The sequence below is a fragment of the Streptomyces sp. NPDC054887 genome (assembly GCF_053610585.1).
This window is the reverse complement of sequence record NZ_JBSGYQ010000043.1, coordinates 1-56,445: the sequence shown is the minus strand read 5'-3', so window position 1 is coordinate 56,445 and position 56,445 is coordinate 1. Positions and strand designations below refer to the sequence as shown.

General features: G+C 73.2%; 47 protein-coding genes. 22 read left to right on the top strand and 25 right to left on the bottom strand.

Going from position 1 to position 56,445, the window contains the following annotated elements; genetic code table 11:
* Positions 1-23 precede the first annotated feature (23 nt).
* Positions 24-506, top strand: a complete 483-nt coding sequence (locus ACWGH0_RS23410) for an ATP-binding protein (RefSeq protein WP_453406155.1) — start codon at positions 24-26, stop codon at positions 504-506.
* Here ACWGH0_RS23410 and ACWGH0_RS23405 read toward each other — a convergent pair.
* From ACWGH0_RS23405 to ACWGH0_RS23380, 6 genes are all read right to left on the bottom strand, one after another.
* Positions 484-1,353, bottom strand: coding sequence for a class F sortase (locus ACWGH0_RS23405; RefSeq protein WP_453406154.1), 870 nt, complete (start codon positions 1,351-1,353; stop codon positions 484-486). The two genes, ACWGH0_RS23410 and ACWGH0_RS23405, sit on opposite strands and share 23 nt — an antisense overlap.
* Before the next feature lie 76 nt (positions 1,354-1,429).
* Positions 1,430-2,062, bottom strand: coding sequence for a hypothetical protein (locus ACWGH0_RS23400; RefSeq protein WP_453406153.1), 633 nt, complete (start codon positions 2,060-2,062; stop codon positions 1,430-1,432).
* A 103-nt stretch (positions 2,063-2,165) separates the two neighbouring features.
* Entirely contained in the window at positions 2,166-3,479 is a 1,314-nt protein-coding gene (locus ACWGH0_RS23395) for an MFS transporter (protein ID WP_453406152.1), read from the bottom strand.
* The gene (locus ACWGH0_RS23390) at positions 3,479-4,876 is read right to left on the bottom strand and encodes a CitMHS family transporter (protein ID WP_453406151.1); all 1,398 of its coding nucleotides are present in this window, start codon (positions 4,874-4,876) and stop codon (positions 3,479-3,481) included. Before ACWGH0_RS23390 ends, ACWGH0_RS23395 begins: the two co-directional genes overlap by 1 nt.
* A 120-nt stretch (positions 4,877-4,996) precedes the next feature.
* Complete coding sequence (locus ACWGH0_RS23385) at positions 4,997-7,216, bottom strand: molybdopterin oxidoreductase family protein (protein ID WP_453406150.1); 2,220 nt, start codon at positions 7,214-7,216, stop codon at positions 4,997-4,999.
* 245 nt (positions 7,217-7,461) lie between these two features.
* The gene (locus ACWGH0_RS23380; protein WP_453406149.1) at positions 7,462-8,085 is read right to left on the bottom strand and encodes a TetR/AcrR family transcriptional regulator; all 624 of its coding nucleotides are present in this window, start codon (positions 8,083-8,085) and stop codon (positions 7,462-7,464) included.
* Between the two features lie 98 nt (positions 8,086-8,183).
* Here ACWGH0_RS23380 and hmgA point away from each other — a divergent pair, with 98 nt between their 5' ends.
* The 3 genes from hmgA to ACWGH0_RS23365 are packed head-to-tail and all read left to right on the top strand — an operon-like array spanning position 8,184 to position 11,520.
* Positions 8,184-9,503, top strand: coding sequence for a homogentisate 1,2-dioxygenase (gene hmgA / locus ACWGH0_RS23375; protein WP_453406148.1), 1,320 nt, complete (start codon positions 8,184-8,186; stop codon positions 9,501-9,503).
* A gap of 21 nt (positions 9,504-9,524) precedes the next feature.
* Complete coding sequence (locus tag ACWGH0_RS23370; protein ID WP_453406147.1) at positions 9,525-10,274, top strand: GntR family transcriptional regulator; 750 nt, start codon at positions 9,525-9,527, stop codon at positions 10,272-10,274.
* A gap of 34 nt (positions 10,275-10,308) precedes the next feature.
* Complete coding sequence (locus ACWGH0_RS23365) at positions 10,309-11,520, top strand: type ISP restriction/modification enzyme (RefSeq protein WP_453406146.1); 1,212 nt, start codon at positions 10,309-10,311, stop codon at positions 11,518-11,520.
* An 82-nt stretch (positions 11,521-11,602) separates the two neighbouring features.
* Here the strand turns inward: ACWGH0_RS23365 and ACWGH0_RS23360 are convergent, their stop codons facing one another.
* The gene (locus ACWGH0_RS23360; protein WP_453406145.1) at positions 11,603-12,316 is read right to left on the bottom strand and encodes a TetR/AcrR family transcriptional regulator; all 714 of its coding nucleotides are present in this window, start codon (positions 12,314-12,316) and stop codon (positions 11,603-11,605) included.
* Positions 12,317-12,380: 64 nt separating this feature from the next.
* Between ACWGH0_RS23360 and ACWGH0_RS23355 the strand changes: the two genes are divergently transcribed.
* From ACWGH0_RS23355 to ACWGH0_RS23345, 3 genes are all read left to right on the top strand, one after another.
* Positions 12,381-13,340, top strand: coding sequence for an ATP-binding cassette domain-containing protein (locus ACWGH0_RS23355; protein ID WP_453406144.1), 960 nt, complete (start codon positions 12,381-12,383; stop codon positions 13,338-13,340).
* Positions 13,337-14,119 carry an ABC transporter permease gene (locus tag ACWGH0_RS23350; RefSeq protein ID WP_453406143.1) on the top strand — a complete coding sequence of 261 codons (783 nt, stop codon included), beginning with the start codon at positions 13,337-13,339 and terminating at the stop codon, positions 14,117-14,119. Before ACWGH0_RS23355 ends, ACWGH0_RS23350 begins: the two co-directional genes overlap by 4 nt.
* A gap of 112 nt (positions 14,120-14,231) precedes the next feature.
* Positions 14,232-15,428 (top strand): CaiB/BaiF CoA transferase family protein, encoded by a 1,197-nt coding sequence (locus ACWGH0_RS23345; protein WP_453406142.1) that lies wholly within the window; start codon positions 14,232-14,234, stop codon positions 15,426-15,428.
* A gap of 29 nt (positions 15,429-15,457) precedes the next feature.
* Here ACWGH0_RS23345 and ACWGH0_RS23340 read toward each other — a convergent pair whose 3' ends face one another.
* Positions 15,458-15,721 carry a hypothetical protein gene (locus ACWGH0_RS23340; RefSeq protein ID WP_453406141.1) on the bottom strand — a complete coding sequence of 88 codons (264 nt, stop codon included), beginning with the start codon at positions 15,719-15,721 and terminating at the stop codon, positions 15,458-15,460.
* A gap of 371 nt (positions 15,722-16,092) precedes the next feature.
* Between ACWGH0_RS23340 and ACWGH0_RS23335 the strand changes: the two genes are divergently transcribed.
* Positions 16,093-17,871 carry a serine/threonine-protein kinase gene (locus ACWGH0_RS23335; RefSeq protein ID WP_453406163.1) on the top strand — a complete coding sequence of 593 codons (1,779 nt, stop codon included), beginning with the start codon at positions 16,093-16,095 and terminating at the stop codon, positions 17,869-17,871.
* Here ACWGH0_RS23335 and ACWGH0_RS23330 read toward each other — a convergent pair.
* Positions 17,841-18,650 carry an SGNH/GDSL hydrolase family protein gene (locus ACWGH0_RS23330; RefSeq protein ID WP_453406140.1) on the bottom strand — a complete coding sequence of 270 codons (810 nt, stop codon included), beginning with the start codon at positions 18,648-18,650 and terminating at the stop codon, positions 17,841-17,843. The genes ACWGH0_RS23335 and ACWGH0_RS23330 overlap by 31 nt on opposite strands.
* Before the next feature lie 184 nt (positions 18,651-18,834).
* Between ACWGH0_RS23330 and ACWGH0_RS23325 the strand changes: the two genes are divergently transcribed.
* The 6 genes from ACWGH0_RS23325 (at position 18,835) to ACWGH0_RS23300 (ending at position 27,285) form a co-directional block, all read left to right on the top strand.
* Positions 18,835-19,230 carry a hypothetical protein gene (locus ACWGH0_RS23325; RefSeq protein WP_453406139.1) on the top strand — a complete coding sequence of 132 codons (396 nt, stop codon included), beginning with the start codon at positions 18,835-18,837 and terminating at the stop codon, positions 19,228-19,230.
* A gap of 2 nt (positions 19,231-19,232) precedes the next feature.
* Positions 19,233-20,336: a GNAT family N-acetyltransferase gene (locus ACWGH0_RS23320; protein WP_453406138.1), complete on the top strand. Its 1,104-nt coding sequence runs from the start codon at positions 19,233-19,235 to the stop codon at positions 20,334-20,336.
* A gap of 371 nt (positions 20,337-20,707) precedes the next feature.
* Positions 20,708-21,529: a glycosyltransferase family 2 protein gene (locus ACWGH0_RS23315; RefSeq protein ID WP_453406137.1), complete on the top strand. Its 822-nt coding sequence runs from the start codon at positions 20,708-20,710 to the stop codon at positions 21,527-21,529.
* Between the two features lie 8 nt (positions 21,530-21,537).
* Positions 21,538-22,683, top strand: coding sequence for a glycosyltransferase family 2 protein (locus ACWGH0_RS23310; RefSeq protein ID WP_453406162.1), 1,146 nt, complete (start codon positions 21,538-21,540; stop codon positions 22,681-22,683).
* A gap of 20 nt (positions 22,684-22,703) precedes the next feature.
* Positions 22,704-23,477, top strand: a complete 774-nt coding sequence (locus ACWGH0_RS23305; protein ID WP_453406161.1) for a polysaccharide deacetylase family protein — start codon at positions 22,704-22,706, stop codon at positions 23,475-23,477.
* Complete coding sequence (locus ACWGH0_RS23300; protein ID WP_453406136.1) at positions 23,470-27,285, top strand: lipopolysaccharide biosynthesis protein; 3,816 nt, start codon at positions 23,470-23,472, stop codon at positions 27,283-27,285. The genes ACWGH0_RS23305 and ACWGH0_RS23300 overlap by 8 nt, the downstream gene beginning before the upstream one ends.
* Before the next feature lie 53 nt (positions 27,286-27,338).
* On the opposite strand, the gene ACWGH0_RS23295 is transcribed toward ACWGH0_RS23300, so the two are convergent.
* Positions 27,339-28,763: a xylan 1,4-beta-xylosidase gene (locus ACWGH0_RS23295; protein ID WP_453406135.1), complete on the bottom strand. Its 1,425-nt coding sequence runs from the start codon at positions 28,761-28,763 to the stop codon at positions 27,339-27,341.
* Between the two features lie 138 nt (positions 28,764-28,901).
* On the opposite strand from ACWGH0_RS23295, the gene ACWGH0_RS23290 reads away from it, so the two are divergent.
* Positions 28,902-29,996: a DUF5925 domain-containing protein gene (locus tag ACWGH0_RS23290; protein ID WP_453406134.1), complete on the top strand. Its 1,095-nt coding sequence runs from the start codon at positions 28,902-28,904 to the stop codon at positions 29,994-29,996.
* Positions 29,997-30,045: 49 nt separating this feature from the next.
* On the opposite strand, the gene ACWGH0_RS23285 is transcribed toward ACWGH0_RS23290, so the two are convergent.
* A complete protein-coding gene (locus tag ACWGH0_RS23285; protein WP_453406133.1) occupies positions 30,046-30,420 on the bottom strand; it encodes a GntR family transcriptional regulator in 375 nt (124 codons plus the stop codon).
* Positions 30,421-30,490: 70 nt separating this feature from the next.
* Here ACWGH0_RS23285 and ACWGH0_RS23280 point away from each other — a divergent pair, with 70 nt between their 5' ends.
* Together ACWGH0_RS23280 and ACWGH0_RS23275 are read left to right on the top strand one after the other, a co-directional pair.
* On the top strand, positions 30,491-31,414 hold the full coding sequence (locus ACWGH0_RS23280) for a GNAT family N-acetyltransferase (RefSeq protein WP_453406132.1): 924 nt from the start codon (positions 30,491-30,493) through the stop codon (positions 31,412-31,414).
* Positions 31,392-31,895, top strand: a complete 504-nt coding sequence (locus tag ACWGH0_RS23275) for a DUF402 domain-containing protein (protein WP_453406131.1) — start codon at positions 31,392-31,394, stop codon at positions 31,893-31,895. The genes ACWGH0_RS23280 and ACWGH0_RS23275 overlap by 23 nt, the downstream gene beginning before the upstream one ends.
* Before the next feature lie 15 nt (positions 31,896-31,910).
* Here the strand turns inward: ACWGH0_RS23275 and ACWGH0_RS23270 are convergent, their stop codons facing one another.
* The 6 genes from ACWGH0_RS23270 to ACWGH0_RS23245 are packed head-to-tail and all read right to left on the bottom strand — an operon-like array spanning position 31,911 to position 37,200.
* Entirely contained in the window at positions 31,911-32,561 is a 651-nt protein-coding gene (locus ACWGH0_RS23270) for a hypothetical protein (protein ID WP_453406130.1), read from the bottom strand.
* Between the two features lie 48 nt (positions 32,562-32,609).
* The gene (locus tag ACWGH0_RS23265) at positions 32,610-33,707 is read right to left on the bottom strand and encodes a methyltransferase domain-containing protein (RefSeq protein WP_453406129.1); all 1,098 of its coding nucleotides are present in this window, start codon (positions 33,705-33,707) and stop codon (positions 32,610-32,612) included.
* 36 nt (positions 33,708-33,743) lie between these two features.
* A complete protein-coding gene (locus ACWGH0_RS23260) occupies positions 33,744-34,196 on the bottom strand; it encodes a GNAT family N-acetyltransferase (protein ID WP_453406128.1) in 453 nt (150 codons plus the stop codon).
* Positions 34,193-35,689, bottom strand: a complete 1,497-nt coding sequence (locus ACWGH0_RS23255; RefSeq protein WP_453406127.1) for a tripartite tricarboxylate transporter permease — start codon at positions 35,687-35,689, stop codon at positions 34,193-34,195. The genes ACWGH0_RS23260 and ACWGH0_RS23255 overlap by 4 nt, the downstream gene beginning before the upstream one ends.
* Positions 35,690-35,692: 3 nt before the next feature.
* A complete protein-coding gene (locus ACWGH0_RS23250) occupies positions 35,693-36,208 on the bottom strand; it encodes a tripartite tricarboxylate transporter TctB family protein (RefSeq protein WP_453406160.1) in 516 nt (171 codons plus the stop codon).
* Between the two features lie 8 nt (positions 36,209-36,216).
* A complete protein-coding gene (locus ACWGH0_RS23245) occupies positions 36,217-37,200 on the bottom strand; it encodes a Bug family tripartite tricarboxylate transporter substrate binding protein (RefSeq protein WP_453406126.1) in 984 nt (327 codons plus the stop codon).
* Positions 37,201-37,354: 154 nt separating this feature from the next.
* On the opposite strand from ACWGH0_RS23245, the gene ACWGH0_RS23240 reads away from it, so the two are divergent.
* Entirely contained in the window at positions 37,355-38,050 is a 696-nt protein-coding gene (locus ACWGH0_RS23240) for a response regulator (RefSeq protein ID WP_453406125.1), read from the top strand.
* A gap of 361 nt (positions 38,051-38,411) precedes the next feature.
* Positions 38,412-39,473: a lytic polysaccharide monooxygenase gene (locus ACWGH0_RS23235; RefSeq protein ID WP_453406124.1), complete on the top strand. Its 1,062-nt coding sequence runs from the start codon at positions 38,412-38,414 to the stop codon at positions 39,471-39,473.
* Positions 39,474-39,587: 114 nt separating this feature from the next.
* On the opposite strand, the gene ACWGH0_RS23230 is transcribed toward ACWGH0_RS23235, so the two are convergent.
* The 3 genes from ACWGH0_RS23230 to ACWGH0_RS23220 form a co-directional block, all read right to left on the bottom strand.
* The gene (locus tag ACWGH0_RS23230) at positions 39,588-40,448 is read right to left on the bottom strand and encodes an esterase/lipase family protein (RefSeq protein ID WP_453406123.1); all 861 of its coding nucleotides are present in this window, start codon (positions 40,446-40,448) and stop codon (positions 39,588-39,590) included.
* Between the two features lie 167 nt (positions 40,449-40,615).
* Positions 40,616-41,593: a DNA polymerase Y family protein gene (locus ACWGH0_RS23225; protein ID WP_453406122.1), complete on the bottom strand. Its 978-nt coding sequence runs from the start codon at positions 41,591-41,593 to the stop codon at positions 40,616-40,618.
* Positions 41,590-45,081, bottom strand: a complete 3,492-nt coding sequence (locus ACWGH0_RS23220) for a DNA polymerase III subunit alpha (RefSeq protein WP_453406121.1) — start codon at positions 45,079-45,081, stop codon at positions 41,590-41,592. Before ACWGH0_RS23220 ends, ACWGH0_RS23225 begins: the two co-directional genes overlap by 4 nt.
* 151 nt (positions 45,082-45,232) lie before the next feature.
* Between ACWGH0_RS23220 and ACWGH0_RS23215 the strand changes: the two genes are divergently transcribed.
* Complete coding sequence (locus tag ACWGH0_RS23215) at positions 45,233-46,255, top strand: DUF3533 domain-containing protein (protein ID WP_453406120.1); 1,023 nt, start codon at positions 45,233-45,235, stop codon at positions 46,253-46,255.
* Positions 46,256-46,572: 317 nt separating this feature from the next.
* Here ACWGH0_RS23215 and ACWGH0_RS23210 read toward each other — a convergent pair whose 3' ends face one another.
* From ACWGH0_RS23210 to ACWGH0_RS23200, 3 genes are all read right to left on the bottom strand, one after another.
* Entirely contained in the window at positions 46,573-47,655 is a 1,083-nt protein-coding gene (locus ACWGH0_RS23210; protein WP_453406119.1) for a S1 family peptidase, read from the bottom strand.
* 400 nt (positions 47,656-48,055) lie between these two features.
* On the bottom strand, positions 48,056-48,958 hold the full coding sequence (locus ACWGH0_RS23205; protein ID WP_453406118.1) for a S1 family peptidase: 903 nt from the start codon (positions 48,956-48,958) through the stop codon (positions 48,056-48,058).
* A gap of 836 nt (positions 48,959-49,794) precedes the next feature.
* Positions 49,795-51,066, bottom strand: coding sequence for a DUF5685 family protein (locus tag ACWGH0_RS23200; protein WP_453406117.1), 1,272 nt, complete (start codon positions 51,064-51,066; stop codon positions 49,795-49,797).
* Between the two features lie 252 nt (positions 51,067-51,318).
* Between ACWGH0_RS23200 and ACWGH0_RS23195 the strand changes: the two genes are divergently transcribed.
* A complete protein-coding gene (locus ACWGH0_RS23195; protein WP_453406116.1) occupies positions 51,319-51,759 on the top strand; it encodes a cell division protein SepF in 441 nt (146 codons plus the stop codon).
* 12 nt (positions 51,760-51,771) lie between these two features.
* Here ACWGH0_RS23195 and ACWGH0_RS23190 read toward each other — a convergent pair whose 3' ends face one another.
* Both ACWGH0_RS23190 and ACWGH0_RS23185 read right to left on the bottom strand, forming a co-directional pair.
* On the bottom strand, positions 51,772-52,971 hold the full coding sequence (locus tag ACWGH0_RS23190; protein ID WP_453406115.1) for an acyl-CoA dehydrogenase family protein: 1,200 nt from the start codon (positions 52,969-52,971) through the stop codon (positions 51,772-51,774).
* Between the two features lie 147 nt (positions 52,972-53,118).
* On the bottom strand, positions 53,119-54,861 hold the full coding sequence (locus ACWGH0_RS23185) for an MFS transporter (RefSeq protein WP_453406114.1): 1,743 nt from the start codon (positions 54,859-54,861) through the stop codon (positions 53,119-53,121).
* Between the two features lie 459 nt (positions 54,862-55,320).
* Here ACWGH0_RS23185 and ACWGH0_RS23180 point away from each other — a divergent pair, with 459 nt between their 5' ends.
* Positions 55,321-56,361: a phosphatase PAP2 family protein gene (locus tag ACWGH0_RS23180; RefSeq protein WP_453406113.1), complete on the top strand. Its 1,041-nt coding sequence runs from the start codon at positions 55,321-55,323 to the stop codon at positions 56,359-56,361.
* Positions 56,362-56,445 lie beyond the last annotated feature (84 nt).

Sequence of the window (56,445 nt, the reverse complement as noted above, 5' to 3'; positions counted from 1 at the left end):
TGGCGGCCCGCCACGGTGGGCGCATGCAAACCGATACGCAGCCGCCCGGCGCCCAACCGCCCGTTACCGTACGTGTGTTCCGGCAGCGGTTCTCCGCCACCCGCAAGGCGGCGAGGCTGGCGCGCCTGCTGGCCGTGCACCAGTTCCACGAGTGGGGCGTTCCGTACGGCAGTGACGTGTCGGACGTGGCCGCGCTGATCGTCTCCGAGCTGGCCGCGAACGCCGTGACACACGGCCGGGTGCCGAGCCGCGACTTCGAGCTGCGGCTGGCCCTGGAGGCCGGCGGGGTGCTGCGCATCGAGGTCACCGACGCCCGCGCCGAGCGCCGTCCGCCCGCGTCGACGCCCCATGCCCCGCCTCCGGACGCGGAGGCGGGGCGAGGGTTGCTGCTCGTCGAGGCGCTGGCCGAGACGTGGGGTGTCGCCGACCGGCAGGTGGGCAAGACCGTGTGGGCGACGCTCCGGGCGGCGGCGGTGACGACCGTCAGACGAAGTTCAAGCCGGTGAGGTGGGCGAAGACGACGACGTTGGAGGCGTACCCCTTCTTCTTGTCGAAGGTTCCTCCGCAGGTCAGCACGCGCAGCTCGGGGCGGCCGGACTTGTTGCCGTACACCTCGGCGTCGGGGAATGCCTCCTTCTTGTACGTCCGCACCGCGTCCACAGTGAACACCGCGATGCGGTGGTCCGCGCGGACGACGTGGATGACGTCACCGGGTTTGAGGGCGTTGAGGTTGAGGAAGATCGCCGGACCGGTCCGGGTGTCCCGGTGCCCGACGAGGAGGGAGGTTCCCGTCTCCCCGGGCGTCGGGCCGTCGCGGTACCAGCCGACCAGGCGCGGGTTGTCGACCTGCGGGGCGGCCAGGTGGCCCTGCGGTTCGAGCCCGAGGCCGACGACGGGCGCCTCGATGGTGAGGGCGGGGACGGCCACACTCACCGGCGGCGAGAACGGCAGCGGCGGGTGCGCCGGGGCGACGGCCGGCTTGGGCACCGGCTTCAGCGCCGGAGGCGGGGCCGGACGGGGCGCCGCCGGATTCGGCACCGGGGCCGACGCCGACGGTGACGGAACCACCGGCTTCGCCACCGTCGGCCGGGGCGCCGCCGGGGTCGGCACCACCGGCGCGGACACCGCGGGCGTCGGCACCACCGGCTTCGGCACCGCCGGCTTGGGCACGGCCGGAGACGGTGGCGCCGACGACGGCACCCCGGGCGACGGCACCCCGGGGGACGGCACCGCCGGCGACGGGTCGGGCGCCGGGTTCTTGGCGGCCGTGTCGTGCGCGGCGGTGTCGTGCGCGGCGGTGACGACCGGCGCGTCCGGGGGCGATTCGCCGCACCCCCGGACGACACCGGTCATCAACGTCACCGTCGCGGTCGCCGTCATAGCCAGGCGCAGGCCCCGGCTCGGTCCGCGCCGGCGGCGGGAGCGGGTGTTACGCGGCGCCATTGGCGCGGCGGCGTGCCCGGCGTACGAACATCAGCCCGGCCACTCCGGCCGCGCCCGCGACCAGGGCGGGAGCCATGGCCGACGAACCCTCGTCGGTCTCGGCGCCCGTACCCGTGCCGGTGCCGGTGCCGATGTCCGCGGCACCGCCGCCGCCCGCGGGGACGGCGCCGCGCGGGGCGGGCTTGTTGTCCTGCTTCTTGGCGCAGTTGACCTTGAAGATCTTCTGCTTCGGGACGCCGCCCGGGAACGTCCAGCTGAGCTGGTAGTGACCGTCCGGGAGCGAGTAGTCGGCCGTGTTGCCCTTGCCGTTCATGAGCACGAGGCCGCCCGACAGGATGGGCTCGACGGGCGTCTTCGGCTGCGGCGGGGTGACGGTCCAGTTGACCAGCTTCACCCCTTCGAAGTTGGTCGCCGACATGTTGAACGTGCAGACCTCGTAGTGGTCGTTGGTGTCGGCGGCGCGGGTTCCGGCCTTGTGGATCTTGATGTCTCCGCTGTCGCCCTCCACGGCGAGGGCGGCCGGCGCGCCCCACAGGGACACCCCGGCGAGGGCCAGAGCGGCGAGGGCGGCCATGCCCGAGCGGGCACCGTGGGAGCGAAGAGATGTCGAGGTGGTCATGCGGGGCTCCTTCAAGCCGAGATGATTGTCGTACTGATCACTCGATCGCCTGATTAGATGTCACATATCGGGCGCGAAGAAGCCTAGAAACGCTGAGATTCCGTCAGATATGACCTGACTGGCGGACAAAAGGTGTCTGCCGACCGGGGGAGGAAGCCCCTCCCGCACCGGTCCCGCCCGCACCGCCGGTCTCCCCCGAACCGCCGTCCCCGCCGGTCCCGCCGGTCCCGCCGGTCCCGCCGGTCCGGCCGCTCGCGGCCCGTCCGCCCCGCACCGCCAGCCCCGCCGCTCCCAGCAGGAGCGCGCCGAGCATCAGGAAGGGGGCCGCCGTGCCGGCGATTCCGGCCACCAGACCCGCCGAGGCGGGCGCGGCGACCTGCCCGAGGCGGTTGCCGGTCAGGCGCAGGGCCAGTGCCGTCGAGCGCGCCTCCGGCGGCGACGCCTGGACCACCGTCGTCATCGACAGGGGCTGGCCCACGCCCAGGCAGAAGCCGAGGACGGCCAGCACCGCCGCGAGCGCCCACACCGGAAGGGGGAGGGCGACGCCCGCGCACAGCAGCGCGGCCAGCAGGCACGTGACGGTCATCAGCGCGGTGCGGCCGAGCAGCCGGATCATCGGCGTCATCACCAGCCGGCAGGCGATCGTCGCCGCGGCCCGCAGGCTGAGCAGCAGGCCGACGACGGAAGGGGCGATGCCCCGGTGTTCGCCGACGACGGGCAGGTACGCCGTCAGGACGTCGGTGGCGGAGAGCACGGCGAGGCTGATGAAGATGCCGCCCGGCACGCCCCGCGTACGCAGGATCCGGTGGACCGGGACCTTGGCCGCGTCCTCCCGGCGCGCCGTTCCCGGCGTGCGGTGCTCGATCCGCCAGAGCGCGACGAAGGACGCCGCCGCGACGCCCGCCGAGACGACCAGCGCGACGGCGCTGGTACGGGCCATGGCGCCGTCCTGGCCGGACACCAGCAGGCCGGCCGCGGCCGGGCCGACGAGCTGGCCGAGCGAGGCGCCGATGGTGAAGTGGCCGAAGTTGCGGTCCTGTTCGGCCGGCGCCGACTGGCGGGCGACGATCGACTGGGCGCCGATGACGAAGCACAGGTGCCCGAGTCCCATCACCCCGCTCCAGGCCGCCATCGCGGGGAGGGAGTCCGCCGTACCGCTGAGGGCGCACCCGCCGGAGATCAGGACGACGCCGGCGGGCAGCAGGGGTGCGCACCGCCCCCGGTCCGTTCTGCGCCCCAGCGGTACGGCGGCGAACAGGGGAAGCAGCGCGTAGACGCCCGCGATCACGCCGACCGCGCGCTCGTCCGCGCCCAGGGCGAGAGCGCGGTACGAGACGGCCGGGCGGGCCATCGACACCGCGGCCTGCGCGAAGCCGAAGGCGATGACCAGCCGCAGCAACCAGCCCCTGCCACGCATCAGATGATGCCGAAGCAGATCCCCGCGCCGAGCACGACGAGCGAGGTGAGGGCCGCCCACTTGACGGTGAACCGGGTGTGGTCGCCGAACTCCACCTTGGCCATGCCGACCAGGACGTACACGGCCGGCACGAGCGGGCTCGACATGTGCAGCGCCTGGCCGACGAGCGAGGCGCGGGCGATCTCCAGCGACGACACGCCGTGCGCCGCGCCCGCCTCCGCCAGGACGGGCAGGACACCGAAGTAGAAGCCGTCGTTGGACATGAAGTACGTCAGCGGCAGGCTCAGCAGGCCCGTGACCAGGGCCATGTGCGGCCCCATGGCGTCGGGGATCGTGCCGACGAGCCAGTCGGCCATGTGCTCGACCATGCCGGTGCCGGTGAGGACGCCGGTGAAGACGGCGGCGGCGAAGACCATGCCGGCGACGTTGAGGACGTTGTCGGCGTGGGCGGCGATCCGGGCCTTCTGGTCGGCCATGTTCGGGTAGTTGACCGTGAGCGCGAGGGCCGCGCCGATGAGGAAGAGCACCGGGATCGGCAGCAGCTCCGTGATCATCGCGGCGAGCAGCGCGACGGTGAGTCCGGCGTTGAACCAGTACAGCTTGGGCCGCAGGGTGGCGCGGTTCGGGTCGAGCCCCTGGAAGCCCTGCCCGTCCGCGGCGTACGCCGGTCCGGCGTCCGCGGCGCCGCCTCCGGAGCCCACGCCCGTGCGGGTCTCCTCGCCGCCGCCGCCGGCGGTGACCAGGACCTCGGTCCGCACCTCGACCGCCTCCTCGATGTGGAGGTGGCCGAGCCGCTTGCGCTCCCGGCGGCCCAGCACGTAGGCGAGGGCGAAGACGAAGAGCAGTCCGACGGCGAGCGCCGGGATCATGGGCACGAAGATGTCCGCCGCGTCGAGCTTGAGCGCGGTGGCGGCGCGGGCGGTGGGACCGCCCCAGGGCAGCGTGTTCATCACGCCGTTGGCGGTGGCGGCGACGCCGGTCATCACGACGAGGCTCATTCCGAGCCGCTTGTAGAGCGGGTACATCGCCGAGACCGTGATCATGAAGGTGGTCGAGCCGTCGCCGTCGAGCGAGACGATCGCGGCGAGCACGGCGGTGCCCACCACGATCCGCAGCGGGTCCGCCTTGCAGAAGCGCAGGATGCCTCGCACGATCGGGTCGAAGAGACCCACGTCGATCATCACGCCGAAGTAGACGATGGCGAACATCAGCATCGCCGCGGTGGGCGCGAGGTTTCCGACGCCTTCGAGGACGTAGTCACCGAGCTTGGCGCCCTGTCCCACCAGCACGCAGAAGAGTGCGGGTATCAGCACGAGCGCCGCGATCGGCGACATCTTCTTCATCATGATCAGGACCAGGAAGGTCGCGATCATGACGAATCCGAGGATTGTCAGCATTTGGGGTCCCTAACGTTCGCCCTTGAACTCCCACCAGGCCAGGCGGTTCGATGACGTTAGGTCGCCCCGCGACGCGTTAACAAGATGTTGACGCGCGAGCAATAAGCGCAAAACCCCAGGTCACGATATGGGTGCTACGTCGACGGGGAATCCGTTGAGCACGGCGGTGCCCGACAGCGGGTCGAGCCGGCTGCCGTCGAGCAGCTGGTTGACGTTGACCCCGGGGGTGCTCGCGGCGACCGCCATCCGTACGCCCTCCCGGTCGTGCCCCCAGCCGTGCGGCAGGCTCACCACACCGGTGCGTACGGCGTCCGTGACCTCGACAGGGGCCACCACCTCGCCGCCCTCGGCGCGGATCCTGGCGTCCGCCCCGTCGGCGAGGCCGAGCCGCGCCGCGTCGTCCGGGTGGACCTGGAGCGTGCAGCGGTTGCTGCCGCCGGTCAGCGTCGGGATGTTGTGCATCCAGCTGTTGTTGGAGCGCAGATGGCGGCGGCCGACGAGCACGAGCGCCGCGGGCCGCGTCTCCAGCGCGCGCCGCAGCCGGGGCAGGTCGCCGGCGACGGGCTCCGGCAGCAGTTCGACCTTCCCGCTGCGGGTCTTGAGGACCTGCGGGAGGCGGGGCCTCAGCGGGCCCAGGTCGACGCCGTGCGGGTTGGCCAGCAGGTCGTCGAGCACCAGGTCGTACGGGCCCAGGCGCAGCATCATGTCGAGCCGCCGCTGCGGTCCGCTCGCCCCGCTCAGCGCGGCGGCGATCTGCGCGGGGTCGCCGCCGTGGACGGGCGAGTGCAGTGTGTCGACGGCCTTGGCCAGGGCGCGCCCGATGACGAGGTCGTCGACCGCCGACGGGTCCGCGCCGTGCATGCCGCCGACCGCGAGGACCAGCCGGGCGTGGATCTCGCTCTCGTCCATGCGCCCTTCCTCCAGGGGCACCGCGGCCGGGGTGAACCGCGCCTGGTTGCGCACGGCGAAGCCGTTGAACGCGAAGTCGAAGTGCGCGCTTTGCGACGGCGGGGGCGGGGGCAGGACCACGTCGGCGTGGCGCGAGGTCTCGTTGAGGTACGGGTCGACGCTGACCATGAAGTCGAGGTGCTCGCTCAGCGCGCGGTCGAGACGCAGCCCGTCGGGAGCGGACAGCACGGGGTTGGCGGCGATCGCGACGAGCGCGCGCACCCGCCCCTCCCCCGGGGTGTCGATCTCCTCGGCGAGCGCGGCCAGCGGCAGTTCGCCCTTGGCCTCGGGGTGACCGCCGGCCCGGCTCCTCCACCGGCCGAGGGCGAAGCCCTTGCCGGGCCCGGCGGGGCGGGGGGCGGGCGCGGTGGCGGAGAGCGGGAAGAGGACGCCGCCGGGGCGGTCGAGGTTGCCGGTGAGGATGTTCAGTACGTCGACGAGCCAGTTGGCCAGGGTGCCGAACTCGACGGTGGAGCTGCCGACCCGGCCGTACACGGCGGCGGTGGGCGCGGCGGCGAGCCCCCGGGCCAGCAGCCGGATCTCGTCGGCGGGCACGTCGCAGGCGGCGGCCACGGCCTCCGGCGTGAAGTCCCGTACGGCTTCGCGGACTTCGTCGAGGCCGTCGAGGTGCTCCGCGAGGGCGCCCGGATCGGCCAGCTTCTCCTCGAAGAGGACCTGGGCGAGCGCCGCCAGCAGCAGCGCGTCCGTCCCCGGCCTGATGGGGACGTGCCGGTCGGCGAGCTTCGCGGTGCGGGTGCGGCGCGGGTCGACGACGACGAGCGTGCCGCCGCGCCGGCGCAGAGCCTTGAGCTTGCCCGGGAAGTCGGGGGCGGTGCACAGACTGCCGTTGGACTCCAGCGGGTTGGCGCCGAGGAGCAGCAGGTGGTCCGTACGGTCGAGGTCGGGCACCGCGATGGCCAGCGGGTCGCCGAAGAGCAGGCCGCTGGACACGTGCTTGGGCATCTGGTCGACGGTGCTGGCGGTGAAGAGGCTGCGGGTGCGCAGCACGGACAGCAGGACGGGCGGGTAGAGGGCGCCGGCCATGGTGTGGACGTTGGGGTTGCCGAGCACGACACCGACGGAGTCGGGCCCGTACTCCTCGATCAGCGGCCGCATCCGGGCGGCGACGAGGTCGAACGCCTCGTCCCAGGTGGCGTCGCGCAGAGCGCCGTTCTCCCGGACGAGGGGCCCGGTCAGCCGGTCGGGGTCGGAGTCGACCTCTCCGAACGACGCGCCCTTGGGGCAGATGAACCCCTTGCTGAAGACGTCGTCGCGGTCGCCGCGCGCGCCGGTCACCCGGGTCCCCTCGATGGTGAGGGTCAGCCCGCAGGTGGCTTCGCACAGGGGGCAGACACGCAGGGCGGTACGGGTGGCTTCGTCTTGACCGGGCACGGGCCCTCCAGGGCGGCGTCGACGGTGGCTCGCGAACGCCATCGAGCATACCGACCGGTAGGCATGGCGGGGAGGGGTGCGGGGCGACGGATTGCGACGGCGGGCGTATGTGCGCCCGCGGCGCCCGGTCGGGGCGCGGCGCCCGGCCCGTACACGCACGGGGGCGGGGGCGCGGCGACCGGCACGCAGCCTGCGCCCGGCGGCCCGGTCACCGGTGCGGGCGCGGCGAGCCGGCCGCGCCCCGGTCAGTCGAAGATCCGGGCCAGGTAGGCGTGCAGCACCGCGCGGGTCTCGGTGATCAGGTCCGGGTCGCCGTCGGGGTCGACGCGGAAGGCGAGCTGGAGCAGCGCGTCGGCGGCCTCCACGGCGACCAGGACCGTGCGGCGCAGGTCCGGGTCCGGGGCGCGGCCGAGGTGGGCCGGCAGGAGGTCCGTGAGGCGGTCGATGACGCGGTAGTTGATGTCGGCGTCGGCCGCCCGGTCACCCACCGGGATCTGGACGCCGAAGTCGACGAGGCGGAAGCCCGGGACGGTGCGCTTCATGGCGATGTACTCGTCGAGAACGGCGTCTACCGCGCCGCGCCAGTCCTCGGACGGCACGGTGGCGATCCGGTCGCTGATCCGCCGGGCGTACCGGTCGAGGTTGCGCTGGGCGAGGGCGTCGGCCATGGCGCGCTTGTTGCCGAAGAAGCGGTAGACCGACCCGATGGGCACGCCCGCGCGCGCGGCGACCGCCCGCGTGCTCAGCTGCTCGTAGCCGATCTCGTCGAGGAGTTGGGCGCAGGCGTCCAGTATCCGGGCGAGCCGGTCGGCACTGCGCTGCTGCACGGGGGCTCGGCGGAGCGAGTTCGTTGAGGACACGGACCCCATGATGCCGACCCGGCCCGCCGGCGCGGCACCCGTTGACGGGCGGCCTCCTGAATCCTACTGTCAACCATAGGATTCCTTCGGCACCCCGGGAGCGGACGATGAGCGGCATCGAGCAGGCGAGGAAAGCGGCTGAGGGACTGGCCCACTCCTCCGGCTTCGGCAACGAACACAGTTCGGAGGCCGTGCCCGGCGCCCTGCCGCACGGACGCAACTCGCCACAGCGCGCGCCGCTCGGGCTGTACGCCGAGCAGCTCAGCGGCTCGGCCTTCACCGAGCCCCGCGCCCACAACCGCCGGTCCTGGCTGTACCGCATCCGGCCCTCGGCCGCGCACCCCCCGTATCTGCGCACCGACAACGGCGGCGTGCGCAGCGCGCCCTTCACCGAGACCGTCCCCGACCCGAACCGGCTGCGCTGGAACCCGCTGCCGGACCCCGCGCCCGGCACGGACTTCCTGGCCGGCCTGTGGACCGTCGGCGGCAACGGCGACGTCACCCAGCGCACCGGCATGGCGATCCACCTGTACTGCGCCAACGCCTCCATGACGGACCGCGTGTTCAGCGACTCCGACGGCGAGCTGCTGATCGTCCCGGAGCGCGGCGGCCTGCTGCTGCGCACCGAGTTCGGCCTGCTGCGCTGCGAGCCCGGCCACATCGCGCTGATCCCGCGCGGCGTCCGGTTCCGCGTCGAGCTGCTCGACGAGAGCGCCCGCGGCTACGTCTGCGAGAACTACGGGCAGCCCTTCCAGCTCCCCGACCTCGGCCCCATCGGCGCCAACGGCCTCGCCAACGCCCGCGACTTCCTGGCGCCGGTGGCGGCGTACGAGGACGTCGAGGGCCCGGTGGAGGTGGTCAACAAGTTCTGCGGCAACCTCTGGTCGGCGACGTACGGCCACTCGCCCCTCGACGTCGTCGCCTGGCACGGCAACCACGTGCCCTACGTCTACGACCTGCGCCGCTTCAACGTCATGGGCACGATCAGCTACGACCACCCGGACCCGTCGATCTTCACGGTCCTCACGTCGCCGTCCGACACCCCGGGCCTCGCCGGCGTCGACTTCGTCGTCTTCGCGCCGCGCTGGCTGGTCGGCGAGGACACGTTCCGGCCGCCGTACTTCCACCGCAACGTGATGAGCGAGTACATGGGCCTGATCGAGGGCGCGTACGACGCGAAGGCCGAGGGCTTCGTGCCGGGGGGCGGCTCGCTGCACAACATGATGTCGGCGCACGGACCCGACCGCGAGACCTTCGACCGGGCGAGCGCCGCCGAGCTGAAGCCGCAGAAGATCGACGACGGCCTGGCCTTCATGTTCGAGACGCGCTGGCCGGTCACGGCGACCGCTCAGGCGGCGACGGCCGACCATCTCCAGACGGCGTACGACGACGTGTGGCAGGGTCTGCAACGCCACTTCAGGTCGTAGTACCTACGGAGAAATGAAACCGTGACCGCATTCGCCCCCGACTCCCTGGTCCTGAACCGGAAGCTGCCGCTCTGGTACCAGGTGTCGCAGTCCCTGCGCGCTTCCATACTGGGGCGCACGCCCGACGCGTCGCTGCGGCTGCCCACCGAGGAGCAGCTCGCCACGCACTACGGCGTGAGCGTGCTCACCATGCGCCAGGCCCTCAAGGAGCTGGAGGCCGAGGGCCTGATCAGCAGGCACCGGCGGCGCGGCACGTTCATCGAGCCGGGCGCCCGGCGGGGAGCGCCGCGCCGGCTGCTCGGCTCGATCGACGCGATCGTGGCCCAGCAGTCCGGCGAGCTGACGACCATCCTCGGGCACGGGCCCACGCCCGTGCCCGGCGAGCTCGTCGAGCACTTCCCGGACACGGACGAGGTCGTCACCTACCGGCGGCTGCGCCGCGACGGCGAGAGCGGCGAGCCGACCAACTGGGCGGAGAACGCGGTGCGGCCGGAGGTCGCCGCCGGTCTCGACCTCGCCGACCTCGAACGCTGGCCGATGACGAAGGTGCTGCGGGACGTGCTGGGCGTACGGATCAGCAAGATCACGGACACGGTCGAGGCGCGGCTCGCGGACCCGGAGACGGCGGACCTCCTCCAGGTCCCGCTGCTCAGCCCGATCCTGCACTACACGGGCGTGACGTACGACGGGGACGGCCGGGTGGTCGACGTCGCCCGCATCCGCTACCGGGGCGACCGCTTCTCCTTCTCGGTGACGGTGGACGCGCACTGACCGGCGGGCCGCCCGCCGTGGTTACGATGCCCGCATGATTGCCCGCACGCCTGCGACGCGGTCCGACGCCCCGCTGCTCGGCGACCTCATGCCCTGGTCGGTGGCGCCCCTGCGGCTGGGGCGGGGCTGGGTGCTCGCCCCGGACCGACGCACGCTGCGGTCCCGCTGGGAGGCGCTGGTACGGGCGGAGGGCGCCGGGCGCGAGGAACTGTTCGGCCCCACCCGGGCGCGTACGACCCGTACCTCGGTCGCCGCGCTGCCGGGGCAGCGGACCGGCACGGGCCGCCTCGCGCGCGAGAGCGGTCCCTGCCCCGAGCCGGTGCGCGTCACGCACGGCCCCTTCGACGAGCAGTGGCTGATCCCCGACCACCGGCTGATCGACGCCGCCCGGCCGGAGCTGTGGCGGGTCGCCGACGACTCGCACCAGCTCTTCGCCGTCGAGTGGGGGCACGTGCCCCCGGCCCCGGGGCCGCCCGTGCTGGTCAGCGCGCTGCTGCCGGACGGCCGCTCCCCCGCCGGGCGCCCCGGCCGCATCCGCCCGCTGCACCGCCGCCCCGGCGGCCGGGAGCCGAATGTCGCTCCGGGCCTCCTGCCGCTGCTGAGCGGGCGGTACGGCCACGAGGTCGCCGCCGCGGACGTGCTGGCGTGGGCGGTCGCCGCGGCGGAGGGGTCGCCCGGCGGCGCGGTGGTGCCCCTGCCGGCCCGGCCCGAGGTGTGGGCTGCGGGCGTGGAGCTGGGGCGGCGGATGACCGAGGTGCAGGTGCGGGGCGCGCGGAGCGGGGAGCGCCCCCGGCTGCCGGGAGGCCGCCGCCCGTACGTACGGTCCGCCGTGCCGGCGCGCCCTGCGGAGCTGCGGTACGACGCCCAGGAGGAGGCCCTGTTCCTCGGCGAGGGCCGCGTCTCCCCCGTGCCGGCGGCGGCCTGGGACTTCCACGTGGGCGGGGTGCGGGTGCTCGAGAGGTGGTTCGAGCGGCGTACGGCGCCCGGCGAGCCCGGCACCCTGGAGGCGATCCGCCCGTCGGCCTGGCCGCAGGAGTGGACGTCCGACCTGCTAGAACTGATCACCGTCCTCGCGCTGCTCGCCGAGCTGGAGCAGGGCAGGGAGGAACTGCGGGACGGCGGGCGGATCACCCGCGCCGAACTGGCCGGGGCGGGCGTCCTGCCGGCCCCCGAGGCGGCACGCCGCCCGGCTTCGGTCCTGGACCACCAGGAGGAGGGCCCCGAGGGCCAGTTCGCCCTGCTCTAGCACCGGCCGGCGCCCTGCCGGACGGGGCGCCACCTCTCGGACGCGCGAGGGCGTGCGGCGCCCGGGGCCCGTGTCGCCGCTTCTACCCGAAGCTGTCCAGCACCCGCTCCAGCATCCGTTCGAAGACCGCGTCGAGGTCGACCGGACCGGGGTCCTCCGCGAACGCCCGGGCGATCCGCGGGTACGCGCCCGTCGCGATCTCCCGTGCCAGGTAGGCCGTGCGCGCCGCGTTCTCCTGCTCCGGCGACCACGGCAGCGACCGGTTGCGCTCGGCGGTCGCGAGCTCGTTGCCGACGTACGTCGTCACCATGCCGTTGACCGTCGCGACCAGCTCCAGTTTCGTCCCCGGCGGCGCGTCCAGCCCCTCCAGGCAGCCGAGGCAGTACTCCAGATACCGGAGCACGTTGGGGCTGTAGCCGTACACGGGTGACATCAGCTGTGGCAGCCACGGGTGGCGGTGCATCAGCGCCCGCGCCTGGTGACCGAGCGTCAGCATCTCCGCGCGCCAGTCCCCCGACGGCTCCCGGGACAGGTCGTACTCCCCGCTGACGGCGTCGACCATCAGCTCGTACAGGTCCTCCTTGCGCGGCACGTAGTTGTAGAGCGACATCGTGCCGCACCCGATCTCCGTGGCCACCCGGCGCATCGACACCGCGTCGATTCCGTCCGCGTCCGCGACCCGTACCGCCGCCGCCGCGATGTCGGCGCGGCTGTACGCCGGTCTGGGTCCGCGGCCGGCCCGTTCGGGGCGGGCCCAGATCACCTCGGGTGTCGCGGAACGCCCGCCGACTGCCATGGATCATCACCTCGCCCACCATCGTAGTTACGTACAGCGTACGTAGTGCGGTACGGTGGGCCGCATGACAACTACGTACGCTGTACTTAGTGAAGGGCTCCGTAAGGCGTTCGGTGACGTCCACGCCCTGCGCGGCCTCGACCTCGCCGTCGAGCGGGGCGCGGTCTGCGGCATCCTCGGCCCGAACGGCGCCGGCAAGACCACCGCCGTCCGGGTCCTGACCACCCTCACCGCCCCCGACTCCGGCACCGCCACCGTCGCCGGTCACGACGTACGCCGCGATCCCGCCGCGGTGCGCCGCGCGATCGGCGTCACCGGCCAGTCCGCCTCCGTGGACGGCGAGCTCTCCGGCCGCGAGAACCTCCGCCTCTTCGCCAGGCTGCTGCGCATCAGGGGGGCCGCGGGCCGCGCCCGCGCCGACGAACTCCTGGAGCGCTTCGAGCTGACCGGAGCCGCCGACCGCCCCGCCCGCACGTACTCGGGCGGCATGCGACGCCGGCTCGACCTGGCCGCCAGCCTCCTCACCCGCCCCGAGGTGCTGTTCCTCGACGAGCCGACCACCGGTCTCGACCCGCACAGCAGGAACCAGATCTGGGAGGCCGTACGCGATCTGGCGGGCCGGGGCACGACCGTGCTGCTCACCACGCAGTACCTGGAGGAGGCGGACCGGCTGGCCGACGACATCGTGCTGATCGACCACGGCCGGGCCGCCGTGACCGGCACCCCCGCCGAACTCAAGGCCCGTATCGGCTCGTACGCCGAGGTGGTCGTCGCCGACCGGGCCGCGATGCTCGCGGCCGCCGCCGTACTCGACCAGCTCACCGGCGCCGAGCCGGTCCTCGACGGCGAGCACCGCACCGTGGGGGCCGTCGCCACCGACCCCGCGCTCACGCTCCCCCGGATCATCCGCGAACTCGACGCGGCGGGTGTGCCGGTCGTCGACGCGAGCCTGAAGCCGCCCACACTCGACCAGGTCTTCCTGCGCCTGACCGACCGCCGCCCCCGCGAGGAGCACGCCGCATGAGCACGCTCGCGTACGACGGCGCCGCCGTCCTCGGCCGTCACCTCCAGCGCGTCAGGCACGCCCCGGGCGTACTGATCCTGACCCAGACCATGCCGATCACCCTGCTGCTGTTCTTCGGTTACGTCTTCGGCAGCGCGCTCGCCGTGCCCGGCCAGGAGTACCGCGCCTTCCTGGTGCCCGGACTGCTCGCCGCCACCGCCGCCAACGGCGTCATGACCGGCATGTTCCAGGCGGCCCAGGACTCGCACCGCGGTGTGATGGACCGTTTCCGCACGATGCCGACGAGCCGGGCGGCCGTGCCGCTCGGCCAGACGGCCGCCGACGTGCTGACGACGGCCGCCGGCATGGTGCCGCTGGTCCTGGTCGGACTCGCGGTCGGCTGGCGCGTCGAGGGCGGGGCGCTCGCGGCCCTCGGCGCCTTCGGACTCCTCGTCCTCTTCCGCTTCGCCACCGCCTGGGTCGGCTGCTACCTGGGACTGCTCATCCACAACGAGGAGGCGGCCGGCCAGATCGGCAGCGCGACCTTCGTCCTGCCGCTGCTCTCCAGCGCGTACATCCCCACCGGCGGTCAGCCCGGCTGGCTGCGGACGGTCACCGAGTGGAACCCGATCAGCGCGGTGGCCGGCGCGGTGCGCGATCTGTGCGGGAACGCCGTCGCGGCCCCGGACGCCGCCTGGCCCGTCGCCCACCCGGTCGCCGGGACGATCGCCTGGTCGCTCGTACTGCTCGCGGTCTTCGTGCCGCTCGCCGTCCGGCAGTACGCGAACGGCGGGAGGTGATCGGCCGGTGCCCGTTGTTGTACGGGGCGGCCCATTCGCGCCCGGACCGCGACGCCTTGTCCGCCATCGTGTCGGGTGACAATGGTGTGACGTACACGATAGTCAGGTCGTCATGAGCACTCAGCCGCTGCCCCTGGAGGGCATCACCGTCGTCGCCGTCGAGCAGGCCGTCTCGGCGCCGTTCGCCACCCGCCAGCTCGCCGATCTGGGCGCGCGCGTCATCAAGGTCGAGCGGCCGGACGGCGGCGACTTCGCCCGCGGCTACGACACCGCCGCCCGCGGTCTCGCCTCGCACTTCGTGTGGTGCAACCGCGGCAAGGAGTCCCTCGCCGTGGACCTCAAGGACCCGCGCGGCCTCGACGTGGTGCGCCGACTGGTCGCGGGGGCCGACGTGTTCGTCCAGAACCTCGCCAACGGCGCGGCGGCCCGCCTCGGCCTGGACGCCGCGACGCTGTGCGCCGCGCACCCGCGCCTGGTCGCCGTCGACATCTCGGGATACGGCGCCGAGGGACCGTACGCCGACAAGCGGGCGTACGACATGCTCGTCCAGTGCGAGGCGGGGCTGGTGTCCGTGACCGGCACCCCCGCGCAGCCGGTCAAGGCCGGCATCCCGGCGGCCGACATCGCGGCGGCCATGTACGCCTTCTCCGGCGTCCTCGCGGCGCTGCTGCGGCGGGCCACCACCGGGAGGGGCGGGCCGGTCGAGGTGTCGATGCTGGAGGCGCTCACGGAGTGGATGGGGCATCCGCTGCACCACGGCATGCACGGGGGCGCGGCGCCGGCGCGCACCGGGGTCGCACACGCCGTCATCGCGCCGTACGACGCCTATCCGACGGCGGACGGCGGCCAGGTGCTGCTGTCGGTGCAGAACGACCGGGAGTGGCGGCGGCTGGCCGCGCAGGTGCTGCGGCGGCCGGAGCTGGCGGACGACCCCGCGTTCGCCACGAACACCGCGCGTACGGGAAACCGGGCCAAGACGGACGCGGTGGTGGCCGAGGCGCTGGGAGTGATGAGTGCGACGGAGGCGATCGCGGCGCTGGAGGCGGCCGGGATCGCCTGCGCCCGGCTGAACACGGTGGCCGACGTGGCGGCGCACCCGCAGTTGGCGGCGCGGGACCGCTGGCGGGAGATCGGTTCTCCGGCGGGGCCCCTTCGGGCGATGCTGCCGCCGATCACGATGCCGGACGGGGCGGAGCCGCTGATGGGCCCGGTACCCGCGCTCGGCGAGCACACCGACGCGCTGCTGCACGGCCTGGGGATGACGGACGTGCGGATCTCAGCGCTGCGCCGGGACGGTGTGGTCGCCTGAGCGCGTCCGCGACTCCGGGCCGCCGGGGGTCAGTGGCGGCTGCCGAAGAGCGATCGGCGCAGCCGTCGCAGCGGGGCGAAGAGCGAGACCCGCGCGCTCCGGCTCGCTCGCGAGTGCGCGACGTCACGTGACGTGAGCTCGCGCATCAGCAGTGTCGCCTCGGCCGCCTCGCCGCGCGGGACGGCGGGTCCGCCGAGCACCGCGAGGTGGCGGTCGAGGCGCGAACTGGTCGCACCGCTCCCGCATGTGATGGCAGGCACTCGTGGCCTGCTGCGCACCGTTATCTGTTCCATGTCACTCCCCACCCGTACGAGGGCACCCGGCCCGGGCAGGTTAACCCTATCGCCCCGTCCAGACACTCGTGTATCCCGCCCATGTGATTCACCACGCCTGTACGGGGGTTGACGTACCGGTGGCGATTACTCTCCGAATACGTGCGATTCCAGGGCGAGTTGGACAGTTTTCGAGTGGCCGCTCCCCGGGCGCGGCGGATTGACGTCCAAGGAGGCTGCAACCGGCCGGAGTTGAGCTAGCTTGGAGTGGTTTCCACCGCGATGCCGCTCCGCTGCGGACAGGGGGCTCGCCAGTGAACGGACAGCCGGGCAACGGGCAACGGGTGATCGCGGGCCGCTACCGCCTGCTGGCACCGCTGGGCGAGGGCGGCATGGGCGTCGTGTGGCGCGCCCGCGACGACGTCCTGGGCCGCGAGGTCGCCGTCAAGGAGGTCAGGGCCCCCTCCGGCCTCGGCGCCGCCGACGGACAGCGGCTGTACGCGCGCCTGGAGCGCGAGGCGTGGGCCGCGGCCCGCGTCTCCCACCGCAACGTGATCACCGTGTACGACGTGGCGAGCGAGGAGGGCCGCCCGTGGATCGTGATGGAGCTGGTGCGCGGGCTTTCGCTCTCCGACGTACTGGACGCCGAGGGTCCGCTGCCCCCGCGGCGGGCCGCGCGGATCGGTGCGGAAGTGCTGGCGGCCCTGTGCGCGGCGCACGGGGCGGGGGTGCTGCACCGCGACGTGAAACCGGCGAACGTACTGCTGGCCAATGACGGCCGGGTCGTACTGACGGACTTCGGCATCGCGACGGTCGAGGGCACGTCCGCGCTCACGCTGACCGGCGAGCTGATCGGATCGCCCGAGTTCCTGGCCCCGGAGCGGGCGCTGGGGCGTACGCCGGGGCCCGAGTCGGACCTGTGGTCGCTCGGCGTGCTGCTGTACGCCGCCGTGGAGGGCAACTCGCCGTTCCGCCAGGACACCCCGCTCTCGACCCTGCGCGCCGTGGTCGACGAGGACCTGCCGCGGCCGGTGCGGGCGGGCGCGCTGGCGCCGGTGATCGAGGGACTGCTGCGCAAGGAGCCGGCCGAGCGGATGTCCGCGGCGCGGGCCGGGCACCTGCTGCGCGTCGTGGGCGCCGGGGGTGCGCCGGACACCGCGGCCACCGCCGTCGCGGCGGGCCCCCACGGCGGAACCGGTTCCCGCGGAGCCGATACGGGTGCGACGCCGGTCGCGGTGCCGTCGCCGCACGGGGGCGCCGCGCCTCTTCCGCCGCCCGGCCCCCTCCCCGCGACGACGGCGTCCACCGCGTCACGGGACGACTCCCGGCGGCGCGCCCCGGCGGTGGCCGCGGGGGTGCTCGCGCTGCTGCTCGCGGTCGGCGGCGTCACGTGGGCGGTGATGAACGCCGGCGGTGATCCGGGCACCTCCGCGGGCGGCGGCTCGTCCGCGACGGGCGGGGACGAAGGGGGCGGCGGGTCCGGCGGAGGCGACGACGGCGGGTCAAAGGGCGGCTCGGCCGACGACGGCGGTACGGACGGCGGGGGCACGGACGGCGGGGGCACGGACGGCGGCTCGGCGGACGGCGGGGGCACGGACGGCGGCGCGGACAGTGGCGGGACCGGCGGAGGGGCCGGGTCCGGCGGTGGCACCGGCACCGGTGCCGCCACCGGTACGACGGGCGGCGGCGGGAACGGCGGAGGCCACGGCGGGGGCGGCGACGGAGGGACGACCGCTCCGCCGCAGCAGTCGGTGAAGGTCACCGTCACCGCGGTGAACGGGAGTTACTCCGGGGCCTGCCCGCCGCCGGAGGCCGAAGGGCCGTCGTTCACCGCGACGTTCACGGTCGGGCGGGTGCCCGTGGAGGTCGGCTACCGGTGGGTGACGGAGAGCGGGGAGTCCTCCGATCCGGGCTGGAAGACCCTGGATTTCGCGGCGGGCGAGGAGAAGTCGAAGCGGGTCGACCACACGGAGCTGACGTACCGGGAGGACGGGACCCGTCACGACGAGATCCGCGTCGAGGTGAGGAGCCCGGTGAAGGCGGCGTCCGGCGCCGTGGCGTTCACGGTGACCTGCGAGCAGGAGACCCCGACGAGCGGAGTCTCCTACCCGGCGGGCGGGACGGCGCAGACGCCGGCGCCTCAGGCGGCGGAGGTGAAGACGGGCAGGTAGCCGCCCGACTGGCCGGCCGCGGTGGGGTGGTAGGACTCGCCGATGTTGGTCCACTTCACGCTGTGCAGCCACGGCGCGGACGAGCAGATCTCGTGGCCCGCGAAGGCCGGGCTGACCGGCGCGAAGGCGTAGCCGTGGTCCGCCGCGCGCTTGGCGGTCGCGTCGTTGAGGTAGTCGGAGGCGTCGTTGATGGCGGAGCGCTCGCGCTCGGTGAGTCCGGCGATGCAGCTGCCGCCGAGCTTGTAGAAGCGGGGGTAGCCGAGCACCACCACGCGGGCCGCGGTGGCCTTCGCTCTGATCGCCGAGTACACCGAGTCGAGCTTGCCGGGCAGGGTGGAGTCGACGTAGGCGCGAGCCGTGGCGATCCGGGCCAGGCAGGCGGACTCGGACTGGAGGACGCACGTCGTCATGACGTCCGCGAAGCCGGCGTCGTTGCCGCCGACGGTGAGGGAGACGAGGTCGGTCGAGGCGCTGAGCGGCGCGAGCTGACCGGCTGTCACATCACCCGTACGAGCGCCCGAGCAAGCGGTGAACGCGAACGACGAGGGTGAATGGGAAGCCGCCCAGAGGACGGGGAAGGCGCGCGTGCTGCGCTTGCAGTTGCCGCTCGCGCTGTCGTAGCTGCCGGCCCCGACGCCCGAGGAGTAGGAGTCGCCGAGGGCCACGTAGTCCAGGGCTTCGGCCTGTTGGGCCGCCTGAGCCGCGCTCGCCCCGGTGAGGGCCAGGGCGACGGTGAGCAGGAGTGAGGATGAGAATGCCGCGATTCGGGACAGTTTCATGGAACCTCCCTTAGCAGGATTTCCGCCTCAACTGTCCTAGCAGTCCCCTTACATCACCGGAAGTGTTCATGCCAAGAACTTTGGGCGAGGGCTTCCGCACAACCCCTCCGCATCCTTGACGCGCCGGAGTGCGCTGCGCGACATTGAAGCCCGGCATCCGGCGCTTCAGGGGGCAAAGTCGCCAATGCAGACCATCGATGACAAGCCATTGAGTCGTGTCTCGGACTCCCTGCCCGCTCTGGCGGGCGCGGCGCTCGCCGTGTCGGCGGTCGGCGCCGTCCTGGCGTTCGCCGATCTGGCGTCGCCGCTTCGCGCGCCGTTCACCCTCTTCTTCCTGCTCGTGGCACCGGGCTTCGCCGTGGGCGTGGGGCTCCGGGGCCTGGAACCACTGGGCCGCCTGGTGGCATCGGCGGCGGGGGCCGTCGTGCTCAACCTGCTGGTGGCCCAGGCGATGCTGGCCACGCACGTGTGGTCGACAAGGAGCGGGGTCGCGGTGATCGCCGGCATCAGCGCGCTGCTGTTCCTGCTGGCACTGGTACGGCGCCCCGGCGGCTCCACGGCGAGAAGGCGGACCACCTGACCATGGACATCACAGTGCACCGCCCCGGGGAACTCGGCTCCGCCGACCGGGCGGCCTGGACCGCCATGCAGTCCAAGGCCCATCTGCACGGGTCGCCGGAGCTGGCGAACCCCTTCCTGTCACCGGAGTTCACCCTGGCGCTCGACCGGTACCGGCGCGGGGTGCGGGTCGCCGTCGTACGCGAGGACGGCGAGCCGGCGGCCTTCTTCCCGCACCAGCGGTCCGCCGCGGGCGTCGGCCGGGCGGTCGGCCTGGGCGTCTCGGACAGTCAGGGTCTGGTACACAGGCCCGGCTTCACCTGGGACGCGCGGCAACTGCTGCGGGCCTGCGGGCTCGCGGTGTGGGAGTTCGACCACCTGGCGCAGGGACAGGACGCGTTCGGCGCGGGCGTCACGGGCTCGTTCCCCTCACCGGTGATCGACACGGCGGACGGCTACGAGGCGTACCTGGCACACCTGCGCCAGAACTCGCCGAAGTTCCTGAGGACGACCCTCGCCAAGGAGCGCAAGCTGATCCGCTCGGTCGGCGAACTGAAGTACGTGCACGACGAGCGCGACCCGGCGGCACTGCGGACGCTGATGCGCTGGAAGTCGGCGCAGTACCGCAGGACCGGGCGCAGCGACCGCTTCACCCAGTCCTGGATCGTCGGACTCGTCGATCACCTGTTCCACACCCGGACGCCGTCGTTCGCCGGTCTGCTTTCCGTCCTGTACGCGGACGGCCGGCCGATCGCCGCGCATTTCGGTCCGCGTTCGGAACGGATCATGTGTTGCTGGTTTCCGTCCTATGATCCCGAGTTCGCGAAATTCTCCCCCGGCCTGCTCATACATCTGCGTATCGCGGAAGCGGCGGCGGCGGACGGTATCGCCTGCATCGATCTCGGCCGGGGCCAGAAACAGTACAAGGACTCCCTCAAGACGCGCGAAATCATGGTGTCGGAGGGGTGGATGATGCGACGCCATCCGCTGGCCCTCGCACATTGGGCCCACCGGGCCCCGGTGCGCGCGCTGCGCAATACGGTCGTCGAACGTCCGGAACTGTTCGAGCCTGCCGATAAACTGCTTAAACGGATTGGCGAATTCCGATCGGAACGGTTGCGCAAGTGACCGCCGGTGTAACGCGAAAGAGGTAAAAAGGCAAGCCCGCGTTGTGGGCCTTGCCATATCGTCCACATCATCAATACCGTCGTACATCCACCCGCAACGGGCCATCACGCAAAGCGACTCCAGGGGAGGGCTCAGGGGTCGCGATGGAGGGCCGGTGCGGGGCGCGGTAGGGGGGTGCCGTACCCGGTGACCAGTGCTGTCACGATCAGCGCTGTGCCGGGTCGCGTGCCGCGTGGGAAAGCTGTGCCGACTCGCCGGGCCCGTACGGAGCGCCGTTCCGTCATGGGCGGGTGAGAACCCCCCTTTCGAACCGGAAACTCATCCGGACCGCCCGGGGGCGGGCGGTCCACCGGTGGAGAGGGAAAAGACTCATGAGCTCATTCCTCCGCCCTGCGATCGAGGGCCAAGATCCTATGATTGCGCCCGGCCAGTACCGGCCGGTCTCCTCACATCTCGCCATCGCGCCGCCGGTGAGCGTCGTGATCCCCGCCATGAACGAGGCGGAGAATCTTCCGTACGTCTTCAAGACCCTTCCCGACTGGATTCACGAAGTGATCCTGGTCGACGGGAATTCGACCGACGACACCGTCCGGGTCGCCCGTGATCTCTGGCCGGGAATCAAGGTCGTCGAGCAGCGCGGAAGAGGCAAGGGCGACGCACTGATCAGCGGATTCGCCGCAAGCACCGGCGACATCATCGTCATGGTCGACGCGGACGGCTCGGCGGACGGTCACGAGATCGTCAGTTACGTGTCGGCCCTTGTCTCGGGGGCCGATTTCGCCAAGGGCTCGCGGTTCGCGAACGGCGGCGGCACGGACGACATGACGCCGGTCCGCAAGCTGGGGAACCGGGTGCTGTGCGCGGTGGTCAACGCCAAGTTCGGCGCCCGCTACACCGACCTCTGCTACGGCTACAACGCCTTCTGGCGGCACTGCCTCGACAAGATCGACCTCGACTGCACGGGCTTCGAGGTGGAGACCCTGATGAACATCCGGGTCGTCAAGGCCGGCCTGCGCGTCCAGGAGATCCCCAGTCACGAGTACGTCCGCATCCACGGAGTGAGCAACCTCCGCGCGGTACGGGACGGACTGCGCGTCCTGCGGGTGATCCTGAAGGAGCAGGGCAGGCGCCGCACCGGACGGCGCCGTCCGCCGGTCTTCGCACCGGACGCCAGCCGGGGAGAGGTGTCTTGAGAGGTGCCCTGAACCACCCGGACATCTCCGTGGTGATCTGCGTGTACACCGAGGACCGCTGGGAGGACATCCTCGCGGCGGTCGGATCGGTGCGCCGCCAGTCGCGGCCCGCCGCCGAGACGCTGCTGGTCGTGGACCACAATCCGGCGCTGCTGGAGCGGCTGGACAGGCACGTGCGCGAGGACACGCACGAGGGTGGGGAGGTGCGGGTGCTCGCCAACGCGGGCCCCCGCGGCCTGTCCGCCGGCCGCAACACCGGCATCGCCGCCGCCCGCGGCGAGATCGTGGCCTTCCTCGACGACGACGCCGTGGCCGAGCCCGACTGGCTGCGGCACTTCGCCACCGCATACGAGGACCCCCGCGTGATGGCGGTCGGAGGCAGGACGGTGCCCGCCTGGGCGTCCGGGCGCCGTCCCGACTGGTTCCCGGAGGAGTTCGACTGGGTCGTCGGCTGTACGTACCGGGGCCTGCCGCCGGGGCGGGTGCGGGTCCGCAACGTCCTCGGCGGGAACGCCTCCTTCCGCAGATCGGCGTTCGACACGGTGGGCGGCTTCGCCACCGGCATCGGCAGGGACGGCGACAAGCGGCCGCTGGGCTGCGAGGAGACGGAGCTGTGCATCAGGCTCACCCGGGCCCTGCCGGACGCGGTGCTGCTGATCGACGACCGCTCGGTGATCCACCACAAGGTGCCGGCCGTCCGCGAGCGCTTCGCGTACTTCCGGACACGCGCGTACGCCGAGGGTCTGTCGAAGGCACTGGTCGCGCGCAGTGTGGGCGCGGCGAAGGGGCTGGAGTCCGAACGCCGGTACACCACCCGGGTCCTGCCGGCCGGAATCGCCCGCGGGCTGCGCGACGCGGCCCTCGGGCGGCCGGGCGGCGCGGGGCGCGCCGGGGCCATCGTGACGGGGGTGGCGGCCGCGGCGGGCGGTTACGTGCTCGGCAGCCTGCGGGCCCGCAGGAACGGAAGCACGTTCTCGGTGCCGGACGCCACTTCGGCGGCGGGGGCGGACTTCACGGCGGGGGCGGGCTCAGCCAGTACGGCGGCTCCGGGGGCGGACTTCACGGCGGGAGCGGGCACCGTGCCGGGCGCGGCGCCGGGCCGTGGGGCGGCGCCCGCCTCCGGGAGACCGCGGGCGAGGGAGGAGACGCGGTGAGCGGGCCGGTGCCGATTCTGATGTACCACGCGGTGGGGCGCCGGCCGTCGCGGGCGGCGTACGGCCTGTCGGTCGCTCCGGAGGCGTTCGCCGAACAGATGGACCTGCTCGGCGCTCAGGGGTTCACCCCGCTCACCACCGCGCGGCTCGCCGCGGCCTGGCGCGGCGGCGCTCCCCTGCCGCCGCGCCCGGTGCTGATCACCTTCGACGACGGTTACGAGGGCGTGCACCGGCACGCCCTCCCCGCTCTGGCCGCCCACGGCTTCGCCGCCACCGTCTTCCTCTCGACGGGCTGGCTTCGGGGACCGCACGACGGCGGCGGGGCCCCCGACACCATGCTCGACTGGGACCAGGTGCGGGACCTGGCCGCCGCAGGGACCGAGATCGGCGGCCACAGCCACACCCACCCGCAGATGGACCAACTGCCGGACCGCGAGCTGTGGTTCGAGACGCTGCGGTGCCGGGAGATCATCACGGCGGAACTGGGCGCCCCGCCCGTGTCCTTCGCCTATCCGTACGGTTACTCCAGCCGGCGGGTGCGCCGTACCGTGCGCGAGGCCGGCTTCGCGCAGGCGCTCGCGGTGCGCAACGCCCTCGCCGAGCGGTGTCAGGGACCGTACGCCCTGGCGCGGGTGACCGTACGGCGTACCACCGGCATCGAGGAGTTCGAGCGCCTGGTGCACGGGCGGGCGATCGCCCGTACCTTCGTGGGGAGCCGGATCCTCACCCAGGGGTACGCCATGGTCCGAAGAGCCCGCACGGCCGGCCGGAAGGTAAGCAGGATCCGTGTCTGACACGACCACCGCCCGGGCCGAAAGCCCGGCGAAGGACCCGCCGCCGGCCGGGCGGCGGTTGCGCCTGCCCGGCGACGGCGGCCGGAACCCGCTCTTCCGCAACGCCTACGCGCTGATGCTCAACACGGGGATCAGCGCGCTGCTCGGTCTGAGTTTCTGGCTGGCGGCGGCCCGGTACTACTCGGAGTCCGCGGTGGGCCAGGGTTCGGCGGCCATCGCCGCGATGAAGCTGCTGGCCGGTCTCACCGCGCTGACGCTCACCGGGGCGCTGGCCCGCTTCATACCGGTGGCGGGCCGCAGGACGGGCCGGCTGGTGTTCCACACGTACGCGGCGAGTTCCGTGGTGGTCGCCGGCGCGGCGCTGGTGTTCCTGTCCACGCTCGGCCTGTGGGGGCCCTCGTACAGCTTCCTGCACGGCCCGCTGAACGGCTCCGTGTTCGTGCTCGCCGTCGTCGGCTGGTCGTTGCTCACGCTTCAGGACGGGGTGCTGACGGGCCTGCGCAGCGCCCTGTGGGTGCCCGTCGGCAACACCGTCTTCTCGGCGGTCAAACTGGTGCTGCTGGTCGTGATCGCGGCCTCGGTCCCCACCGCGGGCGTCTTCGTCTCGTGGGTCGCGGCGATCGCCGTTTCGGTGCTGCCGCTGGGATGGCTGGTCTTCCGGCGCCTGGTCCCCCGGCACGTGGCGGCCACCGCGGACCGCGCGCAGCCGCCGACACTGCGGCAGATGGGCCAGTTCCTGGCCGGCGACTACACGGGCTCGCTCTTCTCGCTGGCGGTCGTGTACGCGGTGCCGGTGATCGTCGCCTCGCAGGTCGGCGCCGAGGACAACGCGTACTTCTACATCACCACCACCATCGGCGGCACGGTCAACCTGCTCGCGATCAACATGGGCGCCTCCCTCACGGTCGAGGGCGCGCACGACCCGAGCACCCTGGCGCGGAACTGCCGTGCCGCGCTGCGCCGCATGGCCCGCATCATGGTGCCGGTCGCCGCGGTGCTGTTCTTCGGCGCCCCGTACATCCTGGGCGTGTTCGGCGCGGGATACGCCGAGGCCGCGACGCCGCTGCTGCGCTGGTTCGCCGTCGGCGCGCTGCTGCGCGTCGTCATCGAGGTGTACTTCGCGGTCCTGCGCGCCCAGAGCCGCACCTCCGGGCTCGCCTGGCTCCAGGGCGCGCTGTGCGTCCTGGTGCTCGGCCTGACGTTGCTGCTGCTGCCCCGGACCGGGCTCGTCGGCGCGGGGATCGCGGAAGTCGCGAGCCTGGCGGTCGTGGCCTCCGTCGCGGGCGTGATGCTGTACCGGGTGGTGCGGTCCGCGCCGCCGGCCGCCTCCCCGGGCGCGGACGCGGCGGCCCCGGACGACGCTCCGGCGGACCTCGCTGCGCGGGGCGGCCTCGGCGGCGCGGGCACTTTTGCCGAGGAGCGTACGGCCGGGGAGCGGTCCCCGCGCGACGCGTCCGGTACCCGCTGGGCACTGCGCTCGGCGCTCGACTCGCCCACCCTGCCGCTCGGGGCGCGGCTGGACTTCGACCACCAGGAGCGCCGGCCCGACGTGCGGCCGGGACCGGAGACCCCGGCCGCGGGCACACCGGCGGTGGCGCCCGGCCACAGCGGCGAGGGCCACCGGCCGACGTGGGCGCTCGCGTCGCCGCTGCCGGGGGCGCTGCCCGCCCGCTCCCCCGCCTCCGTACCGGCCGGTCCGCCGTCTCCGGAGGCGAGCGAGGAGCGCGCGCCCGCCGCAGGCGCGGCGCAGGGCTCCACGCCCGCGCCCGGCCGCCCCGCGCCCCGCGCCCCGCGCGTCGCCCGTCTGCCCGAACTCGGCGTGACCCTGCTGCTCCTGGCGGCGCTCGCGCTGTACTGGGTGCCGTTGCGGGGCATCGGGGAGGCCGGCCTTGACCGCATGGGCGGCCTGGGTCTGGTCTCCGTACTGCCGGCCGCGACGCTGGCCGGTGCGGGCCTGCTCGCGCTGTCCTTCGCCTCGCTGCTGTGGCTGGACCGGCCGAGGACCGTGCTCCTGACCGTCGCCCTGCTGGCCACGGTGGTGTCGCTGCACGCCCTGCCCGCCGTACTGGAGAGCCAGCCGCGCTTCCCGACGGCCTGGCAGCACCTGGGCTTCCTGGACTACATCGACCGGACCGGCACGGCGGTGCCCGACCTCGACGCGCGCTGGAGCTGGCCCGGTTTCTTCGCCCTGGCCGCCTTCGTCGCCGAGGCGTGCGGAGCGTCGGACCTGTCGCCGGTGATCCGCTGGTGGCCGCTGACCATGCAACTCCTCTACCTGCCGCCGCTGTTCCTGCTGACGCGCTCGATGCGGGCGAGCTGGCGGGCCACCTGGACGGGGGTCTGGATCTTCGTCCTGAGCGGCTGGGTCGGCCAGGACTACTTCTCGCCGCAGGGCTTCACGTACGGCATGTACCTGGTGTTCGTGGCGTTGCTGCTGGTCTGGTTCCGCGAGCCGCGCGTGCTGTGGTCGAAGCGGCGGCCGGGCGAGGCGGAGGTCAGGCCGGCCGGGCGGCGGGAGCGGGCGGTGCTGCTGCTGGTCCTGATCGGCCTGTTCGCGGCCACCGTACCGGCCCACCAGCTCACGCCGTTCGTCATGCTCGGGGTGCTCGCCGTTCTGGTGGTCACGGGCCGTTCGACCCTGCGCGGCCTGCCGATGCTCTTCGGCGTACTGGTCGCGGTCTGGATCGGCTTCTTCGCCGAGCCGTACTGGTCGGGGCACTTCGACGAACTGTTCGGCGGGGTCGGCGGCGTCGGCTCCAACGTGACCTCGTCCGTCTCCGGGCGCATCGAGGGCGGCAGTTCGACGCACAAGCTGGTGCTGTACGTCCGGGTCGCGATGGCCGGCGGCGTGATGGCCCTGGCGTGCTGGGGCTGGTGGCGGCGGCGCCGGGCCGGCTACCGCGAGCGTTCGCTGCTCGTGCTGGCCTTCGTGCCGTTCCTGGGCTTCGGCATGCAGTCGTACGGCGGTGAGATGGCCCTGCGCGTGTTCATGTTCGCGCTGCCCGGCGCCGCGCTGCTGGCCGGGCTCGCGTTCTTCCCGCGGACCGGCGTCACGGACGGCGGGCGGCAGGCCGGCCGCGGAAGGCTGGCGCCGCCGGCCGCGCTGCTGGCCGGGCTGCTGCTGATGGGCGGATTCCTGGTCTCGCGCTGGGGCAACGAGTCCTTCGAGCGGACCCGGGAGGGCGAGGTCGCCGCGATGGAGTTCGTCTACGCGCACGACGACCCGTCGGTGCGGCTGCTGTGGATGAGCGACGACACCGTCAACAGCGTCACGCCCGCGATGCCGTGGGGTGCGCGGGACATGGAGAAGGTCACGTACCTGCCGACGCTCGCACCCGTGGATCCGGCGCTGGTGGGGGGTCTCGTCAAGGCCCTCAAGGACGCGGGCCCGAACTCGTACCTCATGGTCAACCGGAGCCAGTCGACGTATCTGCGGCTCGACGCCGGCTACGCGCCCACCTGGGAGAAGCGGCTGACCGCCCGTCTCGACAGGCGGCCGGAGCTGGAGAAGGTCCTGGCGAACGCGGACGTCTCGCTGTACGCGCTGCGCGAGCAGCCGGACGGCCCGGTCGAGAAGCCGGCCCCCGGGCCGCCGGGCCCCAGGATCACCTGGACACCGTGGTCGGTGGTGGGGGCGCTGGCCGCGCTCACGCTCATCGTGCTGCTGGCGGCGCGGGAGGTCGTACGGGTGGCGGTGGCGCCGGGCGTGCGGCAGTTGCAGTGGCTCCAGAGCACGTTCTGGTTCTCGCTGCCGCTGGTGGCGGTGCTGCTGGCGTCGCTGGTGCAGCGCTTCCTCACCATGTCGTAGGGCGCGGTGTCGTCAGCGGCGCCGTGTCCGGGGGGCGGCCAGCGGGGCGGGCTTCAGCGTGGCAGCCACCTCACCTCGTACGGCCGCAGGTCGAGCGACTTCCCGTCGGTCTTCGCCTCGACGGGCCGGTCGAGCGTGTTCACGACGAGGACGACCTCCTCGTCCGCGAGGACACGGACGTCGGACTTGTCGCGGCCGGTCACCCGTACGGTGTCGTCGTACCGCGTGCCGGGCGGGAACTCCTTCGCGAACCGGGTCAGGAGTCTCATCATGGGCAGCGCCCCGCCCCCGTCGGCGAGACGGGTGGAACGCCACAGGCATCCGGCGCAGGTGGCGCCCCTCTTCTGCGGATTCCAGTAGAACGCCGTGTTCGCGCCGCCCTTCGCCATCGCCATCAGGCCGGCGGCGTGGACGGCGGCGCGGTGCGGCTCGCTCCAGCCGTCGCGTTCGTCGGCGTGGTCGCCCGGTTCGACGTAGTACTCCGCCCACCACAGCGGCAGTCCGCCCGAACGGTCACGGATCCATTGGCTCACCGCGGTGAACTTCTCCGTGGCGCGGAACTCGTCCGGCAGCAGCTCGTCGTCGCGGGTGTAGCTGGAGCCGTCGACGACGACGAAGTCGGCGCCCTTCTTGTGCGTGTTCCAGTACGCGTAGCTGTCCAGGACCCGCTGGTCGACGTTGCCCCACGGCCCCTTCAGCGCGGAGGCGTACGTCGGGTCGCGCGGCTCGCGGCTGTCCATGACGAGGTAGGGCCCGCCGACCAGGTTGTCCTTGTCGGCCTTCTTCAACTCGGCGTACACCAGGTTGTACAGCTCGGTGTAGCCCTCGTGGTTCCAGCGCCCGCGGCGGTCGTCGAAGAAGCCCTTGAACTCGTTCCAGACGATGAAGTGGCGTACGTCGGGGTAGCGCCTGGCGACGGTGCCGGCGAGCTTCGCGAAGTCGTCGTAGTGCTCGGGCAGCGGAGCGGTCTCCAGCGCCTCCCTGCTCCAGTCGGTGTTGTCCGACCCCGCCTCGCCGCCCTTCATCCAGTCGGGCGCGCAGCACAGGGTGATGACGGGGGTGCCGCCCGTCCTGCGGATCAGGTCGACGCGGCTGTCCAGCTCGTCGAACCGGTAGCGGCCGGGGGACGGCTCCGGGTTCTCGGCGCCCCAGCCCATGATGTGCTGGATCTGCGGCAACGGCTGCGCGGAGAGCGTCTCCTCGGCCCGGCGGCGGGCGTCGGCGTTCCCCTCGTCGGCGCTGTACTGCGTGTGTGTGAAGCCCCAGCCGAGCTCGGGCCTCGGGGCGCCGCGCGGCGGCGCGGGGGTGCCGTGCACCTTGTCGCCGTCCGTGCTGGTGCCCATGTCACGGCCCTTCCCCGCGTCGTCGGGAAGAGTCGCGAACATCGTCACTACGAGGGCGATCGCGGCCAGTCCCACGCCGATCAGCGCGGTGAGCCGCCACCGCCTTGTCCCGGATTCCCACCCATGGCGTCCCATCACCACCAGCGTATCGGCAGGTGGTGCCATTCCGTCAGGTATCAGCGGAACCGGTACGTAACGGCACGCTGTTCCCTGGAACGGATGAACGTCGGAAACCGGGTGCACGGGACGGCCCCGTGCCGGATCATGGGCGCCATGTCCGCAAACCCTGAGGCCGCTCTGCCGATCCGGCTGAACGTCGACGACAGCGATTCGCCGTCGGACGTCGTCGACGCGCTGTTCCTCGGCCGTTTCGCGACCGGTGAGCAGCCGTACTCCCACAGCAGGTCGATCGACCGGGTCAGACCGGGCGCCACCCTGCTCCCGCCGTCCGCGCGCGTCCTGCGCGCCGCCCGCGACGACGACCGCGGCGCGACGCTCGCCGAGGGGGAGGGCTGGACGCTGCTGGTCTCGCGGTGGACCCGCGGCGCGGACGTCACGGTGACGGCCACCACCTCCGAGCTCGCGGAACAGATCCTCGAACAGGCGACGGACGGGGTGCGGGACGAGCCGGAACCCCAGCCCGACAACGTCACGATGGGCTTCTGGTACGTCTCCCCGCGCCGGGGCCCGCACCGCACCACCCGGCAGATCTCCGCCGGTACGTGGGAGGAGGTGCGGCCGAACTACACCGCTCCGGTCGCCGGCGCCCTCGACCGCCTGATGAAGGTGACCCCCGAGGACATCGCCGGCCGGCTGCTCCTGCTGCACGGGCCGCCGGGTACGGGCAAGACGTCCGCGCTGCGCACGCTGGCGCGCTCGTGGCGCGACTGGTGCCAGGTCGACTGCGTCCTGGACCCGGAGCGACTGTTCAACGACGTCGGCTACCTGATGGACATCGCGATCGGGGAGGACGACGGTTCGGCCAAGGGCCGGTGGCGGCTGCTCCTGCTGGAGGACTGCGACGAGCTGATCAGGGGCGAGGCCAGGCACACGGCGGGCCAGGCCCTCTCCCGGCTGCTCAACCTGACGGACGGGCTGCTGGGGCAGGGCCGCAACGTGCTGGTCGGCGTCACCACCAACGAGGACCTGGAGCGCCTGCACCCGGCGGTGGTGCGGCCGGGGCGCTGCATGGCGCGCATCGAGGTCGGGTCGCTGACGCGGGCCGAGGCGGTGGGCTGGCTGGGCACCGAGGAGGGCGTCGGCCGCGACGGCGCGACGCTGGCGGAGCTGTACGCGCTGCGCCGCGGCACGGGCCCGGCGTCGGTCCCGGCGCAGGCCGACGGCCAGGACGCGGGGCTGTACCTGTAGCGAGGCGGGGGGCCAGGTGCGCGGGGCGGCTTCCCGCCGCGGCCCCTGCCTACTCCCCGTACACCGCTCGCAGGGCGTCCCGCACCGCCGCCAGCGCCTGCTCGTGGCCGAGGCCCAGGCGCCGGGCGCGGTCCGCGTACCCGGCGGCCGCCGCCGCGGCCTGGCGTTCCGCCGCGTCGCCCGCCGCCGCCACGAACGTCCCGTTGCGCCCCCGTGTCTCGATCACCCCGTCGCTCTCCAGCGCGCGGTACGCCTTCGCGACGGTGTTCGCGGCGAGACCGAGGTCCTCCGCGAGGCCGCGCACGGTCGGCAGCCGGTAGCCCACCGGCAGCTCACCGGCACGGGCCTGTTCCGCGATCTGGGTGCGCAGTTGCTCGTACGGGGCGGTACCGGAGTCCGCGTCCACGGAGATGTTCAAGGTCACGGCCCGATTGTCCCCCACCGCCGGAAAAGGGGAGGCACCGGACGACCTCCCGCGCGTAACGTGCCGCTCCATGACCTTGCTCGTACGTGACTTCACGCCCGCCGACACCGACGCCTGGGTCCGGGTACGCCGCGCCTCCGTTCCCTTCACGGTGACGACCAGGGAGTCCGTCGCCTTCGAGCGGGAGACGGCGCACCCGGACAAGAAGCAGCGCATGCTGGTCGCCGAGGAGGACGGCGAGGTCATCGGCACGGCGCTCGCCGGCATCGCGTACGACAGCACCGATCCGGGCCAGTCGTTCGTCACCCCGCACGTCGGACCGGGCCACCGCCGCCGGGGCGCGGGGGCGCTGCTGCTGCGCGCGGCGCAGGAGCACCTCGCCGCCGAAGGGGCCACGGCCGTCTACGCGTGGGCGCTGGACACACCCGAGTCGCGCGCGTTCGCCGGGAAGCACGGCTACCGGCCGACCCGGTCCCAGCACTTCCAGCGCCTCGACCTGGCGAACGGCCCGCTTCCCGAGCGGCCGTCCCTGCCCGCCGGGGTGGAACTGCGCACGGCGGCGGACTTCTCCGGCGACCCCAGGCCGATGTTCGAGGCCGACGCGCAGGCCACCGCCGACGAACCGAGCGACATCAACACGGACTTCACGGACTTCGACGACTGGGTCAACCACACCTGGAACCATCCGCTCCTCGACCACGGCCTGTCGACGGTCGTGATGGCCGACGGCCGGGTCGCGGCGTTCACGGCGGCGCACACGGACGGCCTCAGCCGCTACTGGTCCGGCATGACCGGCACGCTGCGCGCCCACCGCGGCCGGGGTTTCGCGAAGCTCGCCAAGGCGGACTCACTGCACCGGGCCAGGGCCGCCGGCTACACGGACGCGTACACCAGCAACGACGCGGACAACGGGCCCATGCTCGCCGTCAACCGGTGGTTCGGCTACGACATCTGCGCCTCGGAGGTACGCCATGTCCATGAACTCGGCCGGTAGGGGCGACGGGATCGAGGTGGCCCTCGTCAAGGCCGGGCGTACGAAGATCCGCTACCCGGCGTCCGTCCTGTCCGACGACGGCACGCACCTCGTGGTGCGCGCGCCGTGGGCGGCTCCGGGCGTACGGGACTTCGGCTTCGTACGGTTCGAACCGGGGGACGTGTTCACCGAGCACTACTGGCGGGACCGGTGGTACGCCGTGAAGGAGGTCAGGGCGGGTGACGGCGCACTGAAGGGCTGGTACTGCGACGTGACGCGCCCGGCGGTCGTCGCGGACGGCCGGGTGGAGGTGGAGGACCTGGACCTCGACCTGTGGGTGTCGGCGGACGGCGCGCAGGTCCTGCGTCTGGACGAGGACGAGTTCGCGGCGAGCGGGCTCGCGGCGCGTGACCCGGGGGCGGCGGCCGAGGCGAGCCGCGCCCTCGACGCCCTGGAGCTGCGGGCCCGCGGCGGGGGCCTCGCCGAGCTGCTCGGCCACTGAGCCGCCGGCGGCGGATCAGCCGGACGCGCCGACGTCGTTGCGGGGCGCGCCGTCGCCCACCGGGGGCAGGTCGCCGCGCTCGGGCATCTCGTCGGCCCCGGCCCCGTCGCCGGAGACCCGGCCGCTCGGCGGGAGCACCTCGTCCAGTTCCCCCGTGTCGGCGCGGTGCGCGTTCTCGGCGGCGCGCCGCAGCGTGGCGCGGTCCACGAGCCCGGCGTCGGCCCCGACCCGCACCACGTGCCCGTCGTGCGCCCGCGCGTACTCGTGGGTGGTGCCCGTCGCCCGGTACCAGAGGTCGCCGTCGCGTTCGCACGCGCCGCCGCCGGCCGTGGCGGAGCCCTCCGCCGGCTTCGGGCAGCCCGACCGGTCGGGCTGCTTCCGGTCGACCGACAGCTGTATCTGTCCGCCGGTGCCGGCGGATACGTACGCGGCGAAGAAGCCGTCGTGGCCGATGACGCCGACGGACTGCTTCGCCAACTCGAACCCCGGGACCTCGGTGACGTATACGAGCTCCAGCGCCGACTCACCCGCCCGCGCGGCGAGTTCGTGCGACGACGGGGCGCCGGTTCCCGCGCCGGTTTCGGTTTCGGTTGCCTTCTCCGCGCCACAGGCACTGAGCACGACCGGAAGCAGCAGGGCGGCGAACACACGCGGAAGACGGGTCATGCGCACATCCTGCCGCCGGCGCGCTCACCCCCGCACGGGTACGGACACTCAGCCCGGCGCCCCCGTCGCCGGCAGGTGGACCGCCCGCCGCTCCCCCGCTTCGTCGTGGGCCACCGAGTCGCCGTCCTCGTGCCAGTGGAGGACGAAGCGCTCGCCCGCCAGGTACGCGTCGAGGCCGGCCCGGCAGTAGGCGACCAGGTCGGCGGGCACGGCGTGCAGCGAATGCCAGGCAAGCCCGGAGCACTTGTCGGGTTCCCGGTTGTACGGTTCGCGGTCCGCGCCGCACTCCGCCTCGAAGAACCAGCCCGTCCTCGGGGCGCCGCCGGGCCCCCGGTGCTGCATGACCAGGGCCACGCGCAATTCGTCCGGGGCCAGCGTGACGCCGATCTCCTCCGCCGCCTCGCGGATCATCGCCTGCCGTACGTCCTCGCCGTCCTCGACGTGTCCCGAAGGCGCGTGCAGCAGCCCGTCGGCGTACCCGGTGCCGGCCCGGCGGGCGAGCAGCACCTCGTCGCCCCGGCGCAGGAAGAGGTGCACGTCGACCACTTCCCTGTGCCGGGGGCGCGGCACGGGCCGGGCGACCAGCGCGTACCGGTCGTCGTCGACCGCGCGGCCCCACAGGGAGGCGTCGGCGGACAGCGGTTCGTGCCGTACGTGCGAGGTGAGCGGGGCCAGCGCCTCCATCACCTCGGCCGCCGGGATGCCGTCGCCGGCCCAGACGCCCTCGACGAGCAGCAGCCGCCCGCCGGGCCTGAGCAGTGAGCACCAGTGCCGCAGCGCGGCGCCCGCGTCGGGCAGCAGCCAGAGCACGTGGCGGGCCATGACCACGTCGAACCGGCGCTCGCCGACCGGCGGCCGGAACGCGTCGCCGACCAGGATCTCCGCCTGTGCGCCCGCGAGTTTGATCCGCGCCAGGTCGACCATGCGCGGCGAGCGGTCCACCCCCGTCACGCGGTGGCCCTGTTCGGCCGCCAGGAGCGACAGGCTGCCCGTACCGCAGCCGAGATCGAGCACGTCGGACGGCTCCGCGGGCAGCCACGTCCTCATGCGCGCCCGCCATGCCGCGCGCACGCCGGGGTCGAGCAGGCCGTGGTCCGGCTCCCGGTCGAAGGAGTCGGCGGTGGCGTCCCAGTCAGTCCTCGTCATGGTTCCGATCGTCGCAGCCGCCACCGACAGTCGCGCTCACGCCGGCAGCCGCTTGCGGTAGTGGATGCGGTCGTACGCGCCCCGCACCCGCCGCTCCACCGGCTCGTAGCCGTAGCGGGTGTACATCCTCTGGTTCTCCCACATCTTCGCGTTCGTCAGCAGCCGCACCTCGTGCAGCCCGAGCGAGCGGGCGTACGTCTCCACGAAGGCGAGCAGGCGGCGGCCCGTGCCGGCGCCCTGGGCGTCGGGGTGGACGGCGACGGAGTCCACCCAGAGGTGGTCCTCGTGGGGGACGAGGACCAGCACCCCCGTGATCGGGTCGCCGGTGACGAACACCCGCCCCGCCGCGACGTTCGCGCCGTGATCGGCCTCCATCGGGCCCGGTACGACACCGATGCGCTCGATGTAGTGGTGATAGGCCGCGTCGGTCACGGCCTTCACCTCCGGTACGTCGGCGGGCGTGGCGGGGCGGACGGTCGCGTCGGTCATGCCGACACGTTACGGCGGCGGACCACGGCCTTCTTCAGCCAGGGCCAGGCGAGCAGGACCGCGATCACGGCGTAGACCGTCACCGAGAAGGGGGTGTCGAACAGTCCCGTCACGCTTCCGTCGCTGATCTGGAGGGCCCGCCGCAGCTGCTGTTCGGCGGCCGGGCCGAGGATGACGCCGATCACCGCGGGCAGCACCGGCAGCCCGTACCGTCGCATGCCGAACCCGATCAGGCCGATGATCAGCAGGATCACCAGGTCGAGCGCCTCACCGCCCACCGCGTACGCGCCGACGGCGGCGAAGAAGAGGATCCCCGCGTAGAGGTACGGGCGCGGGATGCGCAGCAGCTTCGCCCAGAGCGGCGCGAGCGGCAGGTTGAGCAGGAGCAGCAGCACCATGCCGACGAAGAGCGAGGCGATCAGGCCCCACACCAGGTCGGGTTCGCGCTCGAAGAGCAGGGGGCCGGGCTGGATGCCGTACTGCTGGAAAGCCGCCAGCATCACGGCGGCGACGGCCGTCGTGGGCAGGCCCAGGGTCAGCATCGACACGAGGGTGCCCGCCGCCGAGGCGGAGGCCGCCGACTCCGGGCCCGCCACGCCCTCGATGGCTCCCTTGCCGAACTCCTCCTTGTGCCGCGAGAGGCGCTTCTCCGTGACGTACGACAGGAAGGTCGGGATCTCCGCCCCGCCGGCCGGGATGGCGCCGAACGGGAACCCGATGAACGGCCCGCGCAGCCACGGCTTCCAGGTGCGTTTCACGTCGGCCCGGCCGAGCCAGGGGCGTCCGACCGGGATGGGCTCGGGCACCGCGCGCCGCAGGTGCGCGGCGACCCACAGCGCCTCGCCGATGGCGAAGAGGCCGACCGCGACGATCACCACGTCGATGCCGTCGGCGAGCTGGAGGGAACCGAACGTGAGGCGCTGCCGGCCGGTCATGCCGTCGAGGCCGACCAGGCCGATGGTGAGGCCGATGAGGAGCGAGGCGGCGCCCCGGACCCGGGAGGATCCGAGTACGGACGTCACCGCGATGAAGGCCAGCACCATGACGGCGAAGTAGTCGGGCGCGCCGATGTCCACCGCGAGCGAGGCGACGGTCGGGGCGAGCGCGACCAGCAGGACCGTGCCGATCATGCCGCCGGCGAAGTGGCCGACGGCGGCGGCGGCGAGCGCCTGCGCGCCGCGTCCCGCCTTCGCCATCGGGTTGCCTTCGACGGCCGCCACCACCGCCGCGCTCTCGCCCGGGGTGTTGAGCAGGATCGAGGTCGTGGAGCCGCCGAACATGGCGCCGTAGTAGATGCCCGCGAACATGATGAACGCGCCGGTCGGCTCCAGCCCGTACGTCACGGGGAGCAGCAGGGCGACCGCCATCGCGGGGCCGATGCCGGGCAGGACGCCGATGGCCGTGCCGAGCAGCACCCCGAGGGCGGCCCAGAGGAGGTTGACGGGGGTGAGGGCCGTGCCGAAGCCGTCGAGGAGGGAGTTGAGGGAGTCCATGGGTCAGAGCACCTCCATCAGGGGGCCGCCGGGGAGCGGGACTCCGAGCAGGCTGTCGAAGACGACGTACGTGACGAGGGAGAGGCCGGCCGCGATGAGCGGGTCGCGGTCGTAATGGCGGCTGCCGAGGGCGTACGCCGAGCCCCAGAAGAGCAGCGCCCCGGCGATCGGGAAGCCGAGCGGGCCGATGAGGACGGCGTTGCCGAGGAAGACGCCGGTGAGGAGCAGGACCGTACGCCAGTCGGCCGGTTCGCCGAGGTCGATGTCCTCGCCGCCCTCGGCCTCGCCGCGACCGCCGCGCAGGACGTCGACGGTGAGGAGTACGGCGACGAGCAGCAGGCCGGCGCCGACGACGACGGGGACGGTCCTGGGGCCGACGGGGCCGCGCTGGGTGATGTCGACGTCCATGGTGAGGGCGTCGGTGAGCACGAGGACGCCGAGGAGGAACAGCAGCGCGCCGACGCCGATCTCGGAGTGCTCGCGCAGCCAGGAGCGGGGGGTGCGGGCGGGGGGCTTCATTCCGGTCGTCACAGCCCCAGCTCCTTCAGGACCGAGTCCACGCGCTTGTCCTGTTCGTCCAGGAAGTCGCCGAACCTCTCGCCGGTCAGGAACGCGTCGTCCCAGCCGTTCTTCTGCATCGACTCCCGCCACTCGGGCGATGCGTGCAGCTTCTCGACGAGGGTGACGAGCTTGTCGCGCTCGGCGTCGGTGAGTCCGGGCGGCGCCACGACGCCGCGCCAGTTGGTGAAGTCCGTGTCCAGGCCCGACTCGCGCAGCGTGGGGGCGTCGAGGCCCTTGACGCGCTCGGGCCCGGTGACGGCGAGCAGGCGCAGCTCGCCCGCCTCGATCTGGTCGAGGTACTCGCCGACGCCCGAGACGCCGAAGGCGACCTTGCCGCCGAGGATGGAGGCGAGCAGTTCGCCGCCGCCGTCGAACGGGACGTAGTTGACGGTCTTCGGCCGGATGCCGGCCGCCTTCGCCATCAGCATCGGCGCGAGGTGGTCGGGCCCGCCGGGCGAGGAGCCGCCGCCGACGGGGAGCTTGGCGGGGTCCTTCTTCCAGGCGGCGACGAGGTCGTCGATGGTCTTGTACGGGGAGTCCTTGGCGACGACGACGATGTCCTGCTCCTCGGTGAGCCGGGCGATCGGAGTCGTGTCACCGAGGGTCGTGGGCGACTTGTTGGTGTGTACGGCGCCGACGACGCCGAGGCCCATCGACATGGCGAGTTTGCCGTTGCCGTGCTCGCCGACGAGCCGGGTGAGGCCGACGGTGCCGCCGGCGCCCGGCAGGTTGAAGACCTCGATGTTGTGGGTGAGCCCGGCGTCCTCGGCGTTCTTCGCGGCCGTACGGGCCGTGATGTCGTAACCGCCGCCGGGCGTGTTGGGAACCATGAAGCGCAGGCCGGGTATCTGTGTGCCGGTGCCGGCGCCGCTGCCCGTGGTGAGCAGCGGCGGCCCCACCAGTACGAGCAGTGCCGCGCCGAGCAGGGCGAGGGGAGTGCGCATGCGCACCTGGGCCACCACCTGTCCGTGTGAACGGGGAACTCGCTGGGGAATTCGGGGGACGTGTGAAGTGGCCCACATGTTGCCCGCGTGTGAACAAGCTGTCTCCCTTCCGCAATCAACGGACGTTGTGGTCGTTGTGGTCGGGACCTAGCCTTGCGCGGTGACCAAGGTGCTGGTGGTGGACGACGACTTCATGGTCGCCAAGCTGCACAGCCGCTACGTGTCCGCGATGGACGGGTTCACGGTCGTCGCGGTGGCGCACAGCGGCGCCGAGGCGCTGCGTGCGGCCGAGCGGTTCCGTCCCGACCTGGTCCTGCTCGACGTGTATCTGCCGGACATGGACGGGATCGGTGTACTGCGCGAGCTGCGCGCGGCGGAGGAGCGGTACGCGAGCGGGCACACCGTCGACGCGTTGTTCATCACGGCGGCCCGGGATGCGGAGATCATCAGGGCGGCGCTGCGGGCGGGGGCCCTGCACTACCTGATCAAGCCGTTCAACCGGGCCGCGTTGCAGGAGCAGTTGCGGCACGTGGCGTCGCTGCGGGCCCGGTTCGACGAGCTCGTCGAGCAGGGCGAGGCGCGTCAGACCGACGTCGACCAGATCTTCGGCACCCGCCCGCCCGGCTCGCGCGAGCTTCCGAAGGGTCTCGCGGCGCACACGGCGGAGCTGGTGGAGCGCACCCTGCGGGAGCACTCCGGGGGCCTGTCCGCCACCGAGTGCGCCGAGGCCGGCGCGCTGTCCCGCGTCAGCGCGCGGCGCTATCTGGAGTACTTCGCCGACACGGGCCGCGCCGAGGTGACGCTGCGGTACGGGGGGACGGGACGGCCGGAGCGGCGCTACCGGTGGACCGGCTGAGCGGTTCGGGGCGCGTACGGGCCGGTTGACCGTTCTCGCGTACGGGCCGGCCGGGCGCAATCGCCTGCGGGCCGGCCGAGCGTGCGGGCCGCCGGGCGCGCCCGCCGCACGGACCGGTTCGCGCGGCGGGGTCCGTATGCCCGCCGGTTCCTGAGGCTCGGCTTAGCGTCTCCTTAAAGCCGGCATAAAGATCGCCCAGGACGCCTCTCAGCAGCGGTTTTCGCCGCTGTCCGGGGCTAGCGTGCTGTGCGCCGGGGCGGGTTCAGTCCGTCGGCGCCGCTGGTTTCGGGGGGCCGCGCCGCCGGACTCGATCCCGTCCCCGTGCCCCCGCACGCTTCCCCACCGCAAGGAGAACGTCCCGATGACCGCTCGCCGCCGTACAGCCGCCTCGATCGCCGCCCTCGGCGTCGCGCCGCTCGCGCTGACCGTCCTGTCCGCCGCGCCCGCTTCCGCCCACGGCTCGATGACGGACCCGGTCTCCCGCGTGTCGGCCTGTTACGCGGAGGGCCCGGAGAGCCCGGACTCGGCGGCGTGCAAGGCGGCCGTGGCGGCCAGTGGTGTGCAGGCGTTCTACGACTGGAACGCGGTGAACATCGCGAACGCCGCCGGAAAGCACCGCCAGTTGATCCCGGACGGGAAGCTGTGCAGCGCCGGCAACGACAAGTACAAGGGCCTGGACCTGCCGCGCGCCGACTGGCCGTCGTCGAAGCTCGCCCCGGGCAAGCACACCTTCCGCTACAAGGGCACCGCCCCGCACAAGGGCTCGTTCGACCTGTACATCACCAAGGACGGCTACGACCCGGCCAAGCCGCTGAAGTGGTCCGACCTGGAGGCCCAGCCCTTCGCCAGCGTCACCGACCCGGCCATGGAGAACGGTGACTACGTCTTCGACGGCACGGTCCCGGGCAAGTCGGGCCGTCATCTCGTCTACAGCGTCTGGCAGCGCTCGGACAGCCCGGAAGCGTTCTACACCTGCTCCGACGTGGTGTTCGGCAAGGACACCGGCGGCTCGGGCCCCGCCCCGGCCCCGGTCGCGTCCGCGCCCAGCGAGGAGGACATCGCCGACGGCGCCGACGAGTCGTCCGTGGAGCACGGCGGTCACGGCGACGACGACCACGAGACCGGCGCGGAGGTGACGGCCCCGGCCGCCGGTCAGGACGCCGACGGACAGGACGCTCCCGGCGAGGGCGGCGCCCGCGACGACGGGAAGCCGGCCGCCGGCGAGCCCGCCGCCGAGGAGCCCGCCGGCAACGCGCCGGAGGCGAAGAGCGACACCGCTCGGCCGGTAGCCGCCGGCGAGAACCTGGCGGAGACCGGTGGCGACAGCACCACCCCGTACATCGCGGTCGGCGGCGCCGCGGCGCTGGCCCTCGGCGCCGCGGTGATGTTCGCCTCCGTCCGCCGCAGGGCCGCCCGCCGCTGACCGCGGCGTACGAGTACGACCGCACACGAACGGCCGGGCCCGTACGATCCGGGCCCGGCCCTGCGGCCGCTGCCGCCCCCGCCTCGTTTCCCGGGCGGGGGCGGCAGCCGTGTATCAGGCCGCCGACGCGCAGGTGGTCGGGGTGGCCCGGGCCGGGTCGAGGGCGTTGGCCACCTCGTGGAACGCGATCCGGTCGACCAGTCCGATCGCCACATGCTCGGACAGGTCGACCGGGCACAGGTCCTGGAGCAGCACGTTCCGTACGCCGGGGCCGTCAAGGAACTGCGAGCGGTACGGGGTGACCACCTGGTCGTACCGGGTCGCGATGACGGTGTAGCGCACACCGGGAACGGTGTCGCCGCCCTCGTTGAGCCTGGTCAGGAAGGCGGAGCCGGCGATCTGGTCGGCGAGCGACGGGGTCTTGGTGGTCAGCAGGTGGCCGACGCCGGGGAAGTACGGGAGGAGCCGGGTGAGCCCGAGGAGCGTCGTGCCGTGGTTGTCGGGCGCGATGCCGACGAGCGCGTTCACCTCGTCGGCCCCGCCGAGGAACTTGAGGTAGTGACGCGGCATCAGGCCGCCCTGGGAGTGCCCCACGAGGTCGGCCTCGGGTGCGCCGGTGGCGGCGAGCACCTTGTCGACGAACGTGTCGAGCTGCTGCGCCGACTTGTCGATCGGGCCGAGGCCGTGGAAGAAGGGCACGTCCGGCAGTTGCCCGTAGTCGAGGGAGAAGACGCAGTAGCCGCGCTTGACCAGGTACGGGGCGAGGCCGAGCCAGTTGTCGACGGAGTTCCCGAAGGTGCCGTGGACGAGGACGACCGGGCGGGGGTGCGCGGCGGACGGCCGGCAGGAGTAGTCGTTCCATCCGCTGGTGGGGGCGGACGCGGCGGCGCTCGCCGTGGCGGTGGGGGTGAGGGTGGCGGCGAGCACCAGGAGCAGGGCGGCGGCCGGTCTGAGGGCGCGCTTCCAGGGCAGCATCGGGTGATCTCCTTGCGGCTCAAGGGGAAAGGGAGGCGTGATCCGGATCACACTGATGCCGTGCTGGCGCCAAATTACGCGCGAGTAGGTGAGGAGTGAAGCGACGCGTCGGTAAAAATTGACGAAGAGTCAACCAGCGGGGCCCGGCGGCTCTCCGGGGCGGGCCGTCACGCCGACAGCGACCCCGGGAGCACCGCGCGCGGGCCGAACTTCGCCCGGGCCCGGTCCGCGACCGCCTCGATCCGGCGGGCCTTCTCGTCGGCCGGGTCGAACGTGAGCTGGTGCGCGGCCTGTTCCGCCGGGGTCAGGCCCTCCGCGCGCAGCGCGACGGCCCGCACCCTGGCCCGCTGGAGGCCGAGCGCCGCGTAGAGCCCGTACGCCGTGGCGGTGAGCGCCGCCGAGTGGGCCGTGGACTCCGGCAGGGTCCGGGTGCGGGTGGTGGTGGAGCGGTCGGCGTAGCGCACGGTGAGCGTCAGCGAGCGGCAGACCTGCTCCTCGCCGCGGAGCCTGACCCCGACCTCCTGGGCGAGCGAGAGCAGGGCGCGGCGGTGGCGGACCGGGTCCAGCTCGTCGCGGTCGAAGCGCCGTTCGGCGGCGAGCGAGCGGGAGGCCGCGTTGGGGACGACCGGCGTACGGTCGATGCCGCGCGCCCTCTCCTGGAGTTCGCGCCCGGCCCGCGCGCCGACGATCCGCTGGAGGGTGGCGAGCGGCGCGGCGGCGACCCTGCCGACGGTGTCGAGCCCGTACGAGCACAGGGTGCGGGCCGTGGCGGGGCCGACGCCGAGGAGCGAGGCGACGGGTTTGCGGCCGAGGTACGCCGCGGCGGCCCCGGGGTCGCCGGGCACGACCAGCGTCCTGCCCGGCGGCGCGTCCTGCGCGGCGGTCCTGGCCAGCAGCTGGTTGGGCCCGACGCCGATCGTGCAGTCGGCGCCGCAGTGCGCGAGGGCGCGTACCCGCAGCAGGGCGGCGAGCCCGGCCGCGTCCCGGCCGAAGTACCGCTCGGCGCCCCGCACGTCGACGAGCGCGCCGTCGGGCGGGAGCGCCTGGACGACGGGGGTGATGTCCTCGATCAGTCCGAGCAGGGTGGGCAGCGCCGCCTCGGACAGCCCGGTCCCGGCGGTGTGGAAGCGTACGTAGAGGATCATCCCGCGCTCCCCGGGCTCGAATGCCACAGTTTGCGGCCGGTCGGCACGCCTTCGCCCGCGGGCTTGAGGTCGGACCACGGGTTCATCCGGTAGCCGGTGGGCAGTTCGATGGTCCGCCCGCCGTCGGCCCCGTCCTCACCCGGCGCCTGTTCGGCCGGTCCCGCGGAGGCCGCCAGCCGCTCCGCGACCGCGTCGAGGCCGCCCGTACGCCGGAGTTCCACGAGCTCCGCGAGGTTCCAGGCCGCCGACGCGACCACGCTGAAGCTGCGCGGCCCGCGCCGCTGCACCACTCCGCGCACCAGCAGCAGCCAGGAGTGGAAGACGGTGTGGGCGCACGCCGCGTGGCTGTCGTCGAAGAACGCGATGTCGACCAGGCCCGTGCCGTCGTCGAGGGTGGTGAAGATGACCCGGCGGCCCGAGCGGATCGGCGGGGTCTGGGTGGCGGCCTTGGCGCCCGCGACCAGGACGGTCTGGCCGTCCTCGGCCAGCCGCAGCCGCTTGGCGGAGGTCGCGCCCAGCTCCTTGAGGAAGGAGTAGTGGTCCCCCATCAGGTGCCGGGAGGCGTCCATGCCGAGGACGCCGAGCTCGGCGCTGAGGCGCTCGGCCTCGGTGAGGTCGGGCAGGCCGGCCGGGGCCGCCTTCTGCCCCTCGCCGAGGAAGAGCTGACCGCCGGACGCGCCCGAGGTCCGCTGTCCGGCGCGGAGTTCGGACAGGTGCAGGAGCAGGTCGCGGCGGTTGGCGCCGAACGCGTCCAGCGCTCCCACCTGGGCGAGCCGTTCGGCGACCGGCCTGCTCGGGTGGGCGCGCTGCCACAGGTCGAGCAGCGAGGAGTACGGGCGGCCCGCGACGATCCGCGCGGTCTCGGCCTCGCTGATGCCGTGGACGTCCATGAGCCCGAGCCGGATTCCCCATGTCCCACTAGAAGAGCCTTTGACATCCTTTTCGCCAGACACCAGTTCGATCTGATGAGCGCCCGCCGACCGGTTCACGTCCAGCGGCAGCACGGGCACCCCGCGCCGCCGCGCGTCCGCGAGCAGCAGCCGCTTCGGGTACATGCCGGGGTCGTGCGTGAGCAGCCCGGCGTAGAAGGCCGCGGGGTGATGCGCCTTCAGCCACGCCGACTGGTACGTCGGCACGGCGAAGGCGACCGCGTGCGCCTTGCAGAAGCCGTACGACCCGAACGCCTCGACGATCTCCCAGGTACGGGCGGTGACTTCGGGCGAGTAACCCCGCTGCCGCGTCCGCTCCGCGAACCAGGCCCGGATCTGCGCCTGCGTCCCCGGGTCGGAGAGCCCGCGCCGCATCTGGTCGGCCTCGCCCCGGTCGCAGCCCGTCATGATCCGCAGGATCTCGATGATCTGCTCGTGGAAGACGACCACGCCGTACGTCTCGCGCAGCGCGTCCTCCAGGTCCGGGTGCGGGTAGCGGGCGGGCGCGCGGCCGTGCCTGGCCTCGATGAAGGGCCGCACCATGTCGGCCGCGACGGGGCCGGGCCGGAACAGCGAGATGTCGACGACCAGGTCGCCGAAGGTCGCGGGCTGGAGCCTGCCGACCAGATCCCGCTGGCCCGGCGACTCGATCTGGAAGCAGCCGAGGGTCTCGGTCGAGCGGATCAGTCCGTACGTCGCCGGGTCGCCCTGCGGCACCTGCTCCGGGTCGTCGAGGTCCAGCGTCACGTCCGCCGCCCGCCGCAGCTCCGCGACCGCGTGCGCCATGGCCGACTGCATCCGTACGCCCAGTACGTCGAGCTTGAGCAGCCCGAGGTCCTCCACGTCGTCCTTGTCGAACTGGGACATGGGGAAGCCCTCGCCGCTGGTGGGCATGACGGGGGTGCGGCGCAGCAGCGAGGCGTCCGAGAGCAGCACGCCGCACGGGTGCATGGCGATCCCGCGCGGCAGCGCGTCCAGCGCCTCGACGAGCTCCCACATGGGCCCGTACCGGTCCTTCTCGGCGGCCAGCTGGCGCAGTTCGGGCAGTTCCTCCATGGCGGCGCGGGCGTCGCGCGCCCGGATGTGGGGGAACGCCTTGGCGATGCGGTCCACCTCGGCCGGGTCCATGGAGAGCGCGGCGCCCACGTCCCGTACGGCGTGACGCACCCGGTACGTCTCGGGCATGGCGACGGTCGCGACCCGCTCGGCGCCGAAGCGGCCGATGATCGCGCGGTAGACCTCCAGGCGGCGGGCGGACTCGACGTCGATGTCGATGTCGGGCAGCGCGGAGCGCCGCTTGGACAGGAAGCGCTCCATCAGCAGGTGGTGCTCGACGGGATCGGCGTGGGCGATGCCGATGAGGTGGTTGACGAGCGAGCCCGCGCCGGAGCCGCGGGCGGCGACCCGGATGCCCATGGTCTTCACGTCGTCGACGACCCCGGCCACGGTGAGGAAGTAGGAGGCGAACCCGTGGTGGGCGATGATGTCCAGCTCGTGGTGCATCCGCTGCCAGTACTCCCGGGCCCGCGGCCCCCGGTCGTAGCCGCGCAGCACCATCCCGGCGGCGGCCCGGGACTCCAGCACGCGCTGCGCGGTGCGGCGGCCCGCGCCGACGAGGTGCGGCTCGGGGAAGTGGACGGTGCCGAGCCCGAGGTCGTCCTCGGGGTCGACGCGGCAGGCGGCGGCGGTCTCCTCGGTCAGCGCCAGCAGCCGGTGGGCGGCGGTCCGGCGGTAACCGGCGGCCTCGGCGACCAGCTCGGCGGTGCGCGCCATCTCCGCCGCGCTCTTGAGCGAGCGCTCGCCGCTGTCGAGGGGGCCGCGCGGGTCGATGGGGACGAGCCTGCGGGCCGCGTCCAGTACGTCGGCGACCGGCCCGAGGCCCGGGTCGGCGTACCGGACGGCGTTGGTGAGCACGGGGGCCACCCCCTGTTCGGCGGCGAGGCCGAGGGTGCGGGCGGCCAGCCGCAGCGAGCCGGGGCCCGTGCCCGAACGGCCGTGGTGGACGACTTCGAGGCGCAGGGCGTCCCCGTAGACCTCCCGCCAGGGCGCGAGCAGGGTGGCGGCCCGGTCGGGGCGGCCGGCGGCCAGCGCGCGGCCGACGTCGGAACCGGGGCCGAGCAGCACGGTGAGCCCGTCGCCGTGATTGCGCTCCCACTGCAGGACGGGGTTGCGCCCGCCGGCCTCGTGGGCGGTGCTGATCAGTTCGCAGAGGTCCGCCCAGCCCGCCGCGCCGTCCCGGGCGAGGAAGGTGGCGCGGGGCGCGGACTCGTCGACGAAGGCCCCGCCGCGCACGGGCGTGCGCAGACGCTGTGTACGCCCCTCCTCGTCACGGTTGCGTCCCCCGGGACCCAGCGCCAGCTCCGCGCCGAAGAGCGGGCGGACGCCGGCCTTCGCGCAGGCCTTGGCGAAGCGGACCGTGCCGGCGACGGTGTCGCGGTCGGTGAGGGCGAGGGCGTCCATGCCGTGCTCGGCGGCGCGCGCGGCCAGCCGCTCGGGGTGAGAGGCGCCGTAGCGCACGGAGAACCCGGAAACGGTGTGCAGATGCGTGAACGCGGGCATCGCACCTCCTGAGTCCCCTGAATCCGTCCAGTCTCACCTCCCCCATCTCCACCATAGACCAAGTTTCGAACGTTCGTACGATAGCCATGTCCTCAGCCATTCGGACCGGCCCCACCTGCGCAAACTCCGGGGGCCGCCGAGCGTGGGGGGCATGACCTTCGTCGACGAGGTGAGGAACGCCGTCACGCCACGGGCCGCGCTGCTCGTGATCGGCGTGCTGGCGCTCCAGCTGCTGTTCATCGCGTCCTACGTGGGAGCGCTGCACCACCCGGAGCCGAAGGACGTCCCCTTCGCCGTCGTGGCGCCCGGGCAGGAGGCCGACCGGCTCGTCCAGCGGCTCGAAGACCTGCCCGGCGGCCCCCTGGACCCCCGTACGGTCGCGGACGAGGCCGCGGCCCGGCGGCAGATCATGAACCGTGACATCGACGGCGCGCTGATCGTCGACCCCGCGTCGAAGACCGACACCCTGCTGGTCGCCTCGGGCGGCGGCACCGTGCTGTCCTCGGCCCTGACCACGCTCGTGACCAGGATCGAGGCGGTCCAGCAGCGCGAGGTGCGGACCGTCGACGTGGCCCCGGCCTCCGACCAGGACTTCGACGGCCTCTCCGGCTTCTACCTGGTCGTGGGGTGGTGCGTGGGCGGCTATCTGTGCGCCTCGATCCTGGCGATCAGCGCGGGCTCCCGCCCGGCCAACGGACAGCGTGCCGTCATCCGGCTCGGCGTCATGGCGCTCTACTCGATCGCGGGCGGGATCGGCGGCGCGGTCATCGTGGGTCCGGTCCTGGGCGCCCTGCCCGGAAGCGTCGTCGGACTGTGGGGCCTCGGCGCCCTGGTCGTCTTCGCCGTCGGCGCGCTCACGCTAGGGCTCCAGGCGCTGACCGGTGTCGTGGGCATCGGCCTGGCGGTCCTGCTGGTGGTGATCGCCGGCAACCCGAGCGCGGGCGGCGCGTTCCCGCTGCCGATGCTGCCGCCGTTCTGGGCGGCGATCGGACCGGCCCTGCCGCCGGGGGCGGGCACGTGGGCGGCCCGCTCGATCGCGTACTTCGAGGGGAACGCGCTCCTCGGCCCGCTCCTGGTCCTCGCCGCGTGGGCGGTCGCGGGCAGCGCGGTCACCCTGGCCATGGCGGCCCTGCGCCGCGGCCCCGCGGCGGATGGGCACCCGCGCGGCGCCTAGGTCCGCAGCGCGCGCCCGCCGCCGGGGCCGGGAACCCGCGGCGCGGGAATCCCGCCCGCCGCGCCCGGAGCCCCGGCGCCGGAGAAGCGCCCGCCCGGGTCAGCGGCCGACCGCCGGAGCGGCCGGAGTCGAAGCCGGTCGCCGGGCGCGGCCCCCCGAGGCCGGCCGGCGCGGCGGGGCCCGGGTTTCGCCGGCGCGAAGGTACGGCGCGCGGCCCCGCCCGGCACGCGGCGTACGCGCGTACCGGACGGGGCCTCGTGGTCGTACGGGGCCGGCCCCGTACGCGGCGTGCGCGCGGGGCCTCGCGGCCGGCCGGGTCAGCCGATCTCCGCCCCCAGGGCCGCCAGCGCCGCCGGCACCGGCTGGAAGAACGTCTCGCCGCCCGACGCGCAGTCGCCGCTGCCGCCCGAGGTGAGCCCGATCGCCGTGTCGCCCGCGAAGAGCGAGCCGCCGCTGTCGCCGGGCTCGGCGCAGACCGTGGTCTGGATGAGCCCGTTCACGATGTCGCCGTTGCCGTAGTTCACGGTCGCGTCGAGCGCGGTGACCTCACCGTCGTGCACCTGCGTGGTGGAACCGCTGCGCGTCACCTTCATGCCGACGGTCGCCTCGCCCGCCTTGGTGATCGGCTGGGTGCTGCCGTTGTAGAGGTTGACCTCGCTCGGGTGCTCGACCCCGTCGTCGTACTTCACGAGCGCGAAGTCGTTGCCGGGGAACGTCGAGGCGGCCATCGTGCCGAGCGCCCCGCCCGTGGAGTCCGTCCACTGGGTGCCGGCCCGGCCGCAGTGACCCGCCGTGATGAAGTGCGGAGCGCCGTCCTTGACGACGTTGAAGCCGAGCGAGCACCGCCCGCCGCCGTTGAGGATCGCGTCGCCGCCCGCGATGAGGGGCTTGAACTCCCCGGCCGACTTCTTCAGTTCGGCCTTCTCCCCGAGCGCGCCGACGACCTTCTCCAGCTTCGCCCACGCCTCGCCCTTGACCGTACGGTCCGCCGTCACGACGACCTTGTTGGTCACCGGGTCGGTGGCCCACGAAGTGCCGGGAATGGCGGCCTTGTCGGTCAGGGTGCCGCGCACGGCCGTCAGCTCCGCGAGGGAGTTCTCGACGATTCTGGCCTTGCCGCCCGCCTTCCGCACGCCCTGGGCCGCGGCCTCGTCCACGACGTTGACCACGAGCGCCTTGGACTCGCTGTCGTAGTACGCCCCTGCCGCGTCGGCGCCCAGCAGCGAGTCGAGGTCGGATGCGAGCTTTCCGGCCCCGCTCGCCGACAGCGACTTGACGGTGTACCGAGGGGTTTCCTCGCTCGCGTTCGCAGTCTGCAAGGTGACTCCCGCTGCTACGAGGGCCGCGATGCCTGCTCCCGCGATCGCCACACGCCGCTTGGCTATGCGTCGGTGCTTCACGTAATGACCTCCTGTGGGGGGTTCGGCCCTGCGAAGTGGGGGGCAGGTCCGAGTACGCCCACTATTCCGAGGCCGATCGGTCGCACACAAGGTCGACTTCAGGACGCGCACACGACAACCCCGGTGCGCCCGCGAGGTCTTTACAAGCCGGGCGCCGCATGTGCCGGTCGCGTTCGCGAACACCGCGTGCGACCGCGGGGGAAACAGCGGGTGAGGACTAGTCCTGTCCGGTACTCGCCCCTGCGGACCGGATTCCGGCGGTCCCGGCACGCAGTGCGGTCAACTCGTGCGGCGAAAGGGCGCGTTGCGCACGACGAGTCCCCGCCCGGTCGGACCGGACGGGGACTGATGTGCCGCTGGCCGCGTTCTCCGGGCCCGGGGCCCGCGGTGCGGCGCTCTGCTAGTAGACGCTCACTCCGTACGCGCTCAGCGCTTCGGTGACCGGCTGGAAGAAGGTCGTGCCGCCGGAGGAGCAGTTGCCGCTGCCGCCCGAGGTCAGACCGATGGCGCGGGTGCCGGAGTACAGCGGGCCGCCGCTGTCGCCGGGCTCGGCGCAGACGTTGGTGCGGATCATGCCGTAGACGATGTCGCCGCCGCCGTAGTTCACCGTGGCGTTGAGGCCGGTGACGGAACCGCTGTGGGTGCCGGTGGTGGAGCCGCGACGCGTGACGGACATGCCGACCGTGGCGTTGGCCGCGCTGGTGATGTCCTGGTTGCCGACGGTGCCGGGGTGCGCGAGCGAGGTGTTCGCGTACCGCACGAGGCCGTAGTCGTTGCCCGGGAAGCTCGATCCGGCCGTCGGGCCGATGCTCGTGGTACGGGAGGAGTTGGTGTACCAGGGCGGGTTGCCGTCGGTGCAGTGGCCGGCGGTCACGAAGAAGTACGTGCCCGCGCTGTTGCGGACGTTGAAGCCCGCCGAGCAGCGCCAGCTCGTGGCGTAGATCGCGTCGCCGCCGGCGAGGAGCTTGGAGAACTTGCCGGGGGTGCGCTCGACGCGGATGGCGGACGCGTTCGCACCGGCCTCCCGCTTGATCTTGGCGATCTCGGCGGCGGAGACGGTGCTGTCGGCCGTCACCACCAGGGTGTTCTTGGCCTTGTCGACGTGCCAGGCGGTACCGGCGACATCGGCTTCGAGGACCGCGTCACTCGCGGAGGCGAGCTGGTTGGCGCTGAACGTGCCGGCCGTGTCGGCGCTGGCGCTCGGTACGGTGAGTGCGGCTGCGGCGACGAGACCTGCCGTGACGGCGATCAGGCGGGACCGTCTGGCTGTGCCACTGCGGGGGGTAGTGCGCTTGATCCTCACGTTTCGTTCCTCCCGAGGGAAGTAGGGGACCCGCTCGTGGGGTGAGCAGGGGTCCGTGAGGCGCAGTCAGAGAACCCGTCCGGATTCCGGATAGGTCGTGCTCCTGACAAGCGCTTCTCGGGAGTATTCGGGGCGCCAACAGCGCGCGCAAGGGCGCCTTTCGGCCTCGCGCGCGTCCGGGCACGGCTCGCGGCCCCGGCGGCGCTGGGGCCGGCGGGGCGGGTGCGGCACCGGTCCGCCGGGCGGTGGCGCGTCCGACGGGATGCTCCCAGCGGTGGTGTCCGCCCTTGGGACGGGCCAGCGGTCGATACGGTTCCGCTCCCCCGCCGGGAGCGTGCCGACCGGCGGCGGGAGCGGGCGGACGAAGTGGCCGGCGAAGGCGCACGGCGGCAGCGGACCGGTCGAGTCGACCGTCACCGTGGCCCGGTGGCGGCGCTCAGCCGGACCTCGCCGGGCCGGCGGCCCCGCGTCGACCGTGATCCCGTCGTGCGGCGAGGCGGTCGGGACGACCTCGTCGCCGTCGCCCGTCCACCGGCCCGGCACGCCCGTAATGCACCCCTCCGGGTAGTCGGAGAGCCAGTGCGTGCCGGTGGGCGAGAGCGGACCGTACGGCGCGGAGACCGTCTCGGCGCGCCGCTCACGCCGGCGCTGCCAGTCCCGCCGGGGGATGCTCCTCCACACCAACGGTCCACACGGGCCCCGGCCACGCCGCCCCGGGGACGCCCCGCACGGGCCGGCCCGGGGCCGCGACGGGGACCGGCTGCCGGAGCGCCCGGCAGCGGAAGCAGTCGGAAGCGGGTGGCAGCGGGAGCGGCCCGGGCGGGGGGGTGGCCGCGTCAGCAGTCGCAGCCGCAGCACTCGCAGCAGTCGCAGTCGCACTTGTGGCACAGGCCCTCGCGCCTCTTGCGCGACCAGGCGCCCTCGTACTCCTTGGCGCAGCACAGCTTGCACGTGCAGCACAGCCCGATCGCGACGGCGCACCCCGCCCAGAAGCCGCGCCTCGCGGGCCGGTGCGGCTCCCCCGTGAAGCCGGGACCGCCCGGACCGCCGGGCGGGCCGTATCCGCCGTAACCGCCGCCCGGAGCCCCCGCCCCCGCGCCGCCGTAGGGGTTGCCGCCGTAGGGGTTGTTCGAGCCGTACGGATTGCCGCCGCCGTGCCCGGTCCCGGGCGGCGGCGCCCCGTACGCCTGGACCTGCCCCTGGTGGCCGCAGGCCGCCGTTCCGAACGCCCGGTCCACGGAGCGGCTCAGCTCGTGCGCCAGCAGTACGTGCGCCAGCTTGTCGTCGGTGAAGTGCGCGTCGCGCAGAGCGAGCCGTACGCCGTGCACGGCGTCGTCGCAGAGCCTGCGCGCCTCGGCGAGCGTGGTCCCGGTGGCCGTCAGCGGGTTCCACGCACCCGACGCGGCGTCAGATTCCAGGTCCTCCACGGCGTCCAGCAGGTGCGCGAGCCGGCCGAAGAGCCGGCCGGCCTCCGCGAGCGGCGCGGCGTTCTCGGGCCGGCCGGCGAGTACGGCGGTGTGCGCGAAGGCCGCGGCGGTGGCCGTCTCGGCCGGTTCGGTGACCGTCAGGACGGAGGTGCCCGGCCCCGCCAGCGCCTCGATCCCGGCCTGCCGGTCCACCGCGTCGACCAGCAGCGCCGTGTCGAAGCCCAGCGAGGCGCCCGTACGCGCGCCCGCCCTGTCCCAGCCGGCGGCGACCCGCCGGGCCGCCGCCGCCACCGGCTTGCGGGCCAACAGCCCGTCCCGGTCGGCGACGTGGTCCCGCATCTTCGCCGAAGCCAGCACCAGCGAGACGGCGGCCGCGAGCCTGGCCCCCTCGCCCTGCGCCACGGGCGCGGTGCGCATCGCGCGCAGGGGACAGGGTCCCGCCGTGCGCCGCCAGCCCGTGACGCGCTCGGACTGAGCCTCCGTCAGAACCGAGACGATGAGCCCGTCGTAGTTGGTGACGACCCGCGCGAGCTGACCGTGGTCACCGCGAAGTGCGAGGCACAGGCCACAGAGATGGGCCATCCACTCGGTCCTGAGCCCCTCGGTGAGCCGATGGCTGCATGGCCTGACGATTCCGAACAAGGCGCTCCCCCGAGAGTTGTTGAACGGTGCGGCCCGCATCGTACCGAGGCGGTCGCGGGGGCCGGGTGTTCACCCGTCCGTCCCCCTCATCACCCGTGTGGCCCGACGGTCCTATTTTTCACCCTGTCAGCAGCCGGACACAGGACGGACCTTGACGAATCGCCACAACTTCTGCACCAGTACCGTCACGAATCCCCTGCGCGGCGGCTATCCACTTGGCGCGCAATCCGCATGATGGACGACGATAGGGGGAGCGGTACACAGACCGACCGCGGTGAAAGGAGGCGTCCCATGGGATCGGTGCGCAAGGCCAGTGCCTGGCTCGGGCTCGTCGAGGACAGCGACGACGACCGCTACTACGACGACGAGTACGCCGAGGGAAACAACGAGACGGCCGAGCCCTGGGTCACGGACCCGCGGGTCAAGGCGGTCTCCGAGTCCGCCGACGACAAGAGCCCCCGGATCGCCACGGTCACCCCGGACGGCTTCCGGGACGCGCGCGGCATCGGGGAGCTCTTCCGGGACGGTGTCCCGGTCATCATGAACCTCACGTCCATGGAGCCCTCCGACGCCAAGCGCATCGTCGACTTCGCCGCCGGTCTCACCTTCGGCCTGCGCGGTTCGATCGAGCGCGTCGCGAACCGCGTCTTCCTGCTGAGCCCCGCGGACACCGAGGTCGTCAGCGGTGAGGCCGCGAGCCGCGACACGCACGGCTTCTTCAACCAGAGCTGATGGGCGAGACGCTCACCGGAAGGCGTCCAGGCCGGTGAGCGCCTTGCCCAGCACGAGCTGGTGCATCTCCACGGTGCCCTCGTAGGTGAGCACCGATTCGAGGTTCGTCGCGTGCCGCATCACCGGGTACTCCAGCGAGATCCCGTTCGCGCCGAGGATCGTCCTGCTCGTGCGGCAGATCTCGATGGCCTCCCGCACGTTGTTGAGCTTGCCGAAACTGACCTGCTCGGGGCGCAGCCGTCCCGCGTCCATGCGCTGCCCGAGGTGGTGGGCGAGCAGGATGCCCTTGTGCAGCTCGACCGCCATGTCGGCGAGCTTGGCCTGGGTGAGCTGGAAGCCGCCGATCGGCCGGCCGAACTGCTCGCGCGTCTTCGCGTAGTCGACCGCCGCCTCGAAGCTGGCCCGGGCGGCGCCCATCGCGCCCCACACGATTCCGTACCGCGCGTGGCTCAGGCAGCTCAGCGGCCCCTTGAGCCCCGTGACCTCCGGCAGTACGGCGTCGGCGGGCAGCCGTACCTCGTCCATGACCAGCTCGCTGGTGACCGAGGCGCGCAGTGACCACTTGTGCTTGATCTCGGGCGCCGAGAAGCCGGCGGCGTCGGTCGGCACGACGAAGCCGCGGATTCCGTCGTCCGTCTGCGCCCAGACGACGGCCACCCCCGCCACCGACCCGTTCGTGATCCACATCTTGCGGCCCGTCAGCACCCAGTCGGCGCCGTCCTTCTTGGCGTACGTCCGCATCCCGGCCGGGTCGGAGCCGTGGTCGGGCTCGGTCAGGCCGAAGCAGCCGATGATCTCGCCCGCGGCCATGCCGGGCAGCCAGCGCTGCTTCTGCTCCTCGGAGCCGAAGCGGTGGATCGCGTACATGGCGAGGGAGCCCTGTACGGAGACGAGCGAGCGGATGCCGGAGTCGGCGGCCTCCAGCTCCAGGCAGGCCAGGCCGTACTGGACCGCGGACGCGCCCGCGCAGCCGTAGCCCTGGAGCGACATCCCGAGGGCGCCGATCGAGCCGAGCTCGCGGGCGAGGTCACGGATGCCGGGGAGTTCGCCGCGCTCGTACCAGTCCGCGATGTGCGGCAGGACGCGGTCGGCTGCCCAGGTCCGTACGGTCTCGCGGATCGCGAGGTCCTCGGGGGCCAGCAGATCGTCGATGCCGAGCGGGTCGCCGGGGTCGAAGGGCGGAAGCTTCGGACTCTGAGAAGGTGCGGACATTCCTGGCCCTCCGGCGGCTGCTCGGCTCACTATGACGTGCGGTGCGGGTCGTTGCGTGCGGTGCGGTGTGACGGACGTGCGGTGTGTGTGCGGCGCGGCGGAAAACTAGCAGTGGTAGTTACCGCCTCGCCCGCCGACGTTACGGGGTCACCGCGCGGCCCGTCCAGACCCGGCGTGCTCCGCGTGCTCCCGGGACGCCGGGACCTTCACCTGCGGCGACGGCTCGCGCACGGGCTCCCGCGGCGACGGCTCCCGTACGTTCTTCTGGTCCGCGCCCCGCGCACCGCAGTCCATCAGCCGCGGCAGCCGCAGCGCGGCCAGCGCGCCGAGGAGCAGCAGACCCGCGCTGACGAAGAGCGTCACGTGCAGGCCGTGCACGAAGGCGTGGCGGGCTGCGACGCGCAGCGCCGCACCGGCGGGCCCGCCGATCCGGTCCGCGAGCGTGTACGCCTCGCCGAGGGAGTTCGCCGCGCCCGCGCTCTCGGCCGGGGAGACGCCCGGCACCTTGGCGAGCCCGGGCGCGTAGGCGGCGTTCATGACGCTGCCGAGCAGGGCGATGCCCATGCCGGCGCCGAGCTGGTACGACGTCTCCCCGATGGCGGCGGCGCCGCCCGCGTGCTCGGGCGGGGCCTCGCTGAGCATCGACTCGTACGCGCCGAAGAGCGTGGTCTGGAGCCCGAAGCCGAGCAGCACGAAACCGGCCGTCAGCAGCGCGGGCCGGTCGTGCTGCCCCATGAGGGTCAGTACGAGCACGGCGGCGGCGGTCAGCGCGAAGCCGGACGAGACCATCGCGCGCGGGCCCAGGCGCTGGAGGGTGTACGAACCGGTGGCGCCGGCCGCCATCGCCGCGAAGGTCAGCGGCAGCAGCCGCAGGCCGGTCTCCAGGGGGCCCAGTTCGAGCACGAGCTGGAGGTACTGGACGGCGATGAGCTCCAGACCGACCAGAGCGAGCATCGCCAGGACGATGCAGCCGACGGACGTCGAGAAGGCGGGCCGGGCGAACAGCGTGACGTCGATGAGCGGCTGCCTGCGCGTCCGCTGGCGCCGTACGAACAGCACGAGGAGCGCGGCTCCGACGAGCAGCGGCAGCAGGGTCCGCGCGTCGGCGACCCCCTCGCCGCCGCCGGCCCGCTTCACACCGAGGACCACGCCGAGCACGCCGGCCGCCGCCATCAGCGCGCCGAGCACGTCCCAGGGGCCCTGACCGTTCCCGCGTGATTCCGGCAGCAGCCAGCGGCCGACGGGCAGGATCAGCGCCATCAGCGGGATGTTGATGAGGAAGACCGAGCCCCACCAGTAGTGCTGGACGAGGAAGCCGCCGAGCACCGGGCCGGTGGCGGCCCCTACGGCGGCGACCGCCGTCCAGATCCCGATGGCGACGGCGCGCTCGCGCCGGTCGGGGAAGACCTGACGGAGGATCGACAGTGTCGCCGGCATGATCATCGCGCCGCCGACGCCGAGCAGGGCGCGGGCCGCGATGAGGACGTGCGGCCCGTCGGCGTAGGCGGCGAGCGCGGAGGCGCCGCCGAAGAGGCCGTAGCCGAGCAGGAGGACGCGGCGGCGGCCGACGCGGTCACCGAGGGTGCCGAAGAGGATCAGGAGCGAGGCGCAGACCAGCGGATAGGCGTCGACGATCCACAGCAGCTCGGTCGCCCGCGGCCGCAGGTCCTCGGAGAGGGCCGGGACGGCGATGTGCAGGATCGTCGCGTCGAGTGCGACCAGCAGGAGGCTGACGCACAGCACGACCAGCACGGCCCAGCGGTTGCCGGGGGCGGCCCGCAGACCCCGCACGGCTCGCCCGGCCTTCGCGGGCCGCACGGTCGTCGCACCCGGCCGGTGCCCGGGGTCGCCCGCAGACCGCTGTGTTCCGGCCGTGGTCGTCCCTGACATGTACGTCCCTCCCAGTGGCGCATCCCTCGCGCTCGGCGGACCGGCGGGAACGGCGCTGTCCAACGTCCCTGCGGGCCCGGCATCGACGGGCGAGTGAGCCGTCAGAGTACGCGAGTCCGCACGGGGCCCGCGTGGCGCACCTCTCACCAGGAGGAACGGCCGGATGTGGCGTACGTCACCGTCCTGCGGCACCGGTGGGAGACGGCCCGCGAGCCCATCGGCGATCTTGGGATTCACGTGAGGGAGCGGGAAATTCCGTGTTGAGTTCCGGTGAACACAATTCATCGACACTCATTCACTCTTACGAGCGGGCCTCCGAATGAATTCCCCAGCGGGCCTCCCGGCTTTCCCGAACGGCCTGGAATTAACGTCTCGGTGAGACACACCCCACATCACATCGTCATCACAAAGGTGCCGGAGGGGCCGGGCTTGTCACTCACTCGCTGTAACGTCGATTCAGTGCGTACCGACCGAATCTTTGCCCGGCTGGACCGGGAACCGGAGCCGCCGAAGATAGAGATCCCCGGGATGAGCCGTACCCGTACGGCGCTCTTCGGTTCGACGCTGGCGTTCTACATCGCCATCGTCTGGGCCGTCCTGATCACGTCCTGGCTGGTGACTCTCGACTGGAAGATCATGCTGTTCCGGCCGTACGAGCAGTGGCCGGAGGTGCACCCCTTCCTGGACTACTTCGTCGTGCTCGGGCAGCGCGGCCCCACCGCCGTCATGGTGGCGGCCTGGCTCGGCTGGCGCTCCTGGCGCCAGCACACCCTGCGCCCGCTGCTGACGCTGGGCGCCTCGCTGCTCCTGCTGAACGTGACGGTGGGCGCGGTCAAGCTCGGCCTCGGCCGCCGCGGCCCGCACTACGCGACGGAGATCGGCTCGGCCGAGATGTTCGCGGGCGGGGATATATTTCCTTCCGGCCACACCGCCAACGCGGTGGTCACCTGGGGCATCCTGGCCTACATGGCCACCACCCCCCGGGCGAGACGCTGGCTGTCGGTGCTCTCCGCCGTGGTCGCCCTGGGCGTCGGCGCGACCACGGTCTACCTGGGAACCCACTGGGTGAGCGATGTGCTGCTCGGCTGGGCGGCGGGGCTGCTGATCCTGCTGAGCCTGCCCTGGTTCGAGCCGCTGATCGGCCGCACCGAGGCGTGGGTGTTCGCGGTGCGCGAGTCCTGGCGCGCCCGTCGCAGGCTCGGCGCCTCGCGGCCCGCACCGGCCGGCGGCCGGCTGTCCCCCGGCCTCTTCCCGCAGCGCCACCCCACCGCCCGCAGCGCCGTCCAGGCGGACGGCCCGGCCCGCGAGCCGGTGGCCGCGGGCAGCACCGGCCGCTCCACCGGCGGCGTCAGGACCGCCGCGCACCTCACGCCGCGGCCCCACCCGGCACGCCCGGAGCGGACCGCCGCCACCCCGGCGGGCAGCCGCCGCCCGCCGCACGCCGACCGTACGGGCGCGGCGCGCCCCGGCACGTCACCCCGGCCGGTGGCCGGGGGCTGACCGCCCACGGACCCGCGGGGACGGTACGCACAGGCCCCACCCCGCGGCGCACGAAGGCCCCGGCCGGCTCCCTAGTAGCCGTCC

Bases quoted from the DNA above. Each gene is read 5' to 3' on its own strand.
- ACWGH0_RS23410 (WP_453406155.1), top strand. From the start codon at position 24: ATGCAAACCGATACGCAGCCGCCCGGCGCCCAACCGCCCGTTACCGTA.
- ACWGH0_RS23405 (WP_453406154.1), bottom strand. From the start codon at position 1,353: ATGACCGGTGTCGTCCGGGGGTGCGGCGAATCGCCCCCGGACGCGCCG.
- ACWGH0_RS23400 (WP_453406153.1), bottom strand. From the start codon at position 2,062: ATGACCACCTCGACATCTCTTCGCTCCCACGGTGCCCGCTCGGGCATG.
- ACWGH0_RS23395 (WP_453406152.1), bottom strand. From the start codon at position 3,479: ATGCGTGGCAGGGGCTGGTTGCTGCGGCTGGTCATCGCCTTCGGCTTC.
- ACWGH0_RS23390 (WP_453406151.1), bottom strand. From the start codon at position 4,876: ATGCTGACAATCCTCGGATTCGTCATGATCGCGACCTTCCTGGTCCTG.
- ACWGH0_RS23380 (WP_453406149.1), bottom strand. From the start codon at position 8,085: ATGGGGTCCGTGTCCTCAACGAACTCGCTCCGCCGAGCCCCCGTGCAG.
- hmgA (WP_453406148.1), top strand. From the start codon at position 8,184: ATGAGCGGCATCGAGCAGGCGAGGAAAGCGGCTGAGGGACTGGCCCAC.
- ACWGH0_RS23365 (WP_453406146.1), top strand. From the start codon at position 10,309: ATGATTGCCCGCACGCCTGCGACGCGGTCCGACGCCCCGCTGCTCGGC.
- ACWGH0_RS23360 (WP_453406145.1), bottom strand. From the start codon at position 12,316: ATGGCAGTCGGCGGGCGTTCCGCGACACCCGAGGTGATCTGGGCCCGC.
- ACWGH0_RS23355 (WP_453406144.1), top strand. From the start codon at position 12,381: ATGACAACTACGTACGCTGTACTTAGTGAAGGGCTCCGTAAGGCGTTC.
- ACWGH0_RS23350 (WP_453406143.1), top strand. From the start codon at position 13,337: ATGAGCACGCTCGCGTACGACGGCGCCGCCGTCCTCGGCCGTCACCTC.
- ACWGH0_RS23345 (WP_453406142.1), top strand. From the start codon at position 14,232: ATGAGCACTCAGCCGCTGCCCCTGGAGGGCATCACCGTCGTCGCCGTC.
- ACWGH0_RS23340 (WP_453406141.1), bottom strand. From the start codon at position 15,721: ATGGAACAGATAACGGTGCGCAGCAGGCCACGAGTGCCTGCCATCACA.
- ACWGH0_RS23335 (WP_453406163.1), top strand. From the start codon at position 16,093: ATGGGCGTCGTGTGGCGCGCCCGCGACGACGTCCTGGGCCGCGAGGTC.
- ACWGH0_RS23330 (WP_453406140.1), bottom strand. From the start codon at position 18,650: ATGAAACTGTCCCGAATCGCGGCATTCTCATCCTCACTCCTGCTCACC.
- ACWGH0_RS23325 (WP_453406139.1), top strand. From the start codon at position 18,835: ATGCAGACCATCGATGACAAGCCATTGAGTCGTGTCTCGGACTCCCTG.
- ACWGH0_RS23320 (WP_453406138.1), top strand. From the start codon at position 19,233: ATGGACATCACAGTGCACCGCCCCGGGGAACTCGGCTCCGCCGACCGG.
- ACWGH0_RS23315 (WP_453406137.1), top strand. From the start codon at position 20,708: ATGAGCTCATTCCTCCGCCCTGCGATCGAGGGCCAAGATCCTATGATT.
- ACWGH0_RS23305 (WP_453406161.1), top strand. From the start codon at position 22,704: ATGTACCACGCGGTGGGGCGCCGGCCGTCGCGGGCGGCGTACGGCCTG.
- ACWGH0_RS23295 (WP_453406135.1), bottom strand. From the start codon at position 28,763: ATGGGACGCCATGGGTGGGAATCCGGGACAAGGCGGTGGCGGCTCACC.
- ACWGH0_RS23290 (WP_453406134.1), top strand. From the start codon at position 28,902: ATGTCCGCAAACCCTGAGGCCGCTCTGCCGATCCGGCTGAACGTCGAC.
- ACWGH0_RS23280 (WP_453406132.1), top strand. From the start codon at position 30,491: ATGACCTTGCTCGTACGTGACTTCACGCCCGCCGACACCGACGCCTGG.
- ACWGH0_RS23275 (WP_453406131.1), top strand. From the start codon at position 31,392: ATGTCCATGAACTCGGCCGGTAGGGGCGACGGGATCGAGGTGGCCCTC.
- ACWGH0_RS23270 (WP_453406130.1), bottom strand. From the start codon at position 32,561: ATGACCCGTCTTCCGCGTGTGTTCGCCGCCCTGCTGCTTCCGGTCGTG.
- ACWGH0_RS23265 (WP_453406129.1), bottom strand. From the start codon at position 33,707: ATGACGAGGACTGACTGGGACGCCACCGCCGACTCCTTCGACCGGGAG.
- ACWGH0_RS23260 (WP_453406128.1), bottom strand. From the start codon at position 34,196: ATGACCGACGCGACCGTCCGCCCCGCCACGCCCGCCGACGTACCGGAG.
- ACWGH0_RS23255 (WP_453406127.1), bottom strand. From the start codon at position 35,689: ATGGACTCCCTCAACTCCCTCCTCGACGGCTTCGGCACGGCCCTCACC.
- ACWGH0_RS23250 (WP_453406160.1), bottom strand. From the start codon at position 36,208: ATGAAGCCCCCCGCCCGCACCCCCCGCTCCTGGCTGCGCGAGCACTCC.
- ACWGH0_RS23235 (WP_453406124.1), top strand. From the start codon at position 38,412: ATGACCGCTCGCCGCCGTACAGCCGCCTCGATCGCCGCCCTCGGCGTC.
- ACWGH0_RS23230 (WP_453406123.1), bottom strand. From the start codon at position 40,448: ATGCTGCCCTGGAAGCGCGCCCTCAGACCGGCCGCCGCCCTGCTCCTG.
- ACWGH0_RS23225 (WP_453406122.1), bottom strand. From the start codon at position 41,593: ATGATCCTCTACGTACGCTTCCACACCGCCGGGACCGGGCTGTCCGAG.
- ACWGH0_RS23220 (WP_453406121.1), bottom strand. From the start codon at position 45,081: ATGCCCGCGTTCACGCATCTGCACACCGTTTCCGGGTTCTCCGTGCGC.
- ACWGH0_RS23215 (WP_453406120.1), top strand. From the start codon at position 45,233: ATGACCTTCGTCGACGAGGTGAGGAACGCCGTCACGCCACGGGCCGCG.
- ACWGH0_RS23200 (WP_453406117.1), bottom strand. From the start codon at position 51,066: ATGCGGGCCGCACCGTTCAACAACTCTCGGGGGAGCGCCTTGTTCGGA.
- ACWGH0_RS23195 (WP_453406116.1), top strand. From the start codon at position 51,319: ATGGGATCGGTGCGCAAGGCCAGTGCCTGGCTCGGGCTCGTCGAGGAC.
- ACWGH0_RS23190 (WP_453406115.1), bottom strand. From the start codon at position 52,971: ATGTCCGCACCTTCTCAGAGTCCGAAGCTTCCGCCCTTCGACCCCGGC.
- ACWGH0_RS23185 (WP_453406114.1), bottom strand. From the start codon at position 54,861: ATGTCAGGGACGACCACGGCCGGAACACAGCGGTCTGCGGGCGACCCC.